Origin of the sequence: Candidatus Accumulibacter sp. ACC012 (assembly GCF_907163155.1) — a bacterium.
Taxonomy (GTDB): Bacteria; Pseudomonadota; Gammaproteobacteria; order Burkholderiales; family Rhodocyclaceae; genus Accumulibacter; species Accumulibacter delftensis.
Window position 1 is genome coordinate 1 of sequence record NZ_CAJQUC010000012.1, and the last position, 56,754, is coordinate 56,754.

Genomic DNA, 56,754 nt, shown 5'->3' on the forward strand with positions numbered 1-56,754 from the left:
GGCCCGTCGCGGTTTTCCGGCGGCGGGTCGGGTACCGGCATCGCAGCAATGATCAACGGCACCGTGGACATCGCCAACTCCAGCCGCAAGATGAAAGACAAGGAAATAGCCGAGGCCAAGGCCAAAGGTCACGATCCGGTCGAGCACGTGGTCGGCTACGATGCCCTGGCTATCTTAGTACACAAGAAACTTTCCGCTCAATACCTTGAGCATCCCGGAACTGGCCAAGACTCTACGGACGTGACGGTGGGGCGACCAAGTGGAGCGATCTGGGGATCACCATTCCAGGCTGCAAGGACGAGATCGTCGTCGTCAGCCGGCCAGAACTACTCGGGCACCTACGCCCTACTTCCAGGAGGCCGTTCTCGGTGAGAAGGGCAAGTTCCGCAGGGGACACTGGACATGCACGGCTCCAAGGATGTCGCCGACCTGGTCGAGAAGACGCCTTGCGCGATCGGTTACAGCGGCCTCGCCTACGCTACCGATCACCTGAAGGCATTGTGCATCGCGCCCGAGAAAGGCAAGCCCTGCGTCATGCCGACCGAGGATACCGCTTTCGACGGCACCTATCCGATCGCCCGTCCGCTGTTCATGTACACCGATGGTCAGCCGAAAGCCGACACCAAGAAATACATGGACTGGATCAAGAGCGACGTTGGCCAATGCATCGTTGCCAAGGAAGGCTACGCGCCAATCAAGAAAGTCAGCTGCAAGTAAGTCATACGCCATCGCGGGCGCGGGACGGGGAGTCCTTCGCGCCCGCTCTGAAATCTGTGTTCCGTTAGCGCTGTGGGGAGCCGCAAGCAATGAGCCATTACGAAGAACGTCTCGAGAGAGACCTGTCCCTGATCAAACAACAAGCGACCCTGCTGGCCAAGCGCGTCGACGCTGCCCTCGCTGCTGCGGTACGTGCCCTGCTGAGCGGTGATGACAAGCTCGCCTATGCGACAGTCCTGGGAGATCAGCGGATCAACGCGGAAAATCGCAAGCTGGACAAGATGTGCCACGCGTTCATCGGCGTGCACCTGCCGAGCGCCGGGCATTTGCGCCTGATGACGGCGATGATTCACGCCAACGTCGCGCTGGAGCGCGTCGGCGACTACGCGGTGACCATCGCCCGCGAATCGGTGCATCTCGCCAAGCGCCCCGACGCGTTGATCAAGCGCGAGGTCGAATTGCTCGCCGGCGAGTCGCGGCAGATGTTCAAGCAGGCGATGTGCGGCTTCATCGACGGCAATGCCGAGAAGGCCAGGGCGACGATGATCATGGCCGATCAGGGTCGAGCGCACTTTGATGTTGGTTTTTGCCGACCTGGTCAATGCGGGCGAGAACTTCAGCATCGAGGATCTCTTTGCCTACCTGGGCGTTTTCAATTCGCTCGAACGGGTGTCGGATCAGGCCAAGAACATCTGCGAGGAAACGGTGTTTGCGGTCACCGGCCAGACCAAGGCGGCCAAGGCTTTCCGGATCCTCTTCCTTGACGAGGACCAACACCCTGCTCGGACCGATCGCCGAGACCGTTGCTGGCAAGACTTGCTTCCGGAGGTGGTGAGTTCCGCAGCCTGGGCCGTCAGGCTGGCGCGATGCTGCCGGAGGTGGCTCGGCTTGCTCCAGGAGTCGGGGGGTCGACCTGCTCGCCACCGACCAAAGCGATGAATCTGAGCCTTCAGGATCTCGCCGATTTCCACGTCATCGTCAGCCTGCAGGGGCCAGTCAAGTCATACGTGGACAACGTGCCCTTCCACACCGCGGCGCTGGAGTGGGATGTCGGCGGCGTGGTTGCGGCGGAACTTCCCGAGGATCAGCGACGCGAGCGCTACGCAGCGCTGAGTCGCGAGATCGCCGTGCAGGTGAGCAATTTGATGACCACCCTGCGGGGCGAGGAGGCCGACTGAGATGGCCAACAGCAACACTGTACCCGGCGCCGCAATGGCCGCCGGCGGGGCTGGCACGTTCGATCGTCGCGATCTCGACTGGTATGTAGACAAGGCCGTCCAGGCCATCGTCTTCCTCTGCGGTATCTCGGCGATCGTCTTCGTCCTGGGAATCTTCATCTTCGTCTTCAAGGAAGGCATCGGCTTCATCCTCCACCACATGAACGTCCGGGAGTTCTTTCTCACGCCGTACTGGTTCCCGAGCGACGCCGACGCCCCCGAGTACGGGATCCTGGCGCTGATGGCCGGTACCGCCAGTGTCACCGGTCTGGCGATGCTGGTCGCCGTGCCGTTTTCGCTCGGCGCGGCCATCTACATTGCCGAGTTTGCCAGTGGCAAGACCCGTGAAACCTTGAAAGTGCTGGTCGAGTTGCTGGCGGCCATTCCGTCGGTGGTCTGGGGCTTCATCGGCCTGGTGATCATGAACCCCTTGATCATCAAGTGGTTCGACGTGCCGGTGGGTCTCTGCGTGCTCAACGCCGGCATCATCCTTGGTTTGATGGCTGCGCCGATCATGACCTCGATCGCCGAAGATGCGCTCAAGGCGGTTCCCGATCGCTACCGTGAAGCCGCCGAGGCGATGGGCGCGACGCGCTGGCAGGTGACCTACAAGGTGGTGCTGCCGGCGGCCAAGAACGGCCTGCTCGGTGGCGTGCTGCTCGGGGTCGGACGGGGCTTCGGAGAAACGATGGCCGTGCTGATGGCTACCGGACACGCGGTCAATATTCCCGACAGCGTCTTCGACTCGGTGCGCGCGCTGACCGCCACCATCGCCGCTGAGTTGGGTGAAACGGTGGTCGGCGGCGAGCATTATCAGGCGCTGTTCACCATCGGCATTCTGCTTTTCCTGGTTACCTTCACCGTCAACCTGACCGCCGATCTGATCGTGCGCGGCATTCGCAAGGGATAGAAAATGACAACTGCCAATGCAGCCATGTTCCAGGCGAGCAGCCTGAACCACCGCAATGCCAGGGTTCAGAGCCTCTATAGAATGCTCTTCGGCTTGATGACCCTGATGTTGATTGCGCCGGTACTGATCATTCTCGGAACCCTGATTCACAAGGGTGGCGGGGCGATCTCCTGGGAGTTTCTGTTCACCGCGCCAACCGACGGCATGCGTACCGGCGGCGTCCTGCCGGCGCTGCTGGGCACCGTCTGGCTGGTGATGGTGGCGCTTCTGCTGTCGGTCCCGATCGGCATCTTCGCGGCGATCTACCTCAGCGAGTACGCCGGCGACAACTGGTTCACGCGGGTGATCAATCTGGCGATCATCAACCTGGCCGGCGTGCCGTCGATCGTGCATGCCCTGTTCGGGCTCGGCGCCTTCGTCATCTTTTTCAAGTTCGGGACGAGTATCCTGGCGGCCAGTCTGACCCTGGCGGTGATGACCATGCCGGTGGTCATCGTTGCTACCCGAGAATCGCTGCAGTCGGTACCGCCGGCGTTTCGCGAGGCTTGCTGGAACATGGGTGCGACGCGCTGGCAGACCATTCGCAAGGTGGTGCTGCCGAACTCGATCACCGGCATTCTGACCGGCGTGATCCTCGAGGTTTCGCGTACCGCTGGCGAGACCGCGCCGATCATGTTTACCGGGGCGGTGTTCTTCACGCCATTCCTGCCGCAAAGCGTTTTCGACCAGACCATGGCCTTGTCGTTGCACCTGTTTGTTGCCGCGACCCAGGTTCCGGGGATCGCCGAAGAGGTTCCGTTCGGTATCGCTCTGGTACTCATCGGACTGGTGTTGTTGATGAACAGCGCGTCGATCGCGTTTCGCATGTGGCTCAGGGGGAAGAAGAAATGGTAAGTCAAGGCGCGCAAAGCGCTCTCGAACGGGCCCCGGTGGCTGCTGGCCAAACCAACGCCGCTTCCGGTGAGCCGCGGATCAAGTTGGCGGTCAAGGATCTGACTATCAGTTACGGCAAGGCGGTGGCCCTGAAGGACGTCAACCTGGAGATACGCGAGCACGAAATTTTCGGCATCATTGGCCCCGCCAACGCCGGCAAGACCTCCTTCCTCAAGGCGGTCAACCGCATGGACATGTTCACTACAGGGATGCGCGTGGCCGGCGAGATCCAGTTCAACGGTCTGGATACCCGCCACCTGAAGAACGTCTATGCGCTACGTAGCCGGATTGGCGTCGTCTTTCCCTTGCCGGTCGGTCTGCCGATGACCGTCTATGACAACGTTGCCCTGTCGCCGCGCCTGCGCGGGATCAAGGAAAGAGCCGAGCTGGACGTAATCGTGCAACGCTGCCTGACCCGTGCGGCCCTCTGGGACGAAGTCAAGGATCGTCTGAGTGCGCTTGGCAGCCTGCTCTCCGGCGGCCAACAGCAGCGGCTGACGATTGCCAGGGCCTTGTCGCAGGAGCCAGACCTGTTGATGCTCGACGAGTTCTCGATCGCCGTCGACCCGGTCACCACGATGCGCATCGAAGATGTGCTCAAGGAGCTGCGCAAGGAAGTGACCATCATCCTGGTTACCAACCTGGTGCAGCAGGCGCGGCGTTTGGCCGACCGCACCGCGTTCTTCCTGAACAGCGAGTGCGTCGAGATCGGGGTCACCGAGGATTTGTTCACCGGCGAGGTGAAGGACCAGCGGACGCGTGATTACGTAGAGGGACGCTTCGGCTGAGCCCAATACCGCGCCACGCTGCTTGCCACTGTATTGACTGAATGCCAACGAAGGACACAACGAGATGACCGCCGTTCAAGCCGCTGCTTTGCAGCAGCCAGCTCCAGAATACGCCATTGATACCAAAAACTGAACCTCTGGTACGGGACTTTCCAGGCCCTGTACGATGTCGACCTGCGCATCCGCCAGGGCATGATCACCTCGATGATCGGGCCTTCGGGATGCGGCAAGAGCACCTATCTGCGCAGCGTTAACCGCATCAATGAGCGCCTCGGCTACGTGCGCATCGAAGGTAGCATCGATGTCATGGGCCAGAACATCTACGACCCCGGCGTCGAGTTGATACAGGTGCGCAAACAGGTGGGGATGGTCTTTCAGCGCCCCAATCCGCTACCCGTTTCGATTCGCGACAATATCCTCTTCAGTCACCGTCTGCACGCCAAGGGTGGTGGTGACGTACACCAGGGCACTCCCGACGAAATCGTCGAGGAGTCGCTGCGCACCGTGCTGTTGTGGGACAAGGTCAAGGATCGGCTCAAGCGCAAGGCTACCGAGTTGTCGCTCGAAGAGCAGCAAAAGCTCTGCATCGCGCGTTTGTTGCCGGTGAAGCCGAAGTTGCTGCTGATGGACGAGCCGTGCTCGGCGCTCGACCCCAAGGGTACCGAAGCGGTCGAGGAACTGCTCTGGGAGCTGCGTGGCCAATACACGATTCTCATCGTCACCCACAACATGGCGCAGGCGCGCCGCGCCAGCGAGGAATGCATCTTCATGCTGATGGGCAAGGTCGTCGAGCACACGCTGACCGAGGAGATGTTCGTGACCCCGATCCACAAGGAGACTTCCGACTACATCGAAGGCCGTTACGGCTGAGCGCGCAGGCCCGGCACCCATTATGACAACGCCCGCTCTGCCGGGCGTTGTGCCGTTGGGGCTCACCGCTGGCAAGCCCCTGCTTGCCAAGTCCGGGGAAACTGCTAGACTCGAGGCGGTTTACAGACCATCGTCAAACAGCCGTCAAGTCACTTTCCGGCGCCAGACGGCGCCAACCTACCGGAGGAAACCGCATGGGCCTATTCGATTTCGTCAAGGAAGCAGGCGAGAAGCTTTTTCGCTCCGGAGACGCGCAAGCTGCGTTGGACGCGGGTGAGCAATGCGCCGGATGACAATGCGGCGAAAGAAAAGCTGGACGTTATGAACCGTGCCGCCGGTGATGCGATCGAGGCTTACATCAACAGCCAGGGCTTGACGGTCACCGGGCTGACCGTGACTTCGATGGCGCAGCAGGTGCGGCAAGCGTTTTCGGGGTCGCCGGCGATCAGAGCAGCAAGGAGAAGATCCTGCTCTGCTGTGGCAATGTGAATGGCGTTACCCGGGTCAACGACATGCTGTCTGTTGACCAGAGCGCGCCGGAAGCGCTCTTCTATACCGTCGTCGCCGGCGACAACCTGTCGAGAATTGCAAAGCTGCACTACGACGATCCGAACAAATACATGGTCATTTTCGAGGCCAACAAACCGATGCTCGGTCATCCGGACAAGATCTATCCCGGTCAGATGCTGCGCATTCCTCCCCTCTGACTTGAGCGAATTGCGCGCTGGCGGCTAGGGCAGGCGTCCTGCCGCAGCGTCTGTCTGCGCCTGGCGGGGGGCGGCCAGGCGCTCGAGCATGGCGCGCACCGCTTTGATCTGCACGCCGCCCTGCGTGGCGTAGTCGCTGCCCGCATAGCCCCACCAGTCCCAGCAGCCAAAGGGATTGTTCAGCCACCGCCAGGAGCCTATGGTCAGGCCATAGCGCGCTTGTACCTGCGGGTAGAGGACGACGATCCGATTGCTGTCTGCCCAGCGGTTGTAGCCGGCGCCATCGACGAAGCGTCGGCCGATCTGCGCCGCCGTCTGACGACAACCATGAAAGACGACATGTACCCGGCAGGCGCTACCGAGGCAGGCCTGCGGCACATAAAGGTAAGCCTCGTCGGCCAGTCCCGCGTCGATCGGCTTGCCTTCTACAAACGGGCTCTGGTCGAAGCGTAGCGGCTCGCCTTTGGCGGTCGCCGCTGGCGACTGCAAGGGGCCAAGCAGGTGCTGGAGAATTTCGCCGGCCGCGTCGAGCTCGCCGCAGCGATTGATGAACGGTGTTTGCTCGCTGCTGCAGGCATTGGCCTGGGGGTCGGCGACCGAGATCATGGCGTGCCCGGCGTCTGGCAGCTGGACGAAGCGAATCGCCGTCGGAGCGAGCCACTGGCCGTAGAAAGCGGCCAGCCGCTCCATCACCGCGCTGTCGACGACCGTGTCCTTGCCTCCTGAAAACAGCCACACGCGGTCGTCGCGCAAGCCGTCCAGCGGATCGATGCGGCCCGCCTTGGCGAGCGCTTCCGCCTGGGCGCGCAGTTCGGCTACGGAAGGAGCTGCGGCCCACCAGGAGGGCGACATGCAAGCCGTGAGCGCCCGCCGGATCGATCCTTCGGCACAGTTATAGGGGCCGCCAGCAAGCACGCCGGCGCCGCGCACCAGCTTCGAGTGGGCGACCTGGAACTGCACCGCCATGTAGGCACCCGAGGAGATGCCGGAGACGGTGAGCTCGCTCAATTCGGCGCCCAGCGCTGGCAGTGGCTGCACTGCTGGCTGGGGTTCGGCTGCGCGGGCGTTTTCCGGTGCTCAGCAAGAAAACGAGAGCCGCGCTGGCGAGGCTGCACAAGACGGATTTTGCTGTGGTCATGGTGGCGGCCCGACCATGACGATCGGAGCGATAATGAACAATGGGGTGAATGCTAGCAGCTCGTCTTGCCGAGGACCAGACGGGCGGGCGGGCAACGCCTGCTCTTCTCGGCTGCGTGGCTGCATGCTTGCCGATTCGCGGGATTCGCAGCAGCCTTGTTTGAACGCCGGGGCGCCCCTAAACTAGGCGCTTGCTCACTCTCCACCGCGCTTGTCGCGGATCGCCATGCGCCAATCCTCAGTCGCCATCGACTCCAAGCTTCCCTGGGTCGGGGACCACCATCTTCACGGTGATGTCGAAGCTCGCCGCCGACTGCGGTGCAATCAATCTGTCGCAGGGCTTTCCTGATTTTCAGGCCGAGCCGGCACTCTTTGAAGCCACTTCACGGGCCATGCATGCCGGTCGTAACCAGTACCCGCCGATGGCCGGCGTGGCCGAACTGCGCGTGGCCATCGCCGACAAGGTGGCCGCGCTCTATGGCGCGGACTACGACGTCGAAGACGAGATCACGGTCACCGCCGGTGCCACGCAGGCCATCTTCACGGCGATTGCCGCCTTCGTGCGCAGCGCCGACGAGGTGGTCGTGTTCGAGCCGGTCTATGACAGCTACGTGCCGGCAATCGAAACGGTGGGTGGCAAAGCCGTTTACGCGGCGCTGCGCTCGCCGGACTACCGGCCCGATTGGCAGCAGCTGCGCTCCCTGCTCAGTCCGCGCACGCGGATGATCATCATCAATTCGCCGCACAACCCGAGCGGCAGCCTGTTCGACGCCGACGATCTGGCGGCACTGGCCGAACTGACCCGCGACACTCCTATCGTCGTACTCGCCGACGAAGTTTACGAACACATCGTTTTCGACGGTGCGCAGCATCAAAGCGTCGCTGCGCATCCCGAACTGGCCGCACGCAGCATCGTTGTTTCGTCCTTCGGCAAGACCTATCACATCACTGGCTGGAAGGTCGGCTACGTGCTGGGGCCTCGCGAACTGATGCGCGAGTTTCGCAAGGTTCATCAGTTCAACGTGTTTACGGTCAATACGCCGTGCCAGCTGGGGATTGCCGAGTACATGCGCGACGCCTCGCGACATCTCGGTCTGGCGGCGTTCTACGAAGGGAAGCGGGAGTTCTTTCGCCGCCAGCTGGCTGCGTCACGCTTCGAACTGCTCCCCTGCCGCGGCACCTACTTCCAACTGGCGCGTTACAGCGCCATTGCCGACCTGCCTGACCAGGAGTTTGCTCGCTGGCTGACCAGGGAGGTCGGTTGTGGCGGTTATTCCGGTGTCGGTATTCAACCACGATGGCTGTGACGAACGCGTCGTACGCTTCTGTTTCGCCAAGCAGGAAGCAACCCTGGCCGCCGCCGGTGAAAAACTGCGCGGCATATGACCGGCGCCACGATGACTTCACCGTGGCACGGGAGCCGGTGTCCTTCGGGTCAAACACCAAGGAGAAATGATGAGCATGATGCAGGAGTTCAAAGAGTTCGCCATGAAGGGCAACGTGATGGATCTTGCCGTTGGCGTGATCATCGGCGGTGCCTTTGGCAAGATTGTTGAATCCGTCGTCGCCGATTTGATCATGCCGGTGGTCGCCTTCATCATGGGCGGCAAGTTTGATTTCTCGGGCCTGTTCCTGGTGCTGGGCACGGTGCCCGAAGGGACGGCGAAGACGCTGGATGCGCTCAGGAAGGCGCAGGTTCCCGTTTTCGCCTATGGCAGTTTCCTGACCATCCTGGTCAACTTCATCATTCTTGCCTTTATCATCTTCATGATGATCAAGCAGGTGAATCGTCTGAAGCGGAGCGAGCCGCCGGCAGCACTTGCCGCGCCGCCCGAGGATGTGCTGCTCTTGCGCGAGATTCGCGACAGCCTGAAGAAGTAGTCAGCGGCCCGGGGGCCAGGACGGCGCGTCATGGCCAATCCCTGGCCAGCCGCGTATCGCCGACAGGGCTGCCGTGACGAATCGCCCACTCTGCAGTTCGCCAGGATGCGCGGCAGTTACCGCCATCGTCAGTTCGCGTTTCCCTTGCTGGCGTCGCCGGCGACGACCAGGGTCAGCTGCTCGGGGTCGATGTATTTGCGGAAAGCGGCGTTGACCTGTTCCGGGGTCAGCGCCATGACTCGCGCCTCGAAGTTCTTCGAGTACAGCCAGTCCTGACCGAGGTCGAGCAGGGAGATCCAGCGCGCGGCAACGGCGCTGTCCTGTGAGCGAGCGACGGCGCGTGCTTCGAGGATTCCCTTCTTGGCCTCGGCAACCTCTTCAGCCGTGAAGCCGTCGCGGCGCGCGCGCGTCAGCTCCTCGAGGAAGGCCTGCTCGGCGCGATCCAGGTTCTGCGGTGCTGCCATAGCGGCAAAGGACCAGCTCGACAGATCTTTGCGCATACCCATCGACAAGGACGAAGACGCGCTGTAGCTGAGGCCGTCTTTCTGGCGCAGGCGATCCATAAGGCGGCTCGACAGTCCGCTACTGCCGCCAAAAATACTGTTTGCCACGTACAGGGCAGGTGTGTCGTCGTCGTCGAAACTCAGCTTCAGATCGACACGCGCGCGCAGGAAGGCGTTCTCCTTGTCGGGGGTGTCGATGACGATGCGTTGCGGCGTCACGGCGCGATACTCGCGATCAACGCGGGCGTACGGCGATCGCGAGACGTAATCGGGAAAGAGTTGCTTGAGCTCGGCGCTGATCGCCGCTTCATCGAAATCGCCAACGATGGCTATTTCGCCACGCGCCGTGCCCATCAGCTCGCGGTGATAGGCGACAAGCTGCTCGAGCGTCGTCGCCTGGAGCTGGGCGAGGCGTTCGGCGAGTTGCGCATGGTAGCGCGGGTCACCGGGCGGGTAGGTGTTGAAGTGCGAGGCCAGAGCGTCACTGGAGAGTGTCTGCGGGTTGTCGAGCTGGGCCTGCAGCGCAGTCAGCGTCTGTCGTTTCAGTTCGTCGAATTCGCTCGCCGGGAAGCTCGGCTCTTTGAGCAACCGGGCGACCAGCCTGAGCGCTTCCGGTAGCTGCTCACGGGTGGTTTCAAACTGCGTCAGGTCGCCGCGGATTTTCAGGCGAGTGAATTCGTCGGCGATCTGCTGGCGGTTCAGTTGGCCACTGCCGCGGCTGAGCATGGCCATCGTCAGTGTGCCGGCCATATCCCGATTGCGCAGCGAGTCTTCATCCCCCCAGCGGAAGCTCATGGCCACGTTGACTGTCTGGCCGCGGTTCTTTTTCGCGAGCAGCGCCACTTGCAAGTCGCCGACGCTCGGCCGTTGCGAGCGTTGGTTGATGTTCTCATGCGACGCTTCGAAGGTTTCACCGGCGTCTCCCTTTTCACTGCCCTTGAAGTTCGCCAGTAGTTCCACCGCGGTCGGGGCGGGCGGAATCTCGGCGCGCTGCGGTGAATCTTCGGGAATGAAACTGCCGAGAACGCGGTTGTCACGCACAAAATACTTCGCCGCGGCGGCGTCGACCTGCGCCGGCTTGATCTGGTCGAGCTGATCACGGGCATAGAAGAACAGCCGCCAGTCACCGAGCGCGATGTACTCGGAAAGCATGACGGCGAACACTTCCGGGTTGGCCAGCGCACGTTCGTAGGCGGTGCGCGCCTGTTCGACGACGCGGCCGAGCTCGTTGGCGGTCGCCGTCTGGCGAGCGAAACCGCCTTCAATGACTTCGATCATCTTGTCGCGCACGCGCTCCAGCGATTCGCCCTTGTTCACCATCGCGCCAAAAACCACGAAGCCGGGTTCGCGGGCGTCGATGGCATAGGCAAAGACCTGTGCTGCCAGACCGGGTTGGACCAGCTCCTGGTAGAGGCGACCATTCGGAGTGTCGCCAAGTATCTCGCTGGCCATGCTCACGGCTTCGGAGTCGGCGTGCAGGCTGGATGGTGTGCGATAGGCGAGGGTCAGCAGTTGCACCTCGCCCTTGCGGCGAACGACGAAGCTGCGCTCGCCGTCGGCCGTCGGCTCGACGGTCCATTGTTTCGCCAGCTGGCGCGTCGGCTTCGCCAGCTGGCCGAAGCTGGCGGCAATCCATTGCAGCGTTTGTTGCTCATCGAACTTGCCGGCGACCGTCAGCACCGCATTGTCGGGCTGATAGAAATTCCGATAGAAGGCCTGCAGATTCTCGATTTTGACGTTTTCGATATCGCTGCGCGCGCCGATGGTGTTGTTGCCGTAATTGTGCCAGTCAAAGAGCAGCGACTGCAGGCGCTTCATCATGACCCGGCTCGGGCTGTTTTCCCCCATCTCGAATTCGTTGCGTACGACGCTCATCTCGCTATCGAGGTCCTTCCGGGCGATGAAGGAGTTCACCATGGCGTCGGCGCTCCAGCCAAGTGCCCACTTGAGGTTGGCGTCGCTGGCCGGAAACGTGACGTAGTAATTGGTGCGGTCGAGCCAGGTTGTACCGTTGATCCGGAATCCGCGCGTCTTGAACTCTCTGGTCGGATCGGGAAAGCTCTTCGATCCCTTGAAGATCAGGTGTTCGAGCAGGTGGGCCATGCCGGTCTCGCCGTAGTTCTCGTCGCGCGAACCGACCAGATAGGTCACGTTGACCGTGGTCGTTGGTTTGGCGGCGTCGGGAAAGAGGATGAAGCGCAGACCGTTGGCCAGTCGATACTCGCTGATGCCTTCAACGGTACCCAGCTTTTCGACACCCGCCGGCAGTTTCTCTGCGGTGGCTGGTCGGGCGGCGGCGCTTGCCGGTGTGACGCTCAGCAGCGACCACAGCAGGCATACGACTACGCTTGTCCATCGGTTCATCATCATCACTCCACGAGGTTAATGTGAAAGTCGCGCAAGCGACTCACGAAACTCCCTTCTCCCCTTGCGGGAGAAGGGCCGGGGGAAGAGGGGGAAACGGTCATGGCTTTCATCATCCGGGGTATCTCGACAAGTCATGACCGCTAGCGGGGTCCAGCTTCTCTTGCCTGCACGTTGCGACGCCTTTCCCGGCGACCTGGCCGCCGCTGGCCAGGCGGTCGATCACTGTACAGCTTGCCAGAAAGGGAGCGGCCCGCACAGAGGGAGAGTCTGGGCGGGCCGGGTACTTCGATCACTGCCGCGTGGGGAGGGGGAGGGGAGTGCGGCAGCGACAGGACGAAGAGTAGCGAATCGCCCGTCGATGATCTGTTGAAGCTCTGTCCCTGTTGTGTAACGGCGTGTGATCCACGCGATCGCCGGCCGGGTATTTTCTCGGGGCGGGGCCTTGCGCTGCCGTGCCTGCCCGCCGCGGCGGCGGGCAGCGCTTGCCTTCTGTTCGACAGAGCTGGCATCATCCCTGACTGAAGTGGCCACGTCGGCGCCACAATTGAAGAAGGAACGAGCGATGAGTCAAGAAGCGGATGACAAAGGACTGGCGGCTGTGGTGTTGGAGCGTTTGGAAAATGAGCGCTTGCCACGCGCCATAGACCTGAAAGAGAAGGTCGATGCTGGCGCCAAGCTTGACGACATGGACATCGCGTTTCTCGAGCGCGTGTTTGCCGATACCGAGGACCTGAAGCCGATGGTCGCGCGGCATCCGGAATATCACGCGCTGGCGGCCAGACTGATGGGGCTGTACGAACACATTACTTCCAAGGCTCTGGAAAACGAAAAGGCCGGCTGAACGTCGGTCAGCCGGCCGCTGGTGAAGGCCGGCCGTCTATTGTGCCTTTGGCTCGACAGGGGGCTGCGCTGCTGCCGCCATCTCCAGCGCAGCCTCTACAGTTTCCGCTGGCACGGGCGCTGGCGCGTCCGCCGATCCGCGGGTGTCCTCGGCCTCGTCGACGCTGCTGCGCGCGCCGTTTCGCCCACGCCAATGACGAACCGCCTGGCGCATGGTCGGGAAAGCGCGTTGGCGAAGTGCAGCGTCGGGGTGTTTGGTGGTCTGCAGCCATTGCTCGAACTCGACCTGTCGGCCGGCTAGAACGAGGGTGATGTTCTTTGCCGCCAGTTCGCTGTCGAGCCGCCCCAGGGTGTCGATGCCGGTGATATCGACGTCGGTCATGGCGATCATGTCCAGCACCACACGTTCGACGGGCGCTGACTGGCGGGCGATCGCCCGATGCACTTCGGCGCGGAAATGATTGGCATTGAAGAAGACCAGCGGACCACAGAAGCGCAAGAGCAGCAGTCCGTCGATCGTCGCCGCGTCGGGAAACAGCTTGTGGTTGTAAAGCCCCGACCGCCCGCGAACATTGACCAGTTCTTCGCAGTCCGGGCGCGCGACCTTGCGGATGAACATCAGCAGGGCCAGGGTCACGGCCAGCATGATGGCCTTGATCGCCCCGAAGGCGAGCACCCCGAGCATGGTGATCACCCCGAGGACCACCGCCGAGCGCTCGATCAGTTGGTAGCGCTTGAAGACCTGGAAATCGAGCAGGTGCCAAGAGGCGAAGAGCAGCACGACGCCCAATGCAGGGATCGGCAGCCAGGCCAGCGAGCCCGTGCCGACCAGCAGCAACAGGGAAATCGCCAGTGCGGCGACGATGCTGACCATCTGCGTGCGGCCGCCGTTGGCGTCACTGACCGCGGTCCGCGAATCGGCGCCGGTGACGGCGAAGCCCTGTGACAGCGCCGAGACGATGTTGGCCAGGCCGAAGGCGGCGAATTCGCGGTCCACATCGATGTCGTAGCCGTTGCGTTCGGCGAAGCTGCGCGCCGTGAGCATGCCGCTGGTAAACAGGACCAGGGCCAGGCCGGCAGCCGAAGCGGCCAGTTCGCCGACGACGTCGAGGTGCAGCTCGGGTATCACCAGGTCAGGCAGGCCGGCGGCCACCGGACCGATCAGCGCCACCCCGTAATCGTCGAGCCCAAACAGAAAAGCGGCCAGGCCGGCCAGGGCCATGGTAACCAGCGACGCCGGAACCACTTTCGTGTAGCGTGGCAGGAAGAACATCACCGCCGCGCAGCAGATCGACAGGACGACGGTTGGCCAGTGGGCGGTGACCACCAGGTGCGGAATCTCCATGAGCTGTTTGAAGAAGCGGCTGGCCTCCGGCGTGCTGCCGAGCACTTTGCCGACCTGACCGATCATGATCGTCAGGGAGACGCCGTTGAGCAGGCCGATGATGATCGGTCGGGCCAGAAAATCGGCCAGGCCGCCCAGGCGAAGAAAGCTCGCCGACAGACAGAAGAGGCCGGTGAGCAGCGTCAGCACGATGCTGTAGGAGAGGTAGAGGCCACTGTTGCTCGCCGCCAGAGGCGCAATCACAGCCGCCAGCATCGCGCAGGTCGCGGCGTCGGGACCGATGATCAATTGCCGCGAGGTGCCGGCGAAGGCGTAGACGACCATCGGCAGGATCGAGGCGTACAAGCCGGTGGAAGGGCTGAAACCGGCCAGTTGCGCATAGGCGATGGCAATCGGGATGGCCACCGCGGCCACCGACAGGCCGGCTCGGATATCGTGCGGCCAGTCGGCGGCGCGATACCTGAGCAGCGGCATTACGCCGGGCAAGACGCGATTCAGATGGCTAATGATGGCAGACATTCTGTTCCCTCGACGGTTCGTTCGGCCGCTGCGGGCTGTGGTTTGCAGACGGATCGGGCAGCGGCGCAGCGAGCGGCTGATTGTAACAGCAAAGCAACAATGATCCACCGGGCTTGCTCCCCGAGTACGCGAACGGCATTGCTTCGGTGGCCTTCGACAAGGCTCAACAGGCGTGTGCTGATAAGCTGCGAGCGCTGCCGGCAAGGGCTGGCATTGCATCGCACGCCGCTTGTAGTATGCTGCAGCCAAGTTGTCAGACAACCGGGTTCTTATGCTTACCAATGAGCTGAAGAGAATTGTTCGTCGGCCGCGCTTGAGCGAGGAAGTAGCGATCGCCCTGGAAGGGCAGATCGCGCGCGGCGAGATCAAACCGGGTGCGCAGTTGCCGGTCGAGAAAGCACTGGCCGAGACTTTCGGCGTCAGTCGTGCAGTGATCCGGGAAGCGGTGGCACGTCTCAAGGCGGATGGTCGCGTCGAGACCCGGCAGGGAGCCGGTGCTTTTGTCGCCCTGGCCCCGAAAAGCCTGAATTTTCGCTTCTGGCAGGGAGATGGTCCGGCGCTGCTCGAGCTGCGCGAGATTTTCGAGTTGCGGGCGATGGTCGAAAGCTCGATTGCCGAGCTGGCCGCGCGCCGTCGTCTGCCCGCCGACATCGCCGCCATCGAGTGTTTCCTGAAGGCCATGGACGACGCGCTGGCCAGTGGCAGCGATGGCTCCGAAGCCGACGACGATTTTCATCTGGCAATTGCTGCCGCCACCCATAACAGTTACACGCATCGCCTGCTGGAATTCCTTGGCCGGCATTTTTCCGAGTCGCGTCGCCTGGCGTGGACCATGCCCGGCCGCAACGGCGCCTTGCCGCAGGAGGCGCAGGCCGAGCACCGTTTGATCTTCGCGGCTGTTGCCGCTGGCGATCCCGGGCGCGCACGCCGCCATGCCCATGAGCACGTGCGTTGCGCTGCCCGCCGCGTCGGGTTCGAGCTGGCCGCGGATCTGGTCAGCACGCAGTCAAGCATTTCCTGATTTGATGAACCTTCGAGGAAATCGAGATGAGCATCGAAAGTAGCGTGGCCGAACAGCGGTTCACGGTTGACCGGCTGGCCTTGGTCGAGCGTCTGCGTGCGGTCTTGCCAGCGCAGGCGCTGCTGGTCGAGGAAGAAGAGATGCGCCCTTACGATTGCGATGGCCTCACCGCCTATCGGCAATTGCCCTTGATCGTGGCGCTGCCGGCGGACGAAGCGCAGGCGCAGGCGATCCTCAAAATCTGTTATGAGCTGAAAGTGCCGGTGGTGGCACGCGGTGCGGCGACCGGTCTCTCGGGAGGGGCGACGCCGCACCGTGACGGCGTTCTCGTCTCGTTGGCCAAGCTCAAGAAAATCATCAGCGTCGATCCGCTGTCGCGGACCGCGGTTGTCCAGCCGGGAGTGCGCAATCTGTCGGTCTCCGAAGCGGCGGCGCCGCACGCGCTCTACTACGCGCCCGATCCTTCTTCGCAGATCGCCTGCACCATCGGTGGCAACGTCGCCGAGAACGCCGGTGGCGTGCATTGCCTGAAGTACGGCTTGACGGTTCACAACGTCATGCGCGTGCGTGGCCTGAGCATCGAGGGCGAGATCGTCGAATTCGGCAACGCGGCGCTGGATGCGCCGGGCTATGACCTGCTGGCGCTGATGAACGGTTCGGAAGGCTTGCTGGCGATGATCACCGAGGTGACCGTCAAACTGACACCGAAGCCCGAACTGGCGCAGGTGGTGATTGCTTCCTTTGGCAATGTGCGCCAGGCCGGTGATGCGGTGGCCAGCATCATCGCCGCCGGCATCATCCCGGCCGGGCTGGAAATGATGGACAAGAAGGCGATTCACGCCGTCGAGCCCTACGTCAACGCGGGCTACGACATGGACGCCGAAGCCATCCTGCTCTGCGAGTCGGACGGGACGCCCGAGGAAGTGGCCGAAGAAATCGCTCGCATGACGGCTGTGCTCGAGAAAAGCGGCGCTGCGGGGATTCGCGTTTCGCAGGATGAAGCCGAGCGACTGAAGTTCTGGGCCGGGCGCAAGGCGGCGTTTCCGGCGGTGGGGCGGATGACTCCCGACTACCTGTGCATGGACGGGACGATTCCGCGCAAGCGCCTGGCCGAGATGCTGGAAGCGATCAACAGCCTGTCGGAAAAATACGCCTTGCGTTGTGCCAACGTCTTTCACGCCGGTGACGGCAACCTGCATCCGCTGATCATGTACGACGCCAATCAGCCGGGAGAACTCGAGCGAGCGGTTGCTTTCGGCGCCGAGATTCTTGAACTGTCGGTGAGGTTCGGTGGCACCATCACCGGCGAGCACGGTGTCGGTATCGAAAAAGTCGACATCATGGCCGAGCAGTTCAGCCTGGCCGAAATCGCTGCTTTCCACCGGCTGAAAGCGGCTTTCGACGAGCACGGATTGCTCAACCCCGGCAAGGGCGTTCCGACGCTTGCCCGCTGCCGTGAGTACACGCTGGCCCGCGCCGGCAGCGCCACCACTTCGCCGAGCTTGTGATGGAAGGATTGATCGATGACTGGATGACTCGCATCGCCGACGCGGCAAGTGCCGGCCGTAGCCTGTCAATTCGTGGCGGCGGCAGCAAGCTCTTTTATGGTTGCCCGGAGCAGGGCGAGAAGGGAGGCATGCTTGAGGTCGGCGGCTACCGCGGCATCGTCGCCTACGAACCGACCGAACTGGTGGTCACCGCGCGCACCGGCACGCCACTGCGCGAACTGGCGGCGACGCTTGCCGAGAAGGGCCAGTGGCTGCCCTTCGAGCCGCCGTTCTTCGGGCCGGCGGCGACGGTCGGCGGCATGTTCGCCGCGGGCCTCTCGGGACCGCGCCGGCAGGCCGTCGGTGCCCTGCGCGATTATGTTCTCGGCGCCAAGCTTTTGAACGGTTCTGGCGAAGTGCTCTCTTTTGGCGGACAGGTCATGAAGAATGTCGCCGGCTACGACGTTTCCCGTTTGCTGGCCGGCAGCCTGGGCACGCTCGGCCTCGTGCTCGAAGTATCGCTCAAAGTGCTACCGCTGCCGGTGGCCGAGAAGAGTCTGCGTTTTGCCATCGACGAGGGCGCGGCGCTGCGCAAGCTCAACGAGTGGGGTGGCCGGCCGCTGCCGATTTCGGCTTCGGCCTGGCAGGATGGAGTGCTGACGCTGCGCCTTTCCGGGGCCGCCGCTGCGCTGGCCGCCGCGCAGCGGCATCTCGGTGGCGAGGAGCTGGCCGATGGCCTGGCGGCAGAGTTCTGGCAGTCGCTGCGCGAGCAGACGCACGCCTTCTTTGCCGGTGATGCGCCCTTGTGGCGTTTGTCGCTGCCGTCCGTGGCGCCGCCGCAGGCGCTGCCCGGCCCGACGCTAATCGAGTGGGGTGGCGCCCAACGCTGGTTGCGTGCAGGTGATGGAGGAGCGATCCGCGCCGCGGCGGCCAGGGCCGGCGGGCACGCGACCCTGTTTCGCGCGGACGACGCCGTGAAAACCGAGCAGGGCGTCTTCCAGCCACTGTCGCCACCGCTGTTGCGAATTCATCGCAATCTGAAACACGCCTTCGATCCGCAAGGTGTTTTCAACCGCGGCCGGATGTATCCGGGACTATGAGAGTTCGCTGACCATGCAAACCAATCTTGCCGATTTCATCAAGGACACGCCTGCCGGGCGCGAGGCCGACGCGATTCTGCGCAGCTGTGTACACTGCGGTTTCTGTACCGCGACCTGCCCGACTTTCCAGTTGCTCGGTGACGAACTCGACGGGCCGCGCGGGCGTATCTATCTGATCAAACAGATGCTCGAAGGGCAGCCGGTGACGGAAACGACCCAGCTGCACCTTGATCGCTGCCTGAGTTGTCGCTCCTGCGAGACGACCTGTCCGTCGGGCGTGCGCTATCATCGCCTGCTCGAAATCGGCCGTGAAGTAGTGGAAGAGCGTGTGCCGCGGCCGCTGGCGGTACGCGCGCTGCGTTTCCTGCTCTGCGAAGCGCTGCCGCGGCGCTGGATCTTCAAGCCGGCAGTGGCCATCGGCCAGTTGCTGCGTCCGCTGTTGCCGGCGGTGCTGGCCGAAAAAGTGCCGATGCCGGCTGGCGGCGCTGCCAGGCCGTGGCCGCGGAGCAGCGGGCACCGGCGACGAATGATTGCCCTTGCCGGTTGCGTGCAGCCGATCCTGACGCCGAATACCAATGCCGCGACGGCGCGGGTTCTCGACCGCCTGGGCATCGAGTTGATCGAGGCGCCGGCGGCCAACTGCTGCGGTGCGCTGCGCTACCACCTGCACGCGCAGGCGAAGGCGCTCGACGACATGCGCCAGGTGATCGATGCCTGGTGGCCGGACGTCGAGAGCGGCCGCGTCGAGGGCTTCGTAATGACCGCTTCCGGATGTGGCGAGCATGTGCGGGAGTACGGTCACTTGCTGAAAGACGATCCGCTCTACGCCGACAAGGCCGCGCGCATCGCCGCCATGACCCGCGACGCTTCGGAAGTGCTGGCCGCCGAGCAGGTGCCGCTGGCCGCCTTGCTGCGCCAGGCGGGTGCCGACAGCGTTCAGCGCGTGGCTTTCCACTCGCCCTGCACGCTACAACACGCGCAAAAGATTCGCGGCGTCGTCGAGGCGTTGCTCACGGCCGCCGGTTATCAGCTTTCGCCGGTGGCCGATCCGCACCTGTGCTGCGGCTCGGCGGGAACCTATTCGATCAGTCAGCCGGTGCTGGCCGGGCAGTTGCGCGACAACAAGCTGGCGGCCATGCGCGCCGGTTCGCCGGCGGTGATGGTGACGGCCAATATCGGCTGTCAGACGCATCTGCAAAGTGGCAGCAAGATGCCGGTGCGGCACTGGATCGAGCTGATCGACGAGCGTTTGAGCGGCGGCGCCTGAAACAGACCGCCCGGCGGGGGTCGCTGGCGAAACGGGGAAGCCATGGAAATCAATAGTCTGCGCGGCGACTACGCGGCACTTGCCGAGAATTTTCGCTGGCAGGTGCCGGAGAAGTTCAATATCGCGGTCGCTGTCTGTGGCCGCTGGGCTGCGGATCGCAGTCGCTTTGCGCTGTACTACGAGGACGAGAGCGGCTTCACGTCGGCGCATACTTTCTGGGACATTCAACGCCAAGCCAACCGTCTGGCCAATGTCCTGGCCGCCCTCGGGACGCTGGCCGGCGATCGTGTCGCGATCCTCCTGCCGCAATGCCCGGAAACGGCGATCGCGCATGTCGCCATCTATCAGATGGGCGCGCTGGCGGTACCGCTGTCGCATCTGTTTGGGCCGGACGCGCTGGAATTCCGGCTTGGCGACTCGGCCGCGCACGTCGCCATCGTCGATGACAGTTCGCTGCCGAAGTTGCTGGCCTTGCGCGACCGCCTGCCGCAATTGCGGCACGTGATCGGCGTTGGTACGGCGCTCGGCAACGGCGTCAAGCCGTGGGCGGAAGTCCTCGAGCACGCCTCACCACGCTACACGCCGGCGCTCACCGCCGCCGACGATGCGGCGATGATCATCTACACCAGTGGTACCACCGGCAAGCCGAAGGGTGCGCTGATGGCGCACCGGACTTTGCTTGGCAACCTAAGTGGCTTCGTCTGCTCGCATGATTTTTTCCCGCAGTCAGGCGACATGTTCTGGTCGCCGGCCGACTGGGCGTGGACCGGCGGTCTGTGGGACGTGCTCTTGCCGACCTGGCACTTCGGAATGCCCCTGCTCGCGTACAAGGGCCGTTTCGACCCCGGCAAGGCGTTCTCGCTGATCGAGAAGTACGGCATTCGCAACAGCTTTCTCTTTCCAACCGCCTTGAAGATGATGATGAAGGCCGTGCCAGAGCCGCGCGCACAGTATGACCTCGATCTGCGCAGCATCATGAGTGCTGGCGAAGCGGTCGGGGAGGCTGTTTTTCACTGGGCGCAGGAAAAGCTGGGGGTGACCATCAACGAGATGTTCGGACAGACCGAAATGAACTACGTCGTCGGCAATTGTGCGTCGCGTTGGCCGGCCAGGCCCGGCGCCATGGGGCGCGCGTATCCGGGGCACCGCGTGGCAGTCGTCGATGCGCAAGGCAGGGTCCTGCCGGCCGGCGAACTCGGCGAAGTGGCCGTGCATCGCCGTTGCAACGGTGAACAGGACCCGGTGATCATGCTCGGCTATTGGCAGAATGCGCAGGCGACGGCCGAGAAGTTCGTTGGCGACGGCTGGGGGCTGACCGGCGATCTGGCGAAAATCGACGCGGACGGCGACCTGTGGTACCAGGGACGCGCCGACGACGTCTTCAATAGCGGCGGCTACCGCATTGGCCCGGCCGAAATCGAGAACTGCCTGCTCAAACATCCGGCGGTCGCCAATTGCGCAGTCATTGGTATCCCCGACGCGCTGCGCGGCACGCTGGTCAAGGCGTTTGTCGTCTTGCAGCCGGGGGGGGTCGGGTCGCCGGCTCTGGTCGAGCAATTGCAGCAGCAGGTGCGCCAGCATCTGGCTCCCTACGAGACACCGAAAGCGATAGAATTCGTCGAGGTCTTGCCGATGACCACTACCGGCAAGGTACAACGGCGCGTCCTGCGGGCGCGAGAAGCCGATAGCAGGGGAGGCCCGGAAGGGTAAGGACTTGAGCGAAGGGCTTGAACGATCAGCGGCGGCAGTGCCGGAGCGGCGGCGCAAGCTCGATCTGCGGGCGGCTTTCGAGGCCGCCTTCGTGATGATCGAGCCGTTTTTAGATCCACAGCAGGGCTGGGCCGGGCAGTCGCTCGAACTCCTGGCTTATCGTCTGCTGCGCGAGAATTTCCCGGCGCTGAGCAGCGACGAGGTGCACACCCTGGTGGTGGCCGCTCATCGCGTCTATATCGAGCGCCATCCAGATCACAGCAGTCACTTGCCGCGCCCGAGCGAACTTCGCCGGGTGATCCTCTAGAACAACAGCGCCGATCTACGCTTGCTCCGCCAGTTTGCTCGCCCTCGGCAGGCAGCCCGGCGCAGGACGGCGGTATGTGGCGGCACGGAAAGTCGAAAGTCATATCAATGCCAATTTCAATCGATGCCTGCGTGGCCCAGCACCAGGGGGATCGTCGCGAGCAGCAGGACCGGGTGGCGATCCTGCCACATCCTCGCGGTGGTGGCGTCGCACTGGCAGTAGTCGCCGACGGCATGGGTGGCCATACCGGTGGCGTGCTCGCCGCGCAACAGGTGGTGCACACGGCGCGCGACAACCTCGAGCGCTTTTCGGCGCGTTCGGAATCAGCGCGGGTGCTGCTGGAGTCGAGCATCAACGAAGCGCATATGCTGATCAAGGCGTCGCGTTTCATCAATGAGAAAGACCCGCACAGCACGGCAGTGATGCTGCTGCTGCAACCTGGAAAGATGAGCTGGGCGCACTGCGGGGATAGTCGCTTCTACCGTTTTCACGGCGACAGCCTGGTCTTTCGCAGCACCGATCATTCCTACGTCGGACAATTGGTGGTGCAGGGCAGGGTGACGCCTGAGCAGGCCCTGGTTCATCCGCACCGGAACATCCTGCTGACTTCGCTGGGCGGCGTCGAGGCCCCCAAGATCGCTTTCGGTGAGGCCGAGGATCTGCAGGCCGGCGATACTTTTCTGCTCTGCTCGGATGGTCTGTGGGGCTATTTCACCGATCAGGAACTGGCGTGGGTGATTGATGGCGCATCATCGGCGCGGGAAGCCTCCGAATTGCTGATTGACCGCGCCCGCGCGATGGGCAACGGTGATGGCGACAATATCTCGCTGGCGATTCTCAAGTTGATTGATGCGCCGCCGGCTATTTCCGGCGCCGCCGGTTCAGCCAGTTCACTCGCGGCCAAGGCCGCCAAGTAAGGCGGCTACCGCACGGCGCCGCTTGTGCGGATGCTCGGCGCGGCCCGGCGTTTTCGTGGGGTCGCCGTCGACCGCTGCCGCAATCGGCTGCGGTTCGGCGCTTTCGTAGGGCTTGCTGAAGTCGAAGCCATCGGCCGCGATATGGCTCGGCCGGCGGCCGGCGCTGTGCTTGCTCACGCTCTTGCGGGGCGGACTACGCTCGGCGGAGCGTTCGCTGCGCGCTGCCTCCGGCGAAACTGGCGCCGGCGCCGGCGCTGCCGGACTGCGGCGATGACGATGTTTGTCGCCAGGTGGGTAGGTGTAATCGTATTCTGGCTCGAAGCCGGCGATGATCACTTGCTCGACCTTGATCTTGATCAGTTTCTCAATGTCGACCAGGTACGGCACCTCACTGGCCGAGACCAGAGAAATCGCCGTGCCGGCCTTGCCGGCGCGGCCGGTGCGACCAATGCGGTGGATGTAGTCTTCTGGCGTGCGCGGTATTTCAAAGTTGATGACGTGCGGCAACTCGTCGATATCGAGGCCGCGGGCGGCGACGTCGGTGGCCACCAGGACCAGTACCGTACCATCCTTGAAAGCTTCCAGCGCCTTTAGGCGCTCCAGTTGGCTCTTGTCGCCGTGGATCGAATCGGCAGCAATTCCGGCGCGCTGCAGTTCGCGGGCGAGACGGTTGGTTTCCAGCTTGGTGCGGGTGAAGACCAGGACCTGATTGAAATCCGACGAACGCAGGAGTTTCACCAGCAGCGCACGCTTGGCTTCGCTGGCCACCGGGTGGACGCGGTGGGTGATGGTCTCGGAGACTGTGTTGCGCTGGGCAACTTCGATCAGTTCCGGCGCCTTCAGCATCTTGTCGGCCAGCTTCTTGATCTCTTCGGAAAAAGTCGCCGAGAAGAGGAGGCTCTGGCGTTGCTTCGGCAGCATGTTGATGATTCGGGTCACATCGGGGATGAAACCCATATCCAGCATGCGGTCGGCTTCATCGAGGACCAGCGCCTGGACGCTGTTGAAGTGCAGGCACTTCTGCTCGACGAGGTCGAGGAGGCGGCCAGGGGTGGCGACAAGCACTTCGACGCCGCAGCGAATTTCGGCGATTTGCGCCTTGATGTCGACGCCGCCGTAAGCGCAGCAACTCCTGATCGGGACGTGCTTGCTGTAGGTTTTGACCGATTCGTGCACCTGGATCGCCAGTTCGCGCGTCGGTGCCAGCATCAGGACGCGCACCGGATGGCGGGCTGGCGAAGGGCTCGGGCTGGCGAACGGGAGAATGCGTTGCAGGAGTGGCAGGGTGAAGGCGGCCGTCTTGCCGGTGCCGGTCTGCGCGCCGCCCATCAGGTCCAGTCCGGCGAGAACGACGGGAATCGCTTGCGCCTGGATCGGTGTGGGCTCGGTATAGCCCTGGTCAGCAATGGCGCGCAGCAGCTCGGGGGCCAGGCCGAGGTCGGTGAAACGTATGGGTGCAGCTTTCGGATCAGTCAAGACAGTCAACGCTCGATCGCGGAAAAACGAGATTATACATTCATTTGCAGCGCGTCCGCGGGCAAGGGCTGCAGCTGCTGCCTGGCGAGCGAGGTGCGGTTTGCACGGCGTGGCGCTCAGTCAGCCTTGCTCAGGTGAGCAGACGCAGGGCGCGTTCGGTGGCGCTGTCGAAGGTCGCCAACCCGGATACGACCTGTGCGCGGCCGGCTCGCATCTGCTGGTCGAGTAGCGCGCTCGGCAGGGCAACGGCGTAGCCCCAGGCCGGGTTGAACAGCACGACCGTTGGCGACGATGGGCTCTGCCAGCAGCAGAGACCGCACAGTGGTTCCTGTTCCTGCTCGGGCAGGGAGAAGCGCAGCCAGTCGCCGACCTGCCAGCCACTGCTGGCGCGTGCGCGAGCGGCATGTTCCTGCTCGTCGGGCATTGCCAGGTAATGGACCTGCAGCGCTTCGCTCTCGAGGATGCGCCCTGCGCTCTTGGCCGCCGGGTCGCCGCGCGGCCCGCTGTGGCGCCGCGTCATCCCTGCCGGTCTGCTGCCATCCGGCGCCTGGCCGCGTAGCGCCGACGTCTGCAGGTCAAACAGACGGTTGAGGAAGGGCAGTCTTTCGGCGCGTGAAATACCGATTTCATCAAGCCCCATGCCGATTCGCTTGATCAGTGGCGACGCCAGACTGGCCAGGTGTTTGCGTTCTTCGGTGGTCTGTTTCGGCTGCACGCTCCAGATCAGTTCTCCTCCGGTGGCGCTGTCCTGTTGCCAGCGAGTACCATCGGTCCCCCCGGCCTGAGCAGCAGCAGCCATCACCCGCAGCCAATAGCGTTCGAGAAAGGTGGCGATTTCCGGCGAGCTCGTTCGGGCCAGGCTGGCGCGCAGCCAATCTTCGGCCGCCCGTTCGGCGGTGATCCCCTGCTCATACGCCACGACCAGACGGATATGGCCGGCAGCTGCCTCGCGAACCGCCTGGTCACGTTCGCCGATCAGTGCCTCGAGTTCGGTGAGCGCCTTGCCGAGTGCGTCGTCGCCGCCTTCCTGGCTGTTGTGGAGTGTGGTCACTGCGCCTGCGATGCGCTTGCATAGCGGCTCATCCCGGCTCGCGTCGCGGGGCAGCCCGACGGCCGCGCGGGCCATGCGATTGATCAGCAAGCGCGCCGGATGCTCGCTGTTGGAAAACAGCGAGCGGTCAACGATGGCCAGCTTGAGGAGCGGAATCTGCAGGCGGCCGATGATCTCCTTGACGGTGTCGGGGAGGTCTGCAGACTCAAAAATGGCTTCGAAGATGAGAGCCATGGTGTCGAGCGTGAGGGTCTCGCTCCTGCCCAGCGGCAGATCGAGATCGCTGGACTTCAGCGGGCGCGGAGCTGGCGCTGACGATTGATTTTCGCCCGCCGCGGCTGCTGCCGACGCCGAGTGCAGTTCAAGGGCCGTCAGGCGGGCGAGCAAATTCTCCAGCATCAGCGTTGCCGTGCCGTCGAGCTCGTGATTTACCGATGGTGCCTGGCCATCCGCCGCAAAATGGTCGCCAACGGGCGCTGGCGGCAAGCCGCTGCGGTGACGCAGAACGTCTTGCAGCAGCAACAGCGCATTGCTGGCGATCTGATCGCTGCGACTTGCCTGTTCGCCTGCGGTCCTGGCGGGCGCCGCGACAGTGACCCCGGGGTAGTGCGCCAGCGCCGGCTCGACGCCCAGTTTTGTCAGCAAGTCGTTGATCTCGTCATACAGCGCCGGCAAGCCCTGGCACAGGAGATCTTCGATTCGGTCGAGGACCGTGAAGGTCTGCTCGGTGTCGCCATCATACTGCGCACAGATCGCCGCGAGGCCCTCGCAAATCGCTTCCGGACCGACCGGGTTGTCATCGGGCCCCATCGTCGAGCGCTCCAGCAAGGTCAGGTAGAGCGAACGGCTGCGCCATAGCGCGCGGCCACCCGCGTCGCGCAGGTGGCTGGCGATTTCGTGTAGCCGAATGCCCACTTCAAGATCGTCGTCGCCCATCAGCGTCAGCCGCGAGGCGGTTAGGCTCGCCGCTTGGTCGAAGCCGTCAAGCGGCTCGGCCGCTACCAGTACGTCGTGAGCGTTGGCGACTGCGTAGCTGAAGCCGTCGAGACATCCCGCGATGTTGCCGCCCGCGTCGCTGACCATTTTCCTGAGTCGCTGCTGAAAAAGGTTTCTGCTGGCGAGCAGCACCTGCGCACGATAGTCGTTTGCCGGCGTTGGCGGCGGCTGATGATCTGGCATTTGTTGCTGGTTGGCTGGCCGGTTGATGTTGATATCCGTGGGCGGTCGCGATTGCGTGTAGCGTATCCAGCGCGCCCCGACCGTAGTGGCGCACGCTTGGTGACGGGATTATAGACGAGGATGGCGCAGGTCTGCTGCCGGCGGGGCCTGCTTGACCGCATCGCCATGCGCGGAGCACGCACGAAGATCAACGTGAGCCGGCAGCAAGGGCTCAAGGGCCAGCCTGTGAGCGGACTAACGGTCATGACAATCGAGACACCCCAGATCATGAAAGTGATGACCGTTTTCCCCTCTTCCCCGACCCTTCTCCCGCAGGGGGAGAAGGGAGGTTCGTGAGTCGCATACGCGACTTTCACATTAACGGTCATTGCGGGACGGGCAGCCACCCCGTATCATGAAACATATTAAGGCGCGGTCTGCTCGCCGACCAAAGTTAGAGGCACCAGGGGTGGTGCTTGACCGAGGCAACAGAGCGGGTCCGCCCGGCTCTTTTTCTTGGCATCGCGACGTCATCGTCGGCGATGCTTTTTTGCGCCCGACGGTTGCCTTGTTTCACATTAATGCGCGCTACCCGCCGGCTTCGCGGCCACCGGTTCGGCGTCCGCCCTGTCGCGTTCTGCGGCTGTCGCCGTGTCGCCGGTTTCGTCAGTCGGCGGCGGCCTTCTCTTCTTCCTGGTACCTGGAGGCTGTGGTGGCGGTAGTTGCGGCTCGACCGTGGCGAGCTTGTTCTCGCGCATGTAGCTGTCCATGTCACGCCAACCCTCGTAGATGGCGGCCTTTGGCAACCAGGAATAGATCGAGTAGCAATCCTCGATGGCTCGCCCCGATTGACGACAGCCACCGCCAACCGCCTGTCCCTCGGCGGAGAGTCGGGCTGCCTTGGCGACGGGTTCTTCGAGGCCAAGTTTCTCCTTGATCAAATCACAACCGCTGCTGCCGAAGAGCAGCGTGCCGACGAGCATGAGGAGGCGTAGCGGGCTACGCGGCTGATCGAACACGAACCCCCCTGAATGATGGCTTGGTAATGATAGTGGCTCATTTTACCCATAAACATGGGCCACGCGCTGCGCTCAGGGAACGAGACGAGCGAGTATCCTGGTGCGCCTCTTGTGTTTGAGCTCTTTGGCCAGGCGGGCGATCAAGGCTAGGTGTTGCGGACCAATGTCATCGGCGAAGGGGTTGATCAGCGCTCGCAGAGCTTCCATCTTCTGTGCATCCCGCCGCAGGCGGAGCTGGCGGTAGATCGCGGCCAGCTGGCTGGCTGCGGGCAGGGCCGCCTCGGCCGTCACCCCGGGACAGCTCAGCGCGCGCAGGTAGCAATTCGTTGCGCCAACGAGGTCATGGTCATTGAGCATCGTCTCGCCGCGCAAACTCCATGCGCCCGCTTCGAAGGTGGGCGTCAGTCCTGCCGCGATCGCTTCGCCGAAAAGTGCGTTCGCTTGCTCCCAGTCGCCGAGCCTGAGCGCGGCCATGGCGCTATGGAACTGCAGTTGGCCGGCGCCCCCTTCGGGTTCGACGCTGGCAAAGTGTTTTGGCTGGTGTTTGGCGCTGACACGCGGGATGTCCAGCGCCGAAGAGGATTCCGAGTGGCCGTCACTGCGGGCAGCGATGGCCAGGCGCCGTCGGCGCCACCGCCGTTGCAAGGTTATGCCGCCGAGCAGAGCCAGCGCGGCCAGGGCCAGCGCGGACCACAGTAGCGGCGCGGAGATCGCCCGTGGCCCTGGTGGCGGCACGGAAAATGAAGCTGCGGCCGCTGCGGCGGAAGCCACCAGGCCGCTGTTGCTCGCTGCTGTTGTGGTCTGGGTCGCTGCATTGCTCGTTGCCGCGGCGCTGACCGAGAGCGGCATCGTTCGCTGCGCGAAGCTCCAGCGCAAGGATGGCGGCGGCGCCTCCGGCAGCTCGAAAACCATGCACAGCTCGACACTGCGTGCGTGCATTCTGAGAAGCAAGGGGCCGTCATCGCTGTTCTCGCGCAGAATGGCCATTTCCCTGTCATCGCCAAGCTTGGCGGTGGTTTCGTTGCCGGCCCCGATCGGCGCCCGCAGGTAGCGGCAAATTCCGCTGTTCGCGCCGACCGCCAGCAGCTTGGCGGCGATCGGCGCCGCGCCCGCGCCCGCCAGTAGCCCGGCCGTTGCCAGCCGGTGTGGTCCGAAGGAGCCGTCACCGGCCACATTAAGAGTGCCGCGCACTTCGAGGAAAGTATGGCCGTTGCGCGGCGTTCGTTCCCGCCAGTGTCCGTCGGCCAGTTGCTGAAACGAAGGAACGACGGTCAGCGTCGCATTGTCGATCTGCCAATCGTTCTTGGCCGCTTCCTCTGCCGCGCGCAGTTCGGCAAAGCTCAATACAAGGAGCAGTGTTGTGGTCAGGGCATGGTGAAGGAGAGGCTTATTGTTCATGCGCATCGGGGCGATGGGTGTGCTGTCTTCGGAGTAAACAAGAGGTCAGTGATGAAGGCATCCGGGAGCGTCGGAATTTCGCCAGAAAGCTCGACCAGACGGGGGGCATGCGCTGCGGCGATGGCCGACCAAGGTGGGCTGCTGGTATTTACTGGCCCGCGCACCTGCCGCAGTTTACGCGAAAGCGGCGATCCTTGCTCGCAGAATCAGGCTGCCGATGCCGGCGAGCGGCCTGCGCCAGCGCGAGTGGCCCGGAAACGATGCTCACGGGTTATAGTGTGCGCCGCCTTGAATTCCTCTTTCTCTGACTGCCGACGGATCGAAACCATGAATGCCTACCCCGGCCCCAGCCTGCTTACTCTCGCCAGCTCCTTGCTGCTCTTCGCCTGCTCGGCCTACGTGGGTCGTTGCCGGATGAAGTGGGGCATCAAGGCGCCGGCGACCAGTGGTCACCCGCAGTTCGAGATCGCCTATCGCATTCAGATGAACACCCTGGAGAACACCGTCGCCTTCCTGCCGGTGCTGTGGGTCTTCGCGTTGAACCTGTCGTCGTTCTGGGCAACGCTGCTCGGTGGCGGCTGGCTGCTGGCCCGGGTGTGGTATGCGCTGGCCTACGCCCGCGATCCGAAGACGCGCGGCGCGGGTTTCGTGCTGTCGATGCTCTGCTTCGCGGCGCTCGGGCTGGGCGGCGCCTGGGGAGTTTTGCGCGGGCTACTCGGCTGAAGCCGGAGGCCTCCCGCGAGCAGCCCGCGGTCGCTCTCGCCGAGACTGGTGGCGGCACGCAGCAGCGCGCAGCGGCGCTCAGGCTGCGGCCGTTGCGCGCTCTGCTGCCCTTTGTGGCGCCCTACGGCCGGCAGATCGCTCTCGCCTTGCTGCTTTTGCTGCTGGCTGCCGCGGCGACGCTGAGCTTGCCTTTTGCCGTCAAATTGCTGGTCGACGGCGGCCTGGCGCTGCCGCCCGGCAGCGAGCTTGGCGAACGCCTGCTGGCTATTCGTGAGCACTTCCTGGGCTTGTTCGCGGTGGCTGTGGTGCTCGGCGTCGCCACCGCCGCTCGCTACTACATGGTCAGCTGGATCGGCGAGCGAGTGACCACCGACCTGCGCCAGGCGGTCTACGCGCACGTGCTCCGACAGAGCCCGCAATTTTTCGAAACGCTGAAGTCGGGCGAAGTGTTGTCGCGCCTGACCACTGACACCACGGTGATCCACAGTGCCGTCGGTTCGAGTATCAGCATGGGGCTGCGCAATGTCGTGCTCTTTGCCGGTGGCTTGACGATGCTGGTCAGCACGACGCCACGGCTGATGCTCAGCGTCGCCGGCATCATTGTTCTGTTCGTGCTGCCAGCAGTGCTCATCAGCCGGCGCGTACGCAAGCTGTCGCGCGCCAGCCAGGACCGCATTGCCGACACCAGCGGCATTGCCGGGGAGATTCTCAACGCCATTTCGATTGTCCAGAGCTATACCCAGGAGGACGCCGAAGCGGCGCGCTTCTCGGCCGCCAACGAGACGGCTTTCGCGACTTCGATCCGGCGCACCGGCACGCGCGCGGCATTCACCGCCTTTGTCATCATCGGCGTTTTCGGCTCGCTGCTCTACGGCTTGTACGGCGGCGTGCAGGCGGTACTCGCCGGCGAGATGAGCGCCGGTCAGCTGAGCCAGACGGCGCTCTACGTGATGCTCGTCGCCGGCAGCGTGGCGGTGCTCGCCGAGGTCTGGGGCGAGTTGCTGCGCGCCTCGGGGGCGACCGAGCGGTTGATGGAATTGCTCAGCCTGCGCTCGCCGATTGCCGAACCGGTGCTGCCGATCGTCTTGCCCGCGCCAGCCGGCGGTCTGTGCGTCACTTTCGAGCAGCTGCGCTTCGCCTATCCCTCACGACCGGCGCAGCCGGTGCTGCAGGGACTCGATCTGACGATTGCGGCTGGCCAGACGGTGGCCCTGGTCGGTCCCTCGGGCGCCGGCAAGACCACGGTTTTCCAGTTGCTGCAGCGCTTTTACGATGTCAGCGAGGGCGTCATTCGCATCGACGGCATCGACCTGCGTTGCCCGCGCCTGGCTGAACTGCGGCGGCGCATCGCGGTGGTGCCGCAGGAAGCGCTTATTTTCTCGGGCAGCATCGCAGACAACATCCGCTACGGGCGACCCGAGGCCAGCGACGAAGAAACAAGGGCCGCCGCTGCCGCTGCTTTCGTCGACGAGTTCGTGCAACGACTACCCGAGGGCTATGCGACTTTCGTCGGTGAGCGCGGCGTGCGCCTGTCGGGCGGACAGCGGCAACGAATCGCCATCGCCCGTGCGATCCTCAAGAACGCGCCGCTGCTCCTGCTCGACGAAGCGACGAGCAGCCTCGACGCGGAAAGCGAGCGCGTCGTGCAGGCGGCGCTGGAAACGGCAATGAGCGGGCGCACGACGATTGTCATCGCCCACCGCCTGGCGACCGTGCAGCGCGCCGACCGGATCATCGTCCTCGATCACGGACAGCTGATCGATGCTGGCACGCACCTGGAACTAATCGAGCGCGGCGGTCTCTACGCGCGTCTGGCGGCGCTGCAGTTCGCGGTCTGAGGGCTGTTCCGGGGTGCTGCCAGGCTAAGCCGGTCATGACCGTTTCCCCCTCCACTTGCAGTGCGCATTCCGGCTTGCACACCGGAATCGTTCGACGAGCAGGGAGCATGCTCCCTGAATTCCCCGTCTCACCCCCGACCCTTCTCCCGCGAGGGGAGAAGGGAGGTTCGTGAGTCGCTTGCGCGACTTTCACATTAACGGTCATGACACGTGGAGACACCCCAAATCATGAAAGTCATGACCGTTTCCCTCTTCCCCCGGCCCTTCTCCCGCAAGGGGAGAAGGGAGGTTCGTGAGTCGCTTTCGCGACTTTCACATTAACCGCGGTCGACGCTGATCATGGACACCAGTTCGCGCTCGTCGAGTTCCGCTTCGATGACGCGCTGGGTTTCGTCGTTGATCACGTTGGCCGCGCGCAACTCACGCAGGCGCTGCCGTTCGGCAGCGATCGCCGCCAGGCGCAGTCGCCGGCGCAGACCGATATGCGTTGCCCGCAGCGAGGCGTGCCCGGGATCGCCTTCGTGCAGTTCGAGCTTGCCCCGGTAGCGGCTGAGCAACTGCTCGACGAATGCAATATCCTCGGCGTCGGTAAGGTCGCTGGCGACCTCACCGACAGCGGCGAGCGCCGCGCGCGCGATTTCGGCGCGTGCGTTGCGTTCCTCATTGGGGTTGTCTGCCTCGCTGTCGAGGGCGAGCTTGCGGATCAGCCAGGGCAAGGGTACGCCGTTGAACGCCAGGGTCAGGATAATGGTTGCCGCGGCGAGAAAGACCACCAGGTCGCGCTCGGGGAAAGGCGTTCCGGTGGCAACCACGGTTGGAATCGATAGTGCGGTCGCCAGGGTGATCGAGCCGCGGACAGCAGCCCAGCTGATCAGCAGCAAGCGCTTCGGGTCGGGACCCTCCTCGCCGCCGGTCCACCCCCAGCGCAGACGAAAGCGCAGGTGAGCCGATACCCATACCCAGGCGATGCGCAGCACCATCAGCAGCAGCCACAGAACCAGGGCATAGAGCACCAGATCAAGGGCTGCGAACTCCTCGACGCCGCTCAGCATGCGGCGTAACTGTAGGCCGAGGAGAACGAAAACCGTGCCATTCAGGACATACGAAAGCATTCGCCAGACCTCGCGGGCGTGCTGGCGTGCATCGGCGGTCAGCCCTTTCACTTCCTGGCCGCTGGCCCACAGCCCGGCAGCTACAACAGCCAGGATTCCGGACACGTGTAGTGCCTCGGCGGCGAGGTAGGCTCCGTAGGGAATCAACACGGTCAGCAAGGTCTGCAACACCGGGTCGCCAGCATGCAGACGAATCAGGCGCTGCCGCAATTCGCGTCCGATCCACTCGACGGCGATGCCGATGATGATGCCGCCACCGGCCAGGTGTACGAAGTTGCCGGCAACGGCCGTCGACGAGAACAGCCCGGTCGCTGCCGCGGCGACGGCGAGTTTGAAGGCCACCAGTCCCGAGGCGTCGTTGAGCAGGCTTTCGGCGTTGACGATATGCACGATTCGCGCCGGCAAGGGCAGCAACTGGGTGGTGGCCACGGTCGCTACCGCGTCGGTGGGCGACACGATTGCCCCGAGCGTGAAGGCCACTGCCAGGGGCATGGCGGGGATCAGCCAATGCATCACGTAGCCGACCGCGACGACGGTCAGAACGACCAGGCCCAGCGCCAGCAGCAGCACCGGCTTGAGCGTATGAACGAAGTCGCGACGCGGCAGAACCCAGGCGTCTGCAAAGAGAATCGGCGGAATGAACAGGAGCAGGAAAAGCTCCGGGTCGACCTCGACGCTGCCGAGGCCGGGCAGGAACGAGGCGACGACGCCGACGACGACCAGCAGAATCGGCAAGGGCAGCGGCGTCCAATGGACGAGCGCGCCACCGACGGCGATGGCCAGGAGAAGGAGCAGGCTGAGTTCGATGAGGGACATGCGCGATTCTAGCGTCCTATATGACGAATGCGAGCATTGAATGGGGCTCAAATCCGGTGCAGTGTGGTAGGTTCTTTTCCGGCAATCGCCTTGGTTCTGAGATGCCTGTCCGGCAGTGAAGTGCGTCCGTGGCGTCGAGACGGTCAGCGGGCGATATGGCGAGCCCGTTCGGAGGGCGTCACGATATCTGTCAGCCGAATCCCGAACTTGTCATTGACCACCACCACCTCGCCCTGTGCGATCAGCGTGCCATTGACGAAAACGCTCATCGGTTCGCCGGCCATGGCGTCGAGTTCGACGACCGAGCCGTGCGCCAGTTGAAGCAGGTTCTTAATGGTGATTTTGGTACGCCCGAGTTCGACCGCGATCTGGACCGGGATGTCCAGAATCATGTCCAGTTCGTTCATCAGCGAGGCTTTGTTCCCGGGCTCATCGAAACTCGGAAAAATATTGGCCGCCTGCGCGCCAGCCGCCGGTGTGGCATCCGCCTGCGCTTGTTCGGCCATTGCTGCAGCCCAGTCGTCGTCACTGCCCGTGTTGTCAGCAGTGCCTGCGTCCGTGGCTAGAAAGTCGAATTCGTTCGTTTCTTCCTTATCCATTGCTTTCTCCGGCAGGGGCTTCCTCGTGATCAGCGGCCATGAAACGTTCGACCTTGAGCGCGTATTGGCCATCCTGCTGCCCGTAGCGGCACTCCATCACTGGCACATCGTCGACCAGGGCGATGATCTTGTCGGGAATGTGGATGGGAATGATATCGCCGACTTTCATCTCCAGAATCTGGCGCAGGGCGACGCTTGTCGTGGCCAGCTTGGCAGTGATCTCCACCTCGGCATTCTTCAATTGCTTGCGCAACATGACGATCCAGCGTCGGTCGGTTGACAGCTGGTCGCTCTGCATGGTGCTGTAAAGCAGATCGCGAATCGGTTCAAGCATCGAGTAGGGAAAGCAGATGTGCATGTCTGCACTCGAGCCACCGAACTCCAGCGAAAAACTGGTCGAGATGACGACCTCCGAGGGGGTGGCAATATTCGCGAACTGCGAATTCATTTCCGAGCGAATGTATTCAAACTTCATGTCGTATACCGGCTTCCAGGAGCGCGAATACTCGGTAAATACGACCGCCAACAGTCCCTGGATGATGCGTTGTTCAGTGGCTGTGAAATCACGGCCTTCAACGCGCGTATGAAAGCGGCCATCGCCGCCGAACATGTTGTCAACCACCAGAAAGACGAGACTTGGGTCGAAAACGAACAATGCCGTGCCGCGCAAGGACTTGGCAGCAACCAGGTTGAGGTTGGTCGGGACCACCAGATTGCGGGTGAACTCGCTGTATTTCTGCACCCGTATCGAGCCCACCGCGATTTCGGCGCTACGATGCATATAGTTGAAGAGGCCGATGCGCAGGTAACGGGCAAAGCGTTCATTGACCAGTTCGAGCGTCGGCATGCGCCCGCGAACGATTCTTTCCTGCGTTCCGAGGTTGTAAGGGCGAGGACCGCTACCCAGGTCGTCTGCCTCCTCCGGTTCGTCGGCTTCGCCGCTGACGCCACGGAGCAGGGCGTCGACTTCATCTTGAGAGAGGAAATCCGCACTCATTGCCGGTCACTGGATGATGAATGAAGTGAACAGCACTTCCTTGACTGGCCAGTCGTTCTTTTTCCCTTTGCCGGCCGGATCAAGGACATCGTTCATCTTCTCCTTGATTTCGGCGGCGAGCCGAGTCTTGCCTTCGCTGTTGATCAAGTCCGAGGCCTTCTTGCTCGACAGCAGCAGGGTCAGGTCGTTGCGCAGCTTCGGCATGTACTGTTTGAGTTGTTCGTCGACCTGCGCATCCTCGACCTCGACCGAAAGAATCAACTGCAGATACTGGTCGCCGTTTTCGGGTACGAGATTGACCGTAAATGCTTCAAGGGCGACATAGACCGGCGCTGCGTTGTGGTCTACTTTCTTCCTTTTGGACGGCTTGGGCCTTTCCCGCGGGGCATCGGCGTACTCCTCGTCATACTCCGCCGCCGGCTTCAAGAGGAAGTAGGCGCCGACCCCGCCGAGGCCGAGCACCAGTACCAGGATGGCAATGATGATGGTCAGCAGCTTCTTCTTGCTTTTCACTGGTGGCGCGGCACCCGCGCCGTCAGCTTCGGCTTTTGCATCCTTGGCCATTCAGCAACTCTCTCCCTTGTTGGTTCGCCTGGTGGTGTTCGGTTAAGACCTGCTTCACCCCGGGCGGTCGCTTCTCTAGGCGAAAATGTCGACCAGCGCGCTGCCGCGGTGCGTACTGATGCTCTGGCCCAGCAGAGCGCTGACCGAATCGCCGCCAAGTATAGCCGTATCGGACACCGGGCGGGGTGACCCCGACGCTTGTCGTTGGCTATCGGCGGATTGGCGGAAGGACTCGCTGCCGACGCTGACCTGTCCGAGGTCGATTCCCGCATTGGCGAACATTTCGCGCAGGCGCGGCAATGCCGCTTCGATGGCCCCGCGAACATCGGCGTTCGCTGAAACGAAGTGTGCGTTGGCGCTGTCCTTGTCGATTTTGAGGGTGATTTCGATGCTTCCCAATTGCGGCGGATTGAGTGTCAATTGCGCGAGTTGCTTGTCGCTGGCTGCGAACCACAGCAGTTTTTGACCGAAATCCGTGGCCCAGGAGGGATCGCGGAGTGCTGTCTGCAGGCCCAGGGAAGTTTCCGGCACGATGCCTGCGCTGGCATTGGGCGCCTGGCTCACTGGCGAGAGCGTGGCCAGGTTGCTGGCCGGCAATACTTGTTGTTCCGGGCGCTTCATGTCGTTTTGCCCAAAAGCCGGCGCGAGCAAGTCGGCAACGGCAAATTTTGCCGCTTTGCCTGCGCTGGTCCAGGCCATAGGCGCTGTCGATGCCGCCCACGCCCCTCTCTCGTCGCTGCCGGGGGAGGATCCTTGTGCACTCTCGCTGCTTGCCGATGCCGTCGCAGCCGAGGCGAGCAGCGGCGAGCCAGGCGTCGGCAAGGAGATGCTCAACGGCGAGCCAGGCGTCGGCAAGGAGGTGCTCAGCGGCGCGATTTCGGCGCGATCGCCGCGGCTCGCAGGATTGACGGCCTGCAGGGAGGGCAGCTGGTTTAGCTGATTCAGCCCGAGCATGGCCAGAAGCTCGCCGCCTGCGAAATCAGGTGCTGCCTCGGGAAGGGTCGCCATGTCGTCAGTGACGGCTTCGCTGCTTTCGGAAGCGAGCGGCGCGGCGCTGACTGGCTGCGCCAGCAGAACGCTTGCAAAGTCCAGCCCGGTGCTCTCATCACCAACCGCCAGCGGGTCGCTGGCGCCACCTGCTGCGGACGCTCCCAGGACGGCTGCCGGGGCGAAGCTTGCAACGATTGTAATGCTCATGGACGATCCTCCTCGACAAGTCTTGCCGATAGCCAAGCAATTATCGTTCCATACAGCGTTGGCGAGTCTATTCGCCGTCTTCTTTGTCGTGCTTCCGGCGAGCGGCCCACTCGTCCTGTGCCTTTTGCTCCTGACGCCCTTCCAGCTTTGCTTCGCTGGCGCGATGGCGTTCGAAAAGGGCATCAAAGGCTTGCAGCCGCTTGCGCTGCTGTCGCCATTCTGCCTGGCCGCTGGCGGTGTGCGATTGCTGCTGGTGGACAGCCTGCAACTGCTGCTTGATGGCTTCGTCGAGACGCTTCAGGAATTCCTGATAGTTGCGCCATTCCGGCTGTCGCAGGCCGCCTTGCACCGCCTTGCGAAAGCGCTCGCTGTAGTCATCGCGATACTCTTCGAGCATGCGAAGCTTGCCCTGCGCGTCACGTTCCGAGGCAATCAGGCGTGCCAGACGTTGCGTGGCTTCGTCGCTACGGTTCTGCATGAGGTCCAGGACCGCTTGCAGGGAGAAGGGTTTCGGCACATTGAACTCGATGAGGTCGGTGAAGTCGGCGGGCTTGGCAGACTAATTGATCGCCGCCTTGGGGCGGGAAGGCTGGCGAGTAGGGCCGCCTGGCCTGGATCAGGGGTTGGCAGCAAACAGCGCCTGAAGTTGCGCGATGCTGGTGTCGAAGTCGGCACGCTGGGCGAGATTCTGTTGCAGCAGTACTTCGAATTTCGGATAGATGGCGATGGCCTGGTCGAGTTGCAGATCCGAACCTGCCGCGTAGGCGCCGACGCTGATCAGGTCGCGGGAACGCTGGTAGCGCGAGAAGAGTCCCTTGAAACGGCGAATGTTGTCGAGGTGCGCCGGGCTGACCAGATTGACCATCGCGCGCGAGATCGATTGCTCGATATCGATTGCCGGGTAGTGCCCGGCGTCGGCCAGCGTCCTTGACAGGACGATGTGGCCGTCCAGGATCGCGCGCGCCGAATCGGCGATCGGATCCTGCTGGTCGTCACCTTCCGCGAGCACGGTGTAGAAGCCGGTGATCGATCCGCCGCCGTCGGCGCCGTTGCCAGCGCGCTCGACCAGTTGTGGCAGGCGAGCGAAAACTGACGGTGGGTAGCCGCGGGTGACCGGCGGCTCGCCGATGGCCAGTGCAATCTCGCGTTGGGCCATGGCGTAGCGCGTCAGTGAGTCCATGATCAGCAGCACATGCCGGCCTCGATCACGGAAGTACTCGGCGATGCAGGTCGCGTAGGCAGCTCCCTGCAGGCGCATCAGCGGGCTGACGTCGGCCGGTGCGGCGATGACTACCGAGCGGCGCAAGCCTTCCTCACCAAGAATCTGCTCGATGAACTCCTTGACCTCGCGACCGCGTTCGCCGATCAGCCCGACGACGATGACGTCAGCTTCGGTATAGCGGGCCATCATGCCCAGCAGTACGCTCTTGCCAACACCGGAGCCGGCGAACAGACCCATGCGTTGGCCACGGCCGACGCAGAGCAGGGCGTTGATGGCACGGACGCCGACATCGAGCGGCTGCTCGATCGCTGCTCTCGACATCGGGTTGACCGGTCGGCTCTGCAGCGGCCGAAGTGATCCGGTCTCCAGCGGGCCAAGCTTGTCGAGTGGGCGGCCAGCACCATCGAGGACGCGGCCGAGGAGTGATTCGCCCACCGGGACCAACTTTGCGCGGTCAATCGAGCGTCGCCGCGCCGGTGGTGGTTGACCGATTCGGGGTGGCTGCTTCGGCGCTTCGAGGGCCATGACGCGGGCTCCCGGGGGCAGGCCATAGACGTCTTCCGACGGCATCAGAAAGAGGCGTTCGCCGTTGAAGCCGACGACTTCTGCTTCGATTGGCGAGCCGCCCGGCGGCACGATCCGGCAAGAACTGCCGAGCGGTAGTCGCAGCCCCGAGGCCTCCATGACCAGGCCATTGATGCGCGTCAGGTGGCCGCTGGGAAGCAGCGAACTGACCTGGCCGGCCGCCTGTCCGCAGCCCTCCAGAAAGCGGCGCCAGGCAGCGAGTTGCGGATTGTCGACAAGCTCGCTCATCGTTCGTTGGCCTTTCCTTCGGGCGCCTTGCCCGCGAGCCATTCCTCGCTGATGCCGATGCCTTCAACGACCCGCCGCCAGCGCGTTTCCAGTGTTGCGTCGACTTCGCTGGCACCGACTTCGACTCGACATCCCCCCCGCGTCAGCGTGCCGTCCTCGACGATTCGCCAGTTGATGTGCGGCATTTGCTCGCCCAGATGATTGCGCACCAGCGTCGCATCGTCGGGGTGAACGAACAGCAGCGGCTGTCCGTGATGCGGGTGCAGCGTGCTGACGGCTTCTTTGACGACCGCCAACAGTAACTCCGGCTGCACGCTCAGGCTTTGCCGCAAGACCTGATTGGCGACCTCCATGGCCAGGGTCAGCAATTGATCGGCGACGCCCTGGTCGATGCCGCTCATCGCCTGCTGCAGGTTGTCCATCAAGGTCGCCATGGCCTCCGCCGATGCCTGCGCGGCAGCGATGCCTTCCTGGTAGCCGGCGGCATAGCCTTCCGCGTGCGCGTCGTGATGCATGCGCTCGATATCTGCGGCTGTCGGCAGGACCAGAGGCGGTTCTGCCGGCTCTTGCGTGTCGACGCTGTCCGCGGCCACGGTTTCCTCCGTCTGCAGGTCCGCGTCAGCGGGGTCATGGTGCAGCGTGCCGTTGGCAGGCGACGCCTCAGGTGGCGGCGCTGGGGGATGTGGCACCTTGTGTTGTGGCGCATCGGCTTCGCTGGCCTGCTCGTCGAACGCAGCGACCTCCCAGCGCTGGTAGGCAGTCAGTTTCTCTTTGGGGATCCAGTTGCTCATGGGGCGTGCTTACTCAGACCATTTCCTCACCGCCGGCCCCGCCAAGGACGATCTGCCCCTCGTCGGCGAGGCGGCGGACGATCTTGAGGATCTCTTTCTGCTCGCTTTCGACTTCGGAGAGCCGCACCGGTCCGCGCGAGTCGAGGTCTTCGCGAAGCATTTCCGCAGCGCGTTGCGACATGTTCTTGAAGATCTTTTCGCGCAGCGATTCGGTGGCTCCCTTCATGGCCAGGATCAGTGATTCGGACTGAATCTCGCGTAGCAGCTGCTGGATCGCTCGGTCGTCGAGATCCATCAGGTTTTCGAAGACGAACATCTCGTCGAGGATCTTCTGCGCCAGGTCAGGGTCGTATTCGCGGATCGAGTCGACTACCGAGGTTTCGTTGGCGGCACCCATGAAGTTGAGGATCTCGGCGACCGCCCGTACGCCGCCCAAGGCTGATTGCTTGACACTCGCGGAACCCGAAAGCAGGCGCAGCATGACGTCGTTCAACTCTTTCAAGGCTTCGGGCTGAATGCCTTCGAGAGTTGCTATACGCAATACCACGTCGTTGCGCAGGCGCTCGGAAAGCTGGTTCAGGATGTCGCTGGAATGGTCATGGGCGAGGTGGACGAGAATCGTGGCGATGATCTGGGGATGCTCGTTCTTGATCAGGTCGGCGACGGTTGGCGCGTCCATCCACTTCAAGCCTTCGATGCCATTGGTGTCGCCTGGCTGCAGGATCCGGGAGATCAGGTTGGACGCCTTGTCGTCGCCGAGGGCCTTGGTGAGTACCGAGCGGACGTAGGAATCGGTATCGAAATTGACGGCGGCGGACTCTTCGGCGGTGCTTTGGAACTCGGCGAGCACTTCGGCGACACGTGTGCGGGGAACCGATTTCAGGGCGGCCATGGCGTGCCCCAGCTTCTGCACGTCCTTTGGCCCGAGATGCTTGAGCACCTCGGCCGCGTAGTCTTCGCCAAGCGCGATCAGCAGGATGGCGCTTTTCTCGATGCCGTCTTCAGCTGGCATTGGCGCCGGTCCATTCCCTGATGATGTTGGCTACCGCGCGTGGGTCCTGTTGCGCCAGCGCACGTGCCTTGGCGAGTTGCTGTTCGAGCAGCATGGCCGCTGTCGGCACCTGTTCCTCGCCGTCGCCTTCTTCGCCCTCCTCGCCGGCAAGGAGATCGATGGTGCCACCGACGCCGCTTTCGCTGGCTGCCTCCGGGTGCAGAATGGTCTTCAACAAGGGACGCACGACGCCGAGCAAGAGATAGGCGATGATGCCGGCAAGCGCGCCGTACTTGAGCAGTTCCTTGACCAGCGAGACCATTTCCGGGTCTCGCCACAGCGGCAAGGCGTCCTCTTTATCGAGGGCCGTGAAGGGCGCATTGGCGACTGAAACGCTATCGCCGCGATCCTTGTTGAAGCCCATCGCCTCCTTGACCAGATCGCTGATCTGCTTGATCTCCGCGTCTGACAACGGCTTGCTGACGCTCTTGCCGTCCTTGTCGATTTCCTGACGCTGATTGACCACCACTGCGCCGGACAGGCGCTTGATGGTTCCGACGGCGTTCTTGACGTGGCGGATGGTCTTGTCGACCTCGTAGTTGATAGTTGCGTTCTTGCTGGTGTTCAGGGGTTGTCCGACACTGCCAATCAATGCCTGCACTCCGGCGGCGTTGATCTGTCCGGGGACGGGAGGCTGGCCCGCGGCGGCGGGTCCGGCGCCAGGTACGGCGGGCTGGGTCAGCGGTGCCGTCGCCGGTACCGGTGGTTGATTGCTGAGCGCACCGGGAACGCCTTGAGCGGCCGGGGTGGTGCTCGCGCTTTCGCTGCTTTGCTGGCTGCGAATACTGATGTCCGGGGGGGTGCTGTTCGGTCGATGCGTTTCGGCTGTTTGCTCGCTTTGCGAAAAGTCGATGTCAGCGGCGATCTGGACGCGTGCATTGTCGGGTCCGACAATCGGCGCGAGGATGTCCTCGACCCGCTTGATAATGCTCGCCTCAACTTGATGAATATAGCTCGCCTGCGTCGGATCGAGGCCGGCTTCCAGCAGTGCATTTTTCTTTCTCGACAGCAAGGCGCCGCTCTGGTCGAGCAGGGTAACGCTGGCGGGCAGCAACTGCGGGACGCTCGCGGCGATGAGATTCTGGATGCCGGCGACCTGGGTGGGGTCGAGCGCGCGTCCCGGGTAAAGACTGAGCAGTACCGACGCCGATGGCTTCTGATCTTCGCGCATGAAAACGCTTGGCTTTGGAATCGCCAGGTGCACCCGCGCCGCCCGCACGGCGGCGATCGACTGGATAGTTTTCGACAGCTCACCTTCCAGGCCGCGCTGGTAATTGACCTGTTCGGCAAACTGGCTGATGCCGAACTTCTGGGCCTCCATCAACTCGAAACCGACGGCGCCGCCGCGCGGCAGTCCCTGCGACGCGAGGCGCAGGCGGACATCGTGCACGCGGCTCTCGGGAACCAGGATGGCGCTGCCGGTGTTGCTGAACTCGTAGGGGATGTTCATCTGCTCGAGCGCAGCGATAATTGCGCCGCCGTCGCGCTCGGAAATATTGGAGAACAACACTCTGAACTCGTTTTGCCTGAGCCAGGTAGCGCTGACGACGAGGAGCGCAATGACCGCCGCGATCGAGACCATCAGCACCACTTTCTGCTTGTCGGTCAAACGCGCCAATGCCTCGCGAGCGCGATCCAGCGGTTTGCCCGCGCCTGCTATCTCTGTGGTTTCGGTTCCGGCTGCGGCCATGCGCCTGATACGGTAAAAGCCTGCGTTGCTGCAGGCGAAAAGCAAAAAATGATGACAATTACTCTGCTATTGTAGCTGTTAAATGCAAGGGACTTCCCATCGGATGAAGCAAGTCGTACAAGCGCCGGGCAATGAACTCAAGGCGCAGGAACTGCAACGCGCTTTCGACGCTTTCAACCAGGTTTCGCTGGCGCTGACGCAGTCGTACCAGGGATTGCAGGGCCGGGTCGAATCATTGACCGTTGAACTGGCGGTTGCCAACGGCGAGCTGCGCCGGCAATACGAAGAAAAGGAAGCACTTTCCGAGCGCCTGTCGCTGTTGCTCAAGGCCTTGCCGGCTGGCGTCGTGGTGCTCGACAGCGCGGCTCGTGTCAGTGAGGCCAACCCGGCGGCTAGCGAGATGTTCGCGCAGGTGATGATCGGCGAATCCTGGCCCGCGCTGGCACAGGCCAGGCTGGTTGCGGCCGAGGCGCCGGACGAGTGGCAGCTTGGCGCGCGCCGCCTGGCGATTGCCGAGAGTCCTCTGGATTCCGCCGGCGGGCGAATTTTGCTGATTCACGACGTGACCGCAGCGCAGGCCCTGAAGACGGAACTGGAACGTAATCAGCGCCTGGTAGCCATGGGTGAGATGGCTGCTTCGCTGGCCCATCAGCTACGCACCCCGCTGGCGACGGCCTTGCTCTATAGTGCCAACCTGGCGCAGCCGGGACTTGCCGAGACTGCGCGCCTGCGTTTCGCCGACAAGGCGAGCGCACAGCTGAAACGTCTCGAGCGCCTGATCCAGGAAGTGCTGCTCTTTGCCCGCGGCGAGAGCATCGGCCGCGATTCGACGCCGGCCCGGCAACTGCTCGCCGAAGCTGCGCAGACCGTCGAACCCCTGTTCCTGGCGAAGGGAATCGCTTTCCGGATTGTCGGCGGCAGCGCCGAGACGGTCGTCACCGGTAGCCGCAAGGCCTTGGTCGGCGCGCTCGTGAATCTACTCGAGAATGCCCTGCAGGCCTGCCTCACGGCGGGCGAAGTGAGCGAACTCGGCGCCGTCACTGCAGCGACTGAACGCGCCGAAGTCACGCTTGGTGCCGAGCTGCGCGCTGGCCAGCTGCGCATTGCTGTCCGCGATACCGGCGCCGGGATCGCGCCGGAAATCCAGGCGCGCGTCTTCGAGCCCTTCTTCACGACCAGCGGGCAGGGGACCGGGCTTGGTCTGGCCATCGCGCTGGGGGTCGTGCGTGCCCATGGTGGGGCGATGACGGTACACTCGGTGCCGGGCGAAGGCTCGGAATTCGTAATCATGCTGCCGGTCGCATTGGCGATCGAGCAAGCTTTGTAAGGATCAAGCAAGCCTATGACGCCGGCTTTGCCGATATTGGTGGTAGAAGACGACGCCGCCTTGCGCGAGGCGGTGTGCGATACCCTCGAACTGGCGGGCCTGGCGGTCGTCTCCGCAGGTGGTGGCGACGCGGCGCTGCAGCTGCTCGCTGAACGGACCGTCTCGCTGGTGGTCAGCGATGTACGCATGCGGCCGATCGACGGCATCACCCTGCTCAAGGAAATTCGCTATCGCCATCCCTATTTGCCGGTCGTGCTGATGACCGCTTTCGCCGACGTGGACCGCGCCGTCGAAGCCATGCGCGCGGGTGCTTGCGACTTTCTGTTGAAACCGTTCGAGCCGAAGGCCCTGCTCGATCACGTGCAGCGCTATCGTCTACCCGAAGCGCACGCTAATGAGCGAGCGATCGCCATCGATCCGGTGAGCGTCAACCTCTTCGCGCTTGCCGGGCGGGTCGCGCAGAGTGACAGCACCGTCTTGCTGACCGGCGAAAGCGGCGTTGGCAAGGAGGTGGTGGCGCGCTTCATTCACCAGCATTCGGCACGCAGCAAAGGTCCGTTCGTGGCCATCAACTGCGCAGCCATTCCCGACAGCCTGCTCGAGGCCACCCTTTTCGGTTATGAAAAAGGCGCCTTCAGCGGCGCCCAGCAGGCGCAGGCCGGCAAGTTCGAGCAAGCGCAGCACGGCAGTCTGCTGCTCGACGAGATCACCGAAATGCCGCTTGGCCTGCAAGCCAAGCTGTTGCGCGTCTTGCAGGAGCGCGAAGTGGAGCGGGTCGGCGGCAAGCAGCCGGTGATCCTCGATATCCGGGTCATCGCCACTTCCAATCGTGACATGGCCGACGCCGTCGCCAGAGGCCACTTCCGTGAAGACTTGTTCTATCGCCTGAACGTCTTTCCGCTGCTGATCCCGGCGCTGCGCCAACGCGGCGAAGACATCGCACCGCTGGCGCGCCATTTTCTTGCCCAACACGGCCTTCGTGCCGGTCGTCCGGGTCTGCGCCTGTCCGCTGCTGCGGAAACGGCGCTGCGTCAGCACGCCTGGCCGGGCAACGTTCGTGAGTTGGAGAACGTGATGCAGCGGGCGGTCATTCTAGCTCCCGGCGACCGGGTCGAAATCGATTCCCTGCATCTGGCGGCTGCAGCACCGCTGGCTCCGAGCGCCGCGCCGCGGCGGGAAATGGCCGCGCCGACAACGACCGTCGCCGCGTCTCCAGCAGCCGCTCGGAACGCCAACAAGATGAGCGAAGTGGAGCGGGAGCATATACTGGCAACCTTGGCGTCGGTCGATGGCTCGCGAACTCTCGCCGGGCAGCGCCTCGGGATGTCGGAGCGGACCTTGCGTCACAAGTTGCGACAGTATCGCCTCGACGGTTTTCTGAAGACGTGATCCTCTGATCAAACCGAGTGGAAAGCAGGCATGAGTCTTGCTCCACTAAATTGGGCAGTGCTTGGAGAAGAGAATGGACAGCAAAGGTATCGAGCAGATGTTGAGTGTATTGCAGGCAACGTCGGCGACCGCCGCTGGTCGTGTTGCCGAGGCGCAGAGCCCTGCAGCAGGGGCCGACTTCGCGCAGGTGTTGCAGAATTCGATCGCCCAGGTGAGTCAGACGCAGCAGCAGGCGGAAGCCATGGCGGCAAATTTTGCCGCCGGCAATAGCACCGAGAACCTGCACGAAGTGATGGTCGCGCTGCAAACGGCCAGCCTTTCGTTCCAGGAAATGATCCAGGTGCGCAATAAACTCGTCTCCGCCTACCAGGACGTCATGAACATGCAGGTCTAGGCGGCTGGAGCGAGCCGCCGCGACGCCGCGGTTTTGTAGGGGCCATGTCGGGAACTGGCGGATTTTCGACCTTGTATTCCCGCGGCGCTGCACCCATAATGCCTTCCATGGTCGTAATTCCGGCAAACCGGAAGCGTTCTGGACGCGGGTTCGATTCCCGCCACCTCCACCACTGCGGGGGTGCACCGGTTTCGACAGGGTGACAGATGGCGAGCAGGCGGCCCGAGAGGCGACGGACGTAATCCGCGCAAAACCACAAACGCCAATGATGAGCGTTTCGCACTGGCCGCTTAAGGCCTGCTGAGGACGTAGCCGTCCAATAAACAGAATGGCTATCGGTGGGGGCTTCGGCCCCCACCGTCATTTCACAGGTCGACAGGCTTGCCGTGCCTGATCCGGTCCATCACGACCCTGGCCCGCAAGCTGGCAGCCGCCTTGCTTGTAGTGCGACGCGTCGCCAATGCCGCTTTTCCCCTGGCCAACACTTGGCGGAACGCTGACGAATCGCGGTATATTGTCGTTACATCTCTTCCTTTCAGGGGACTCAGACATGAAAGCTGGCACTCTTTTCTCCTTCCTGGGATCTGGCCTGCCCTTGATCGCGACACTGCGAGGCTATCGACTGGCCTGGCTGGGCAAGGATTCAATTGCCGGGCTTTCAGCGTGTATCGTCTCGATCCCGTCGGTGATTGCCTATGCCGAGCTGGTACACCTGCCGGCGATTACCGGCTTGTACGCGGCGCTGGCAGCGGCGATCGGCTACGCGCTCTTTTCCAGTTCACGGCACGTCATCGCCGGACCGGATGCGGCGATCGGCCTGCTCGCCGGGTCGGCGATCCTGCCGCTGTCGGGTGGAGATCCGGCACGCATGGTCGTTCTGGCGGCGGTGCTCAGCATCCTGTCGGGTATCGTGTTGTTGCTCGCCGCGCGCTTGAAGCTGGGCGTGATTGCCGACCTGCTGTCCCGACCAGTCCTGATCGGCTACTTGAACGGTGCTTCGCTGGTGCTCATCGCCACGCAGCTCGGCAAGATGTTCGGCATCAAGACAGAGGGTGAAGAATTCTTCCAGATTGTGTATACGGTGTTCCAGAAATTGCCTCAGACGCATCTGGCGACTTTCTTTTTCGGGGTGCTGCTGGTGGCCATGCTGGTTGCCCTGGCGCGCTGGCTGCCACGCGTGCCGGGCGCGCTGGCGGTCTGTGCAGTGGCGATCCTTGCCACCTTCTTCCTTGATCTGGGCAGCTACGGCATCGCCCTGGTCGGTGAGGTGCCTTCGGGATTTCCGCAGCTGACGATTCCGATACCGGAGTGGTCCGATGTCGCGGCACTTGCCCCGGCTGCCGTAGCGATTGCTTTCCTGGCATTTTCAGACGGCATTCTTCTGGCGCAAACCTTTGCCGAAAAAAATGGCTACGAAGTGAACCCGAACCGCGAACTGGTCGCCCTCGGCTCGGCGAACATACTGGCCGGGCTGTGGCAGGGCTTTCCCGTTTCGGCCAGTCAGTCACGGACCTCGATCGTCGATTCGTCTGGTGGCAAGACGCAGCTGGCGCAACTGATTCTGGCCGGGGGTCTGCTCCTGTTCCTGTTCTTCCTCACCGGTCTGATCGCGCTGCTGCCAAAGGTGGCCCTGGGTGCGATTCTGATCGTCACCGCCATCGGCATGGTGGAAATGGCGTCGCTCAAGGGTTTGTACAAGATCGATCGTGTCGAGTGCGGCATTGCCTTGGGCGTGACCGCAGCGATACTGCTGGCGGGTGTCGTGCCGGGCATCATTCTCGGTCTGCTGCTGTCGCTGACCACGGTGCTGGTCCAGGTTTCTCGCCCCCGTGACGCGGTGCTCCGCCGCCTGCGCAGCGACGGCAAGTTCCACGACTGCCTCGAGGACGAGGAAGCGGAGAGCGTGCCGGGCGTGCTGGTCTATCGCCTTTACGCGCCGCTGATCTTTGCCAACGCCAGGCACGTCGTGAACCGTCTGCGGGCGCTCGTTGACGAGGCGGAGCCGCCGGTCAAGTGGCTGGTCATCGATGCGCAGGCGATCCACGACATGGACGTCACGGCGGCGCAACGCTTTGTGGAACTGCATCGGGAACTGGTTGCCAGGGGCGTTGACGTCAAGATCGCCGATGCGCCGCGGCCGTTCCGGGAAGAACTCGCCAGGGTAGGTCTATCCGAGGAAATTGGTGGCGCGGACTTTTACGTTTCCGTCAAGCAGGCAACCCAGGCCTTCGAGCGCCACGTCGTTTCCTCCGACGAGGAATCCGGCATCGCGCCGCCAGCTTAGGCGAGTGAGTACACGCCCGCTTCCTGTCAGCGGCGGCTGCCGATTCAGCGAGGTCAGTCGCCTCGCGTCGGCAGCACCTCGCGCAGCAGGCGGGCGGCGTCGCGGATCATTTTTTCGGTACTCTCCCAGTCGACACAGGCGTCGGTGACCGAGCAGCCGTATTTCAGCTGTGACAGGTCTTCGGGGATCGACTGGTTGCCGGCGATGAGGTTCGACTCGACCATCACGCCGACCAGCGACTGGTTGCCCAGGCGCACCTGGTTGACCACATCGGCCATCACCAGTGGCTGCAACTCGGGCTTCTTGTAGCTGTTGGCATGCGAGCAGTCGATGACGATATTACTCGGCAAGCCGGCCTTGAGCAGTGCCTGTTCGGCCATCTGCACGCTGACCGTATCGTAGTTCGGGCGACCGTCGCCGCCGCGCAGGACCAGGTGCCCGTAACGATTGCCGCGCGTGCGTACGATCGACGTGCGTCCCTGGCCATTGATACCCAGGAAGCTGTGCGGCCGCGAGGCTGAAAGGATGGCGTTGATGGCAATGGCGACGTCGCCATTGGTGCCGTTCTTGAACCCCACCGGAGTGGACAGGCCGGACGAGATCTCGCGGTGCGTCTGCGACTCGGTGGTGCGCGCGCCGATGGCCGTCCAGGCAATCAGATCGCCCAGGTACTGCGGCGAGATCGGGTCGAGGGCCTCGGTACCGGCGGGCAGGCCCATTTCGGCGAGCTCGAGCAGGAACTCGCGTGCTTTCTGCATGCCCTGATCGACACGGAAGGAGTCGTCCATGTCCGGGTCATTGATATAGCCTTTCCAGCCGGTCGTGGTGCGCGGTTTTTCAAAATAGACGCGCATCACCAGGTACAACGAATCGCTGACCTCATCAGCGAGCGCCTTCAGGCGGCGCGCATAGTCGAGGCCGGCGATCGGGTCATGGATCGAGCAGGGTCCGACGACGACAAACAGGCGGCGGTCACGGCGGTCGAGGATATTGCGCAGGACCTCGCGGCCGTTCATCACCAGGCCAGCGGCGGCCGGCGAAAGCGGCAGGCGGGCGTGGATTTCCTCGGGGGAAGGCATGGCGTCAAAGGCGCTGACGTTGATGTTGTCAATGTCGAAATGGGTCATGGTTTTGGCAAACGGCTGAGTTGATGAATCATGTCCTTGACCGCGCTAACGCGGTCGGCGAGCGTTGGGCAGTGGCGCTTGAGGAGCAGTTTATCGGGCCCGGAGAGACGGTAGTTGCGGTCCCTCTGAATCAGATTGATGATGCACATGGGGTCGATCGGCGGTTCGGCTTCGAATTGCACGACGATCTGTTCGCCAGTGGCGTCGAGCTTGCTCACCCCGAGCGGCTTGCAGAGCAGGCGTAGGCGGTGGCTGTCGAGCAGGGCACGGGCCTGTGGCGGCAACTCGCCGAAGCGATCGACCAGTTCTTCCTGCAGGTCGGCGATGTCGTCGCCGGTCGTGCAGTTGGCAAGGCGCTTGTAGAGGGCCAGTCGCTGCTGGACGTCGGGAGCGTAGTCGTTGGGCAGCAGCGCCGGGGTGTGCAGGTTGATCTCGGTAGTGATCGCCAGCGGCTGCAAGAGGTCTGGCTCCTTGCCCTGTTTGAGGGCCGCGACGGCGCGGTTGAGCATCTCGGTGAACATATTGAAGCCGACTTCCTGCATTTCTCCCGACTGGTTGTCGCCGAGAACTTCTCCGGCGCCGCGGATTTCCAGGTCGTGCATCGCCAGGTAGAAACCGGCGCCGAGCTCATCCATCATCTGGATCGCTTCCAGGCGTTGCCGGGCCTGCTTGTTGAGCGCCGCGTCGTCGTGCGTCAGCAGGTAGGCATAGGCCTGGTGGTGCGAGCGGCCGACGCGACCGCGCAGCTGATGCAGTTGCGCCAGGCCGAACTTGTCGGCGCGATTGATGACGATGGTGTTGGCGTGCGGGTTGTCGATGCCGGTTTCGATGATCGTCGTGCACAGCAGGACGTTGACGCGTTGTTGTGTAAAGTCGCGCATTACGCGCTCCAGCTCACGCTCTTTCATCTGGCCGTGGCCAACGACGATGCGTGCTTCGGGCAACAGCTTTTCGAGCTTGCTGCGCATGTTCTCGATGGTGTTCACTTCGTTGTGCAGGAAATATACCTGCCCACCGCGTTTGAATTCGCGCAGTAGCGCTTCGCGGATGATGCCGTCCGAGAAGTGGGTGACGAAGGTCTTGATCGCCAGGCGCTTCTGGGGCGCGGTGGCGATGACCGAGAAGTCGCGCAGGCCTTCGAGCGACATCGCCAGGGTGCGCGGGATCGGTGTCGCGGTCAACGTCAGCACGTCGACCTCGGCGCGCAGCGCTTTCAGTGCCTCTTTCTGGCGGACGCCGAAGCGGTGCTCCTCGTCGATGACCACCAGCCCGAGACGGCTGAACTTGACGTCCTTCTGCAACAGGCGGTGCGTGCCGATGACGATGTCGAGCGTGCCCTCGGCCAGTTCGCGCAGCGCCTGCGCCACTTCGGCATTGGTCTTGAAGCGGGACAGCTCGGCGATTCTTACCGGCCAGTCGGCAAAGCGGTCGTTGAAAGTCTGGAAGTGCTGTTCACAGAGCAGGGTGGTCGGGCAGAGGATGGCCGCCTGCCGACCGCCGGCGACGGCGCAGAAGACGGCGCGCAGGGCGACTTCGGTCTTGCCGAAGCCGACGTCACCGCAGACCAGGCGATCCATCGGCCGGCCGGATTTCATGTCTTCGATCACCGCCGCGATCGCCGTCGCCTGGTCTGCGGTCTCTTCAAAACCGAAGCCGTCGGCGAATGCGTCGTGATCGTGCGTCTTGAATTCGCAGGCGTGCCCCTGGCGTGCGGCGCGCAGGGCGTACAGCGCGAGCAGCTCGGCGGCCGTGTCGCGGGCCTGCAGCGCCGCGCGCCGTTTCGCTTTTTCCCATTGTGGTGAGCCGAGTGCGTGCAGCGGTGCGGCGTCGGGGTCGGCGCCCGAATACCGCGAGATGACGTGCAGTTGCGCCACCGGCACATAGAGCTTGGCCTCGCCGGCGTAGTGCAGTTCGAGGAACTCCATCTCGCCTTCACCGAGATCGAGGTGAATCAGGCCCTGGTAGCGGGCGATGCCATGCTGCTCATGGACCACCGGCGAACCGACCTTCAGCTCGGTGAGGTCGCGCAGCCAGTTGTCGACCGTCGCCTTGCGTTGCGCCGCGTGGCGGGCGCGCCGCGAGGGACTGTCGGCGTAGAGCTCGGCTTCGGTGATGATCGCCAGCTGCGCGAGCTGGAAACCGTCGTGCAGTGGCGCCACGGCCAGGGCGAGCTTGCTGTCGGCGGCCAGGAAGGCGGCCAGGTCGCTACTCGCGCTCGGCGCCAGAGCGTATTCTGCCAACAGCTCGCTCAGCGTTTCGCGGCGTCCGGCAGTTTCGGCGAGCAGCAGCACGCGGCCCGGGAAGCTGTCGATGAAGCCTTTCAGCACGTGCAGCGGATCCTGGGCACGGCGGTCGACGGCCAGCGGTGGCAGGGCCTGTGCGGGTCCGTCCGTGCCGGCGGTGAGGTTCACGCGGGCGTAGGATTTGGCGGCGACGAAGAACGGCTCCTCGGCGAGGAAGAGCTGCGCCGGTAGTAGCAGCGGGTGGCTGCGATCGCCGGAGAGCATGTCGTAGCGTGACTGCGCCTCGCGCCAGAAGGCACGGATCGCCTCGGGCACGTCCTTGTGCAGGACGAGGACCGTCTCCCTGGGCAGGTAGTCGAAAAGGCTGGCCGTTTCTTCAAAGAACAGCGGCAGCCAGTATTCGATGCCGGCCGCCGCAACGCCGTTCGAGACATCCTTGTAAATCCGTGACTTGCCGGGGTCTCCTTCGAACATTTCCCGGAAACGCTGCCGGAAACGCCTGCGGCCCTTTTCGTCGAGGGGAAACTCGCGCGCCGGCAGCAGGCGAATTTCCGGGACCGGATAGAGCGTGCGCTGGGTGTCGACGTCGAAAGTCTTGATGCTTTCGATTTCGTCGGCGAAGAGATCCAGCCGGTACGGCAGTTGCGAGCCCATCGGGAAGAGGTCGATGATGCCGCCGCGGATCGAGTATTCGCCCGGCGCCACGACCTGCGTGACGTGCGCGTAGCCGGCCAGCGTCAGCTGCGCGCGGAATGGCTCGGCGTCGAGTTGCTCGCCCTGCTTGATAAAGAAGGTGTAGGCGGCCAGATAGGCCGGCGGAGTGAGGCGGTAGACCGCCGTTCCGGCAGGAACCAGCAGCACGTCGCACTCGCCGCGCATGACTGCATAGAGCGTCGCCAGACGCTCGGAAACCAGGTCGTGATGCGGCGAGAAACTGTCGTAAGGCAGCGTTTCCCAGTCCGGCAGCAAGCGGATGCGCAGATCGGGAGCGAACCACGGGATTTCCACGAGCAGGCGTTGCGCGTCGGCGGCACTGGCCGTGAGTACCGCGAGCATGCGCCGCCCGGGGCCGGCAGCAGTGGCCGCCTGGGCGATCAGCAGTGCGTCGGCCGAGCCGGCAAAGGAGGGAAACTGAAGCTTTTCGCCGGCTTTGGGCAGCGGCGAGCGGGGAAGCAGTAAGGACAATGAATGCGACTCGCGACTCGATTTCTGTATTGGGGTGAACTGCGCACGCGGCTCACGGCAAGGCAGTGAAAGGGCGGGATTATAGCCGATCAGTCCGCGTCGCCGGCGTCGTCCCAGCGCGCGACGAGGATAATAGCGTGCGTCTTACGCAAGATCTGGAGGTCGATCGGCGAAGAATTGGCACAGCCCGCGGTCCGGAATCTGCTGGCTGGCGTACGAGAAGCCGCCAAGCGTGGCCATCTCCGTTGCCGCCTGGCGAATGAAACCCAGGGCTGCGCCTGCCAGGCTGCTGCCAATCGTCACCCGCTGCACGCCAGGTTCGCCAAGCTGCGCGACGCTCAAGACGGAGCCGCTCAGCTCATGACCACCGTCAGCGGGCCGCGCGTCACGCGCCGGGCTTCGCGTGCCAGGCCCGATAAGGGAATGCTGCAGGGCCGACTATGCAAACCGCTGCATCGCGACCGATTGCCGACCGGCACGAGCTTTAAGCGTACCCATTCGGCGAGCAACCCAGGGCATTGAAAGCGGAGGTAAGGAGTGCTGGATTGGCCTATCCATCAACCAATCCCGGCACCGTCACCTGAAAATTTGTTCCATCGCTCAAATCGCTTTCTACCCGCAACGAGCCACCGAGGCTGCTCACCAGGCGCTGGACGATAGTCAAACCCAATCCTGAACCCTCGGGGTGGCGGCCTGCTGCGTCTTCCAGTCGCACATGCGGCAGAAAGATCCTGTCGATGTGTTTCTCGTCAATGCCAATGCCGGTATCGATGACTCCCGGTGGCGAATTGAGGAGGCGTTCAAACGGATCAAGCATCGCCTGGCGCCTGGCCCTCGAACATCTGTCCGGCATGTCCTGGCTGGCCTCACAACAGGACTTCGGCGCACAAATCCTCTGCGACAAGATCAACGCCCTGGCCGTCCATGCCGCCAGTGAATCCCTCGATCCCGACACCCACGCTCAGTACGCCATCAACCGTGGCGACACCTTCTCTCGCGTCAAGCGCACCCTCGGACACTGGCTCCTCCAGGGACTCGAGGCGCCCGACAATATCGACTCCGTTCTCGACGAACTGATCAAGAACCTCGTCAAGATAAAACCAAACCGCTCATACCCCAGAAACTTCACACGAAAGCCCCATCTATCACCTGCTTACAAAACCGGCGTATGACTATGGCCTGACAGGTTGAGAGCATTGCTCCCCGAGTGGCCGACATACCGCGGGCGACGATCACTGCAGCTTGAGGACTGCTTGCTGACGAAAATCGAGTGCAGAACTTTTGCGGGAAATGCGCGACGAGAGTCTTTGATGCTGTATTTCGACACCAGCTTCCTGGCTCCGCTCATCGTCGAGGAAGCGACCAGTAAAAAGATCGAGGCGTTCTTTGTGGCGCTCCCGGTTGGCCGCTTGCACGTCAGCCAGTGGACCCGCGTCGAGTTCGCGAGTCTCATCGCTCGGGAGTTCAGGATGGGAGGTATGGCGCTGGCGGAGGCGTTGCTGGCCATGGCCAGTTCGCTGACATGGTGGCTGGCTCCTGCCAGGTGCTTGTTCCCGGCGCGGCGGACGACGAGCTTGCCAAAGCGTACATCCAGCACTTCGCGACAAAATTGCAAGCTGGCGACGCGCTGCATTTGGCCATTGCTCGCAACGATGGCGCAACGATGGCGCAACAATGCTTTACACCCTGGACGAAGGGCTGCTGGCTGCCGCCAGGCTACTCAAAGTCCACGCCAGCAGGGGTATCGAACCCTGAGGCGCCAACAATCGGCGCCCGCGATTGAAGCCCTTGAGTGTTGTCGTGCTTGCCGGTGTCGGGCTCATGCTTCCTGTCCGCGTGTCTTTCCGGCTCGTCAAGGCGCCTCGTTAGCCAACTTGGCCAGGCAGAGCTAAACTGCATGGGTTCGAGTGACTTGACGGAGGAGTTCACAATGCAAGTCAACATGCTGGAAGCCAAGAACCAGCTTTCCAAGCTGGTACAAGCAGCGTTGGCGGGTGAGGATGTGGTTATCGCCAACAATGGGGTTCCGGTGGTCAGGCTGGTGACAGTTGCGGCGCCGGCGCTTGTGCGCAAGCCCGGAGCGTGGGCGACCTTGGCCAAGGCTGACGCTGATTGGGATGGGCCCGCAACCAATACAGCCATTGCCGACGCGCTCCGCGGCGGCGATATGTGATGAAGCGCTACCTGCTGGACCCCCACCTGTTCTACTGGTGGATGACCGGCGACGCGCGTTTGGGCGAGGCTACGCAAGGGCTGATCGCAGAGTCCGGGATCGTCGTCAGCACCGCCAGCGTGTGGGAAATGGTGCTGAAAAACGGCAAAGGGAAATTGCCCTTGCCGCCAGGTGATATCACCGACGAGTTGGAAGCGCAGGGTTTCGTTCTGCTGCCGATCTTGCCGCGTCACATCACTGTGCTGCGCAGCCTGCACTGTAGCCACACCGACCCCTTCGATCGATTGCTGATCGCGCAGGCGAACGATGAGCGACTGACATTGCTGAACCGTGATGCGGCGATACTTGAATTGCAGCTCGATGGGGTTGCGAGGGCCTGGCGACATCTGCCGGTTCGCCGCCCTCTGCTGCCAGGATGGCGACTGGTCGCCAGCTCCGTCGTGGGCGCTCAGAGTCATGCGCGAAAGCGAACGCCTGCCTCAGTGGACTCTGCTCCGCGCGTTGCGGGCAAGCTTGGGCAGCGCTTGAGCGTTGCGCGTCGAGCCGGGTAGGCAGGATCGTAGTCACGCGACGTCATGAGCGCTACGGGTGCCAAACACGGAATTGAATTGCTACCGTCACATGACAGCCATTTAAAAGATGACCAATAAGCGCAAAAATGTGGACCGAATTGACCGCTTTACAGGGACCGAAACATGAAGACCGCGACGATTGCCGATACTAAATCGCAACTTTCCGCACCTCTTGCCGAGGTCGAGGTCGGCGGGGAGGTCCTTATCACACGACGTGGCAAACCTTTAGCCAGCCTGGTGGCCGAGCCGCGATCGACGCCCTTCGAGTGGTCGGACTTACGCGATTGGGTTGCTGCTGCTCCTGAATGGAGAGCGTACGCGAACAGAAGTTGATGATGTCCGCCTGGACCTTGATCGAGATGGCAAGCGTCGGCGGCATCAACCGACGACTATGCGAGGCGGCTGATCGATTGGGCATGGGGCGGGTCGATGTTGCATGAGCGTCGGCGCTACCCGGTCGTATCAGGCGGCCGATCAGGTCCACCGGCACGGGGTGGCGCGGTAGGCTGCGCGCCAGTTCGGGGGCAACTCACGACAGGCAAGCGCTCCTTCCACTGGCGCTCTCGCCGCCATTCATCTGACATTCATTGACGCCGATATGGCGGTAGCACATGAGACTGATTGACTTGCCGCGACAGACTACCTGGCTCGTTCGGCGCGCGCGGCCGCCTGGACCGGCGCGGTCGACCACGGTGGTGGTCACCGCCCTCGTGGCCCTTCTCACCAGCGCGCCGCAGGCGCACGCCCAGAGCACGCCAGCGACCACAAAAGCCGCTGCCGTGATCATCGAGACCGCAGCGCTCAGTGAGGTGGTCATCCACCCGCAGCGCGAACTGGCGGCCAGCGTGATGGCGCGCAACGAGTCGAAGCTGTCGGCCGAGGTCAGCGGGGTCGTGCTGCGCTGGACGGCTGAAGCTGGCAGTGCGGTGAAGAAGGGTGAAGTGCTGGTCATCATCGACCCGGTCGATTTCCGGCTGGCGGTGGCGCAGGCGCAGGCGGCGGTGGATGCTTCACTGGCGCGCCTCAAGCAGGCCGAGCAGCAGCTCAAGCGCTCGCAGGAGCTGCTGAGGCAGGGGTTTTTCTCGCAGGAAGCGCTGATCCAGCGCGAAACCGAAGTGGCGCTGATGCGCAGCGAACGGGCATCGCAACAGGCGCAGCTGGCGGTCGCTCAACGTCAGCTGGCGAAGGCGACGCTGCGCGCACCTTTTGCCGGCAGCGTCATGGAGCGACTGGCGCAGACCGGCGAGGCGGTGGCGCCCGGAACGGTGCTTTACGTGATCGCCGAAACCGGTGCCGCCGAAGTGAGCGCGAATATCGCGCCGGCCGATGTCGCCGGACTGCGCCGGGCGAGCGATCCGGTTTTCGCGACGCGCGGGCAGAGCTATCCGCTACGCCTGCTGCGCGTTGGCGGCACGGTGTCGGCGCCAGCGCGCACGCAGGAAGTCCGCCTCGGTTTTGCGGCCGGCGCCGCGGCCAAGCCTCCCGTTCCGGTGGGCAGCGACGGGCGTTTGCTGTGGTCCGATCCGCAGCCTTACCTGCCGGCGCCGCTGCTGGTGCGCCGCGGCGACGCGATCGGTGTTTTTGTCGAGCAGGACAAGGTCGCCCGCTTCGTCGCCTTGCCCGGTGCGCAGGAGGGTCGGGCGACAGCGGTCGCGCTGCCGGAGGAGACGCGCCTTGTCGTGCGCGGCCAGGCGACGCTGCAAGACGGCGTGGCAATCAAGTAGGCGGCACCGCTAACCATGAAGCTATTGCGTGCCCTGATCTCGAACCATCCCCTGGCCAACGTCGCCTTCGCGGTGGTGCTGCTGCTCGGTCTGCTCAGCTACCTGACGATGCCGCGCGAGCAGGATCCGGAAATCAATTTCAACTGGGTGAGCATCGTCACCGCGCTGCCCGGTTCGAGTGCCGAGGAAGTCGAGCGGCTGGTGACCAACCCGCTCGAGGACGGCATCAAGGGTGTTGCCGACGTGCGCTTCGTGGTGTCGACGTCGCGCGAGAACAT

General features: G+C 63.4%; 51 protein-coding genes, 1 other RNA gene and 2 pseudogenes (1 of these 54 only partly in view). 32 read left to right on the plus strand and 22 right to left on the minus strand.

Features of this window, described 5'->3' with window-relative positions; translation table 11 throughout:
- The 9 genes and pseudogenes from QZ648_RS13220 to lysM all read left to right on the plus strand — a co-directional run.
- Positions 1–372, plus strand: a 372-nt coding sequence (locus tag QZ648_RS13220; protein ID WP_291997352.1) for a substrate-binding domain-containing protein, incomplete at its 5' end; no start/stop codon positions are given.
- Between the two features lie 30 nt (positions 373–402).
- Entirely contained in the window at positions 403–717 is a 315-nt protein-coding gene (locus tag QZ648_RS13225; RefSeq protein ID WP_291997353.1) for a substrate-binding domain-containing protein, read from the plus strand.
- Positions 718–806: 89 nt separating this feature from the next.
- The gene (locus QZ648_RS13230) at positions 807–1,481 is read left to right on the plus strand and encodes a PhoU domain-containing protein (RefSeq protein ID WP_291997354.1); all 675 of its coding nucleotides are present in this window, start codon (positions 807–809) and stop codon (positions 1,479–1,481) included.
- Between the two features lie 171 nt (positions 1,482–1,652).
- Positions 1,653–1,895 (plus strand): hypothetical protein, encoded by a 243-nt coding sequence (locus QZ648_RS13235; protein WP_291997355.1) that lies wholly within the window; start codon positions 1,653–1,655, stop codon positions 1,893–1,895.
- 1 nt (position 1,896) lies between these two features.
- Positions 1,897–2,844, plus strand: coding sequence for a phosphate ABC transporter permease subunit PstC (pstC, locus tag QZ648_RS13240; RefSeq protein ID WP_169067324.1), 948 nt, complete (start codon positions 1,897–1,899; stop codon positions 2,842–2,844).
- A gap of 3 nt (positions 2,845–2,847) precedes the next feature.
- Positions 2,848–3,738 carry a phosphate ABC transporter permease PstA gene (gene pstA / locus QZ648_RS13245; protein WP_291997356.1) on the plus strand — a complete coding sequence of 297 codons (891 nt, stop codon included), beginning with the start codon at positions 2,848–2,850 and terminating at the stop codon, positions 3,736–3,738.
- Positions 3,732–4,565 carry a phosphate ABC transporter ATP-binding protein gene (locus QZ648_RS13250; RefSeq protein WP_169067322.1) on the plus strand — a complete coding sequence of 278 codons (834 nt, stop codon included), beginning with the start codon at positions 3,732–3,734 and terminating at the stop codon, positions 4,563–4,565. The genes pstA and QZ648_RS13250 overlap by 7 nt, the downstream gene beginning before the upstream one ends.
- Positions 4,566–4,769: 204 nt before the next feature.
- Positions 4,770–5,435 carry an ATP-binding cassette domain-containing protein gene (locus QZ648_RS13255; RefSeq protein WP_366144139.1) on the plus strand — a complete coding sequence of 222 codons (666 nt, stop codon included), beginning with the start codon at positions 4,770–4,772 and terminating at the stop codon, positions 5,433–5,435.
- 194 nt (positions 5,436–5,629) lie between these two features.
- Positions 5,630–6,142 (plus strand): annotated as a pseudogene (gene lysM, locus QZ648_RS13260) (peptidoglycan-binding protein LysM).
- A 24-nt stretch (positions 6,143–6,166) separates the two neighbouring features.
- Here lysM and QZ648_RS13265 read toward each other — a convergent pair.
- Positions 6,167–7,180 (minus strand): PHB depolymerase family esterase, encoded by a 1,014-nt coding sequence (locus QZ648_RS13265; RefSeq protein WP_291997357.1) that lies wholly within the window; start codon positions 7,178–7,180, stop codon positions 6,167–6,169.
- A gap of 392 nt (positions 7,181–7,572) precedes the next feature.
- Between QZ648_RS13265 and QZ648_RS13270 the strand changes: the two are divergent.
- Positions 7,573–8,665: pseudogene (locus QZ648_RS13270) on the plus strand (methionine aminotransferase).
- Positions 8,666–8,734: 69 nt separating this feature from the next.
- Positions 8,735–9,160: a large conductance mechanosensitive channel protein MscL gene (mscL, locus tag QZ648_RS13275; RefSeq protein ID WP_169067318.1), complete on the plus strand. Its 426-nt coding sequence runs from the start codon at positions 8,735–8,737 to the stop codon at positions 9,158–9,160.
- A gap of 128 nt (positions 9,161–9,288) precedes the next feature.
- On the opposite strand, the gene QZ648_RS13280 is transcribed toward mscL, so the two are convergent.
- Positions 9,289–12,027: a pitrilysin family protein gene (locus tag QZ648_RS13280; RefSeq protein ID WP_291997358.1), complete on the minus strand. Its 2,739-nt coding sequence runs from the start codon at positions 12,025–12,027 to the stop codon at positions 9,289–9,291.
- Between the two features lie 547 nt (positions 12,028–12,574).
- Here QZ648_RS13280 and QZ648_RS13285 point away from each other — a divergent pair.
- Positions 12,575–12,871, plus strand: coding sequence for a hypothetical protein (locus QZ648_RS13285; RefSeq protein ID WP_291997359.1), 297 nt, complete (start codon positions 12,575–12,577; stop codon positions 12,869–12,871).
- Between the two features lie 36 nt (positions 12,872–12,907).
- Here the strand turns inward: QZ648_RS13285 and QZ648_RS13290 are convergent, their stop codons facing one another.
- The gene (locus QZ648_RS13290; RefSeq protein ID WP_169067979.1) at positions 12,908–14,734 is read right to left on the minus strand and encodes a SulP family inorganic anion transporter; all 1,827 of its coding nucleotides are present in this window, start codon (positions 14,732–14,734) and stop codon (positions 12,908–12,910) included.
- Between the two features lie 271 nt (positions 14,735–15,005).
- Between QZ648_RS13290 and QZ648_RS13295 the strand changes: the two genes are divergently transcribed.
- From QZ648_RS13295 to QZ648_RS13325, 7 genes are all read left to right on the plus strand, one after another.
- Positions 15,006–15,755 (plus strand): FadR/GntR family transcriptional regulator, encoded by a 750-nt coding sequence (locus tag QZ648_RS13295; protein WP_291997360.1) that lies wholly within the window; start codon positions 15,006–15,008, stop codon positions 15,753–15,755.
- 26 nt (positions 15,756–15,781) lie between these two features.
- Positions 15,782–17,263, plus strand: a complete 1,482-nt coding sequence (locus QZ648_RS13300) for an FAD-linked oxidase C-terminal domain-containing protein (RefSeq protein ID WP_291997361.1) — start codon at positions 15,782–15,784, stop codon at positions 17,261–17,263.
- A complete protein-coding gene (glcE, locus tag QZ648_RS13305; RefSeq protein ID WP_291997362.1) occupies positions 17,263–18,342 on the plus strand; it encodes a glycolate oxidase subunit GlcE in 1,080 nt (359 codons plus the stop codon). Before QZ648_RS13300 ends, glcE begins: the two co-directional genes overlap by 1 nt.
- Positions 18,343–18,355: 13 nt before the next feature.
- On the plus strand, positions 18,356–19,609 hold the full coding sequence (gene glcF / locus QZ648_RS13310) for a glycolate oxidase subunit GlcF (protein ID WP_291997363.1): 1,254 nt from the start codon (positions 18,356–18,358) through the stop codon (positions 19,607–19,609).
- A 42-nt stretch (positions 19,610–19,651) separates the two neighbouring features.
- Complete coding sequence (locus tag QZ648_RS13315) at positions 19,652–21,319, plus strand: AMP-binding protein (RefSeq protein WP_291997364.1); 1,668 nt, start codon at positions 19,652–19,654, stop codon at positions 21,317–21,319.
- Between the two features lie 4 nt (positions 21,320–21,323).
- Positions 21,324–21,626, plus strand: coding sequence for a hypothetical protein (locus tag QZ648_RS13320; protein ID WP_291997365.1), 303 nt, complete (start codon positions 21,324–21,326; stop codon positions 21,624–21,626).
- Positions 21,627–21,733: 107 nt separating this feature from the next.
- On the plus strand, positions 21,734–22,543 hold the full coding sequence (locus QZ648_RS13325; RefSeq protein ID WP_169067985.1) for a protein phosphatase 2C domain-containing protein: 810 nt from the start codon (positions 21,734–21,736) through the stop codon (positions 22,541–22,543).
- Here the strand turns inward: QZ648_RS13325 and QZ648_RS13330 are convergent.
- The 4 genes from QZ648_RS13330 to QZ648_RS13345 all read right to left on the minus strand — a co-directional run bounded on the left by QZ648_RS13330 (position 22,517) and on the right by QZ648_RS13345 (position 28,645).
- Positions 22,517–23,995: a DEAD/DEAH box helicase gene (locus QZ648_RS13330; protein ID WP_291997419.1), complete on the minus strand. Its 1,479-nt coding sequence runs from the start codon at positions 23,993–23,995 to the stop codon at positions 22,517–22,519. The two genes, QZ648_RS13325 and QZ648_RS13330, sit on opposite strands and share 27 nt — an antisense overlap.
- Before the next feature lie 154 nt (positions 23,996–24,149).
- Positions 24,150–26,249 (minus strand): DUF1631 family protein, encoded by a 2,100-nt coding sequence (locus tag QZ648_RS13335; RefSeq protein ID WP_291997366.1) that lies wholly within the window; start codon positions 26,247–26,249, stop codon positions 24,150–24,152.
- Positions 26,250–26,806: 557 nt separating this feature from the next.
- A complete protein-coding gene (locus QZ648_RS13340) occupies positions 26,807–27,247 on the minus strand; it encodes a hypothetical protein (RefSeq protein WP_211203831.1) in 441 nt (146 codons plus the stop codon).
- Positions 27,248–27,319: 72 nt separating this feature from the next.
- Positions 27,320–28,645 carry a hypothetical protein gene (locus tag QZ648_RS13345; RefSeq protein ID WP_291997367.1) on the minus strand — a complete coding sequence of 442 codons (1,326 nt, stop codon included), beginning with the start codon at positions 28,643–28,645 and terminating at the stop codon, positions 27,320–27,322.
- Between the two features lie 327 nt (positions 28,646–28,972).
- On the opposite strand from QZ648_RS13345, the gene QZ648_RS13350 reads away from it, so the two are divergent.
- Entirely contained in the window at positions 28,973–29,368 is a 396-nt protein-coding gene (locus tag QZ648_RS13350) for an MAPEG family protein (protein WP_291997368.1), read from the plus strand.
- A 92-nt stretch (positions 29,369–29,460) separates the two neighbouring features.
- Positions 29,461–31,206 (plus strand): ABC transporter transmembrane domain-containing protein, encoded by a 1,746-nt coding sequence (locus tag QZ648_RS13355; RefSeq protein ID WP_291997369.1) that lies wholly within the window; start codon positions 29,461–29,463, stop codon positions 31,204–31,206.
- A 317-nt stretch (positions 31,207–31,523) separates the two neighbouring features.
- On the opposite strand, the gene QZ648_RS13360 is transcribed toward QZ648_RS13355, so the two are convergent.
- From QZ648_RS13360 to fliF, 10 genes are all read right to left on the minus strand, one after another.
- Positions 31,524–33,134, minus strand: coding sequence for a Na+/H+ antiporter (locus tag QZ648_RS13360; protein ID WP_169068423.1), 1,611 nt, complete (start codon positions 33,132–33,134; stop codon positions 31,524–31,526).
- A gap of 143 nt (positions 33,135–33,277) precedes the next feature.
- Positions 33,278–33,640, minus strand: coding sequence for a flagellar motor switch protein FliN (gene fliN / locus QZ648_RS13365; protein ID WP_248595629.1), 363 nt, complete (start codon positions 33,638–33,640; stop codon positions 33,278–33,280).
- 85 nt (positions 33,641–33,725) lie between these two features.
- A complete protein-coding gene (gene fliM / locus QZ648_RS13370) occupies positions 33,726–34,730 on the minus strand; it encodes a flagellar motor switch protein FliM (RefSeq protein WP_169068425.1) in 1,005 nt (334 codons plus the stop codon).
- A gap of 6 nt (positions 34,731–34,736) precedes the next feature.
- Positions 34,737–35,294 (minus strand): flagellar basal body-associated FliL family protein, encoded by a 558-nt coding sequence (locus tag QZ648_RS13375; RefSeq protein ID WP_291997370.1) that lies wholly within the window; start codon positions 35,292–35,294, stop codon positions 34,737–34,739.
- Positions 35,295–35,369: 75 nt separating this feature from the next.
- A complete protein-coding gene (locus QZ648_RS13380; protein WP_291997371.1) occupies positions 35,370–36,491 on the minus strand; it encodes a flagellar hook-length control protein FliK in 1,122 nt (373 codons plus the stop codon).
- 67 nt (positions 36,492–36,558) lie between these two features.
- Entirely contained in the window at positions 36,559–37,008 is a 450-nt protein-coding gene (fliJ, locus tag QZ648_RS13385) for a flagellar export protein FliJ (RefSeq protein WP_169068428.1), read from the minus strand.
- A gap of 99 nt (positions 37,009–37,107) precedes the next feature.
- Entirely contained in the window at positions 37,108–38,526 is a 1,419-nt protein-coding gene (gene fliI / locus QZ648_RS13390; protein ID WP_169068429.1) for a flagellar protein export ATPase FliI, read from the minus strand.
- On the minus strand, positions 38,523–39,317 hold the full coding sequence (locus tag QZ648_RS13395) for a flagellar assembly protein FliH (protein WP_291997372.1): 795 nt from the start codon (positions 39,315–39,317) through the stop codon (positions 38,523–38,525). Before QZ648_RS13395 ends, fliI begins: the two co-directional genes overlap by 4 nt.
- A 13-nt stretch (positions 39,318–39,330) precedes the next feature.
- Entirely contained in the window at positions 39,331–40,329 is a 999-nt protein-coding gene (gene fliG, locus QZ648_RS13400; protein WP_291997373.1) for a flagellar motor switch protein FliG, read from the minus strand.
- On the minus strand, positions 40,319–42,058 hold the full coding sequence (gene fliF, locus QZ648_RS13405) for a flagellar basal-body MS-ring/collar protein FliF (protein WP_291997374.1): 1,740 nt from the start codon (positions 42,056–42,058) through the stop codon (positions 40,319–40,321). Before fliF ends, fliG begins: the two co-directional genes overlap by 11 nt.
- Positions 42,059–42,161: 103 nt before the next feature.
- Between fliF and QZ648_RS13410 the strand changes: the two genes are divergently transcribed.
- The 5 genes from QZ648_RS13410 (at position 42,162) to sulP (ending at position 47,452) form a co-directional block, all read left to right on the plus strand.
- Complete coding sequence (locus tag QZ648_RS13410; protein WP_291997375.1) at positions 42,162–43,385, plus strand: ATP-binding protein; 1,224 nt, start codon at positions 42,162–42,164, stop codon at positions 43,383–43,385.
- 15 nt (positions 43,386–43,400) lie between these two features.
- Complete coding sequence (locus QZ648_RS13415; RefSeq protein WP_291997376.1) at positions 43,401–44,774, plus strand: sigma-54 dependent transcriptional regulator; 1,374 nt, start codon at positions 43,401–43,403, stop codon at positions 44,772–44,774.
- Between the two features lie 73 nt (positions 44,775–44,847).
- Positions 44,848–45,168 (plus strand): flagellar hook-basal body complex protein FliE, encoded by a 321-nt coding sequence (gene fliE, locus QZ648_RS13420; protein ID WP_169066829.1) that lies wholly within the window; start codon positions 44,848–44,850, stop codon positions 45,166–45,168.
- A gap of 57 nt (positions 45,169–45,225) precedes the next feature.
- Positions 45,226–45,531, plus strand: a transfer-messenger RNA (tmRNA) gene (gene ssrA / locus QZ648_RS13425).
- A 187-nt stretch (positions 45,532–45,718) separates the two neighbouring features.
- Complete coding sequence (sulP, locus tag QZ648_RS13430) at positions 45,719–47,452, plus strand: sulfate permease (protein ID WP_169066830.1); 1,734 nt, start codon at positions 45,719–45,721, stop codon at positions 47,450–47,452.
- 53 nt (positions 47,453–47,505) lie between these two features.
- Here the strand turns inward: sulP and QZ648_RS13435 are convergent, their stop codons facing one another.
- From QZ648_RS13435 to QZ648_RS13450, 4 genes are all read right to left on the minus strand, one after another.
- The gene (locus tag QZ648_RS13435) at positions 47,506–48,579 is read right to left on the minus strand and encodes a 3-deoxy-7-phosphoheptulonate synthase (RefSeq protein WP_169066831.1); all 1,074 of its coding nucleotides are present in this window, start codon (positions 48,577–48,579) and stop codon (positions 47,506–47,508) included.
- Positions 48,576–52,007, minus strand: coding sequence for a transcription-repair coupling factor (gene mfd, locus QZ648_RS13440; RefSeq protein WP_291997377.1), 3,432 nt, complete (start codon positions 52,005–52,007; stop codon positions 48,576–48,578). Before mfd ends, QZ648_RS13435 begins: the two co-directional genes overlap by 4 nt.
- A gap of 144 nt (positions 52,008–52,151) precedes the next feature.
- Positions 52,152–52,349 carry a hypothetical protein gene (locus QZ648_RS13445; RefSeq protein ID WP_169066832.1) on the minus strand — a complete coding sequence of 66 codons (198 nt, stop codon included), beginning with the start codon at positions 52,347–52,349 and terminating at the stop codon, positions 52,152–52,154.
- Between the two features lie 208 nt (positions 52,350–52,557).
- Positions 52,558–52,824: an ATP-binding protein gene (locus tag QZ648_RS13450; RefSeq protein WP_169066833.1), complete on the minus strand. Its 267-nt coding sequence runs from the start codon at positions 52,822–52,824 to the stop codon at positions 52,558–52,560.
- Between the two features lie 34 nt (positions 52,825–52,858).
- Between QZ648_RS13450 and QZ648_RS13455 the strand changes: the two genes are divergently transcribed.
- Positions 52,859–53,179 carry a hypothetical protein gene (locus QZ648_RS13455; RefSeq protein WP_291997378.1) on the plus strand — a complete coding sequence of 107 codons (321 nt, stop codon included), beginning with the start codon at positions 52,859–52,861 and terminating at the stop codon, positions 53,177–53,179.
- Here QZ648_RS13455 and QZ648_RS13460 read toward each other — a convergent pair.
- Entirely contained in the window at positions 53,161–53,640 is a 480-nt protein-coding gene (locus QZ648_RS13460) for a hypothetical protein (RefSeq protein WP_169066834.1), read from the minus strand. The two genes, QZ648_RS13455 and QZ648_RS13460, sit on opposite strands and share 19 nt — an antisense overlap.
- Before the next feature lie 297 nt (positions 53,641–53,937).
- Between QZ648_RS13460 and QZ648_RS13465 the strand changes: the two genes are divergently transcribed.
- The 5 genes from QZ648_RS13465 to QZ648_RS13485 all read left to right on the plus strand — a co-directional run.
- Complete coding sequence (locus QZ648_RS13465; protein ID WP_291997379.1) at positions 53,938–54,180, plus strand: type II toxin-antitoxin system prevent-host-death family antitoxin; 243 nt, start codon at positions 53,938–53,940, stop codon at positions 54,178–54,180.
- Complete coding sequence (locus QZ648_RS13470; protein WP_291997380.1) at positions 54,180–54,731, plus strand: type II toxin-antitoxin system VapC family toxin; 552 nt, start codon at positions 54,180–54,182, stop codon at positions 54,729–54,731. Before QZ648_RS13465 ends, QZ648_RS13470 begins: the two co-directional genes overlap by 1 nt.
- Positions 54,732–54,875: 144 nt before the next feature.
- A complete protein-coding gene (locus tag QZ648_RS13475; protein ID WP_169066837.1) occupies positions 54,876–55,085 on the plus strand; it encodes a type II toxin-antitoxin system Phd/YefM family antitoxin in 210 nt (69 codons plus the stop codon).
- Positions 55,086–55,363: 278 nt separating this feature from the next.
- Positions 55,364–56,476 (plus strand): efflux RND transporter periplasmic adaptor subunit, encoded by a 1,113-nt coding sequence (locus QZ648_RS13480; RefSeq protein WP_291997381.1) that lies wholly within the window; start codon positions 55,364–55,366, stop codon positions 56,474–56,476.
- A gap of 15 nt (positions 56,477–56,491) precedes the next feature.
- On the plus strand, positions 56,492–56,754 hold the 5' end (the start) of the coding sequence (locus QZ648_RS13485) for an efflux RND transporter permease subunit (protein WP_291997382.1). 2,887 nt of this gene lie beyond the right edge of the window; 263 of the gene's 3,150 nt are visible here — the first part of the coding sequence; it begins with the start codon at positions 56,492–56,494; its stop codon lies beyond the right edge, outside the window.

Coding starts and splice junctions, on each gene's coding strand:
- QZ648_RS13225 (WP_291997353.1), top strand. CDS start 403: ATGCACGGCTCCAAGGATGTCGCCGACCTGGTCGAGAAGACGCCTTGC.
- QZ648_RS13230 (WP_291997354.1), top strand. CDS start 807: ATGAGCCATTACGAAGAACGTCTCGAGAGAGACCTGTCCCTGATCAAA.
- QZ648_RS13235 (WP_291997355.1), top strand. CDS start 1,653: ATGAATCTGAGCCTTCAGGATCTCGCCGATTTCCACGTCATCGTCAGC.
- pstC (WP_169067324.1), top strand. CDS start 1,897: ATGGCCAACAGCAACACTGTACCCGGCGCCGCAATGGCCGCCGGCGGG.
- pstA (WP_291997356.1), top strand. CDS start 2,848: ATGACAACTGCCAATGCAGCCATGTTCCAGGCGAGCAGCCTGAACCAC.
- QZ648_RS13250 (WP_169067322.1), top strand. CDS start 3,732: ATGGTAAGTCAAGGCGCGCAAAGCGCTCTCGAACGGGCCCCGGTGGCT.
- QZ648_RS13255 (WP_366144139.1), top strand. CDS start 4,770: ATGATCGGGCCTTCGGGATGCGGCAAGAGCACCTATCTGCGCAGCGTT.
- mscL (WP_169067318.1), top strand. CDS start 8,735: ATGAGCATGATGCAGGAGTTCAAAGAGTTCGCCATGAAGGGCAACGTG.
- QZ648_RS13280 (WP_291997358.1), bottom strand. CDS start 12,027: ATGAACCGATGGACAAGCGTAGTCGTATGCCTGCTGTGGTCGCTGCTG.
- QZ648_RS13290 (WP_169067979.1), bottom strand. CDS start 14,734: ATGTCTGCCATCATTAGCCATCTGAATCGCGTCTTGCCCGGCGTAATG.
- QZ648_RS13295 (WP_291997360.1), top strand. CDS start 15,006: ATGCTTACCAATGAGCTGAAGAGAATTGTTCGTCGGCCGCGCTTGAGC.
- QZ648_RS13300 (WP_291997361.1), top strand. CDS start 15,782: ATGAGCATCGAAAGTAGCGTGGCCGAACAGCGGTTCACGGTTGACCGG.
- glcE (WP_291997362.1), top strand. CDS start 17,263: ATGGAAGGATTGATCGATGACTGGATGACTCGCATCGCCGACGCGGCA.
- glcF (WP_291997363.1), top strand. CDS start 18,356: ATGCAAACCAATCTTGCCGATTTCATCAAGGACACGCCTGCCGGGCGC.
- QZ648_RS13315 (WP_291997364.1), top strand. CDS start 19,652: ATGGAAATCAATAGTCTGCGCGGCGACTACGCGGCACTTGCCGAGAAT.
- QZ648_RS13325 (WP_169067985.1), top strand. CDS start 21,734: ATGCCAATTTCAATCGATGCCTGCGTGGCCCAGCACCAGGGGGATCGT.
- QZ648_RS13335 (WP_291997366.1), bottom strand. CDS start 26,249: ATGCCAGATCATCAGCCGCCGCCAACGCCGGCAAACGACTATCGTGCG.
- QZ648_RS13345 (WP_291997367.1), bottom strand. CDS start 28,645: ATGAACAATAAGCCTCTCCTTCACCATGCCCTGACCACAACACTGCTC.
- QZ648_RS13350 (WP_291997368.1), top strand. CDS start 28,973: ATGAATGCCTACCCCGGCCCCAGCCTGCTTACTCTCGCCAGCTCCTTG.
- QZ648_RS13360 (WP_169068423.1), bottom strand. CDS start 33,134: ATGTCCCTCATCGAACTCAGCCTGCTCCTTCTCCTGGCCATCGCCGTC.
- fliN (WP_248595629.1), bottom strand. CDS start 33,640: ATGGCCGAACAAGCGCAGGCGGATGCCACACCGGCGGCTGGCGCGCAG.
- fliM (WP_169068425.1), bottom strand. CDS start 34,730: ATGAGTGCGGATTTCCTCTCTCAAGATGAAGTCGACGCCCTGCTCCGT.
- QZ648_RS13375 (WP_291997370.1), bottom strand. CDS start 35,294: ATGGCCAAGGATGCAAAAGCCGAAGCTGACGGCGCGGGTGCCGCGCCA.
- QZ648_RS13380 (WP_291997371.1), bottom strand. CDS start 36,491: ATGAGCATTACAATCGTTGCAAGCTTCGCCCCGGCAGCCGTCCTGGGA.
- fliI (WP_169068429.1), bottom strand. CDS start 38,526: ATGAGCGAGCTTGTCGACAATCCGCAACTCGCTGCCTGGCGCCGCTTT.
- QZ648_RS13395 (WP_291997372.1), bottom strand. CDS start 39,317: ATGAGCAACTGGATCCCCAAAGAGAAACTGACTGCCTACCAGCGCTGG.
- fliG (WP_291997373.1), bottom strand. CDS start 40,329: ATGCCAGCTGAAGACGGCATCGAGAAAAGCGCCATCCTGCTGATCGCG.
- fliF (WP_291997374.1), bottom strand. CDS start 42,058: ATGGCCGCAGCCGGAACCGAAACCACAGAGATAGCAGGCGCGGGCAAA.
- QZ648_RS13410 (WP_291997375.1), top strand. CDS start 42,162: ATGAAGCAAGTCGTACAAGCGCCGGGCAATGAACTCAAGGCGCAGGAA.
- QZ648_RS13415 (WP_291997376.1), top strand. CDS start 43,401: ATGACGCCGGCTTTGCCGATATTGGTGGTAGAAGACGACGCCGCCTTG.
- fliE (WP_169066829.1), top strand. CDS start 44,848: ATGGACAGCAAAGGTATCGAGCAGATGTTGAGTGTATTGCAGGCAACG.
- sulP (WP_169066830.1), top strand. CDS start 45,719: ATGAAAGCTGGCACTCTTTTCTCCTTCCTGGGATCTGGCCTGCCCTTG.
- QZ648_RS13435 (WP_169066831.1), bottom strand. CDS start 48,579: ATGACCCATTTCGACATTGACAACATCAACGTCAGCGCCTTTGACGCC.
- QZ648_RS13450 (WP_169066833.1), bottom strand. CDS start 52,824: ATGCTTGATCCGTTTGAACGCCTCCTCAATTCGCCACCGGGAGTCATC.
- QZ648_RS13455 (WP_291997378.1), top strand. CDS start 52,859: ATGTCCTGGCTGGCCTCACAACAGGACTTCGGCGCACAAATCCTCTGC.
- QZ648_RS13460 (WP_169066834.1), bottom strand. CDS start 53,640: ATGCAGCGCGTCGCCAGCTTGCAATTTTGTCGCGAAGTGCTGGATGTA.
- QZ648_RS13465 (WP_291997379.1), top strand. CDS start 53,938: ATGCAAGTCAACATGCTGGAAGCCAAGAACCAGCTTTCCAAGCTGGTA.
- QZ648_RS13470 (WP_291997380.1), top strand. CDS start 54,180: ATGAAGCGCTACCTGCTGGACCCCCACCTGTTCTACTGGTGGATGACC.
- QZ648_RS13475 (WP_169066837.1), top strand. CDS start 54,876: ATGAAGACCGCGACGATTGCCGATACTAAATCGCAACTTTCCGCACCT.
- QZ648_RS13480 (WP_291997381.1), top strand. CDS start 55,364: ATGAGACTGATTGACTTGCCGCGACAGACTACCTGGCTCGTTCGGCGC.